Genomic DNA, 56,922 nt, shown 5'->3' with positions numbered 1-56,922 from the left:
ACTGTTCCCAAATCCTTGCTTCATCTAATATGGACATTTGATCTAAAGATTTTTTATCATCGATATATTTTTTGATAACTTCTAGATACTCTTTTTCTGATTTCTCAACAAGTGCCATATATTTTTTATTAAAATCCTGATCTGTTTTAAGCTTAGAATCTCTATACGAAGCCTCTAACGAAGCGATCTCTTGTTGTTCCTTCTGAGTTAATGCACGTTTTTTCTTAGCTGCATTATTTTGTATCTTGTAAATTTTTTCTAATGTTTTATCGTTTTTATCCTCATTTTTCTTATTAAATTCATCAATTAAACTTTCGTATTCTTTCTGATAAGATTTAGAAACATTGAGAATTCCATTACCGATATTCTCCATCGCTTTATTAACTGACGAACTTGATGAAGTTAACCCTATAACAAGACCTTCACCTGTCCACAATCCGATTCGTTTCATTTCACGAGATGGTGAATGGATGTCTAATACATTCTTTATAGTCTTGGTCACGCTGTTTGCTAGATCTTTAGCTTTATTCACAACCGCTGAAGCCATCGAACCGATACCATTAACAAATCCTTGAACTACATCTTTCCCGATTTGGAATAAGTTAATATCTTTAAAGAATTTAATAATATTCCTCATGATGTTTTCTGCAACACCTTTTATCGATTCCCAGGCACCCTTCCAATCACCTTGAATTAATTTCAGCACAGTTTGAATAATACCTAATACAATATCTAACGCATTTCCGATAGTTAACTGGATAGCCTTCCAAACAACTTTTACGAGATTCGATATAATTGGCCATACAACTTCGAAGATACCTTTAATAATACCCATGACCATCTCAATATTAGATTTCACTCGTTCGAAATTATTTTTCACAATCTCTGTAATGGCCTTGCCGTTTTCATCCCAAAAGGCTTTAAACTTATCAAGGATTCCTTTTGCAAACTCAACACCGCTGGAAATCAGTGAAGAAATCAACTCTTTGACTGCTCCAAATGCTTGGGAAGTGTAATCTTTGATAATGTTCCAAATTTGATTTACACCGTCTCGGAACCATTCGACTTTGTTATATGCTGTAACTAAAGCTGCAACTATTCCTGTTATTGCAGCAACTGCGATTCCAATTGGTCCGGTTAATGCAGTAAATATAGGTGCTAATCCACCAATTGCAGATGAGAAAACACCTGCTACACCTCCGGCAGTTGTGAATGCTCCAATTAAAGGAGTAAATAAATATACCAAGGATGCAACGGCAGGAGCGAGTGCCATTATAGCTCCCACAACAATTCCTAGTGCAGTTGTAACAGCTAAAATAACACCTGCTAATTTGCTGTTTTCACTTATCCAAGTAGCTATTTCAGAAACAATATCAGCAACCACTTGTATTACTGGGTCAAGAGCCGTTTTCAAATCAGCTAAAGCTTGTCGCAATTGAACTGTTGGATCTTTCTCCATCTTGTTAATCGCTTCATTTAGCCCTTCTTGATTTTCAGCTGCCGTAGTCATGTGCTGACCCATCTCGATTAAAGTATTAGCGATTGTATTACCTTGGTCCTCTGCCATGGTTCCGAACATCTCAACCATTATTAAAGCCTTTTTAGTAGGGTCTTCAATTTCGGAAACAGCTTGAGCAGCATCACGCATAGCTTTAGAACCTTCTTCGCCACCTTTTGCTACTGCTCTCCCCCAACCATCAAGCATTTCAGTACTAATTTTAGTACCTTCGATTAAATCAGATAAAGCATCGCTCCAACCATCACCAAATTCTGTTAGCTTAATCCGCCCTTCTTTTAGACCGTCAAGAAGGTTGTCGATATTCCAAGAATTTTGAGAACTAGCAGAAGCCATAATTGCTTGAATTTCTTCAGCATTATAGCCGGCGATTTTTAACTGCGTTCCATATTCAGCTATAATATCTAATTGTTCGGGTGGGAATCCTGTTTTCAATAATGTATTTGTCAAAGCTAGCGCTTCTTCATCAGTAACATTCAGCGCCACTGCAATTTCATTAATCTCTTGAATTAATTCAATGAAATCAATACCGTTATAGGCACTTGCAATAACTCCTGCGCCTTCCACAATCTTGCGATTAGCTTCATCTGTTGCATCAGCATTTAATGCCCATTGTCGACGTACAGCTTCAAGCGCTTCTTCTCCATCAATACCATAAGCTTCTATCGATCTAATGATTTCCTTTATATATTCCTTGTTTTCTTCGGGTACTTCGAATAATATATCGATTTTTGTGTCTAAATTTGATGTATCTAATGCTTGCTCAATTACTCCGGCAATTCCACCGCCTGCAACAAGGGCACCTGCTACATTAGCTAGAGAATCTCCTAACCCGTTTACATCGTTTTCAGCTTGATTAGCACTATTTGCAATTCGGTCTAAATCAGCACGTATTTGATCTAAATTCGCACCGTTATCGATATTTCTCAACGCTTCACGCATTTGAGTAAGGTCAGCTCTTGAACCTAATGCACTTCGGCCAACGCGATCTAATGCTTGCTCAAATTGTGCAGATGTTGCACGACCTTCTGTAATAGCCCTAGTCAGATCGTTACCTAGTACATCAGCAAAATCCCGAGCAGACATTCCAGTCGCATTGAACAAGGTTTCTAGCTGCCTTGCAGAAGAACGTACCGCTTGTTGTTCTTGCTCCATGTTACGTAGCTCGTTCTGATAACCTCTTAAACTTTGCTCCGTTTGCTCAATTTCACGCCTAAAAGCACGATACTGTTCTTCTCCCATTTGACCACTACGGAATTGCGTTTCTACTTCTCTTTGTCTTTGCTGTAATTGTAGAAGTTCTGTGGAAGAATCTTGAATGGATCGACTAAGTAATGCTTGTTTCTGAGTTAAGAGTTCGGTGCTATTGGGATTGAACTTTAAAAGCTTGTCAATCTCTTTCAATTCATCCTGGGCCGTAACAACAACTTGGTTCATTTGTTGTAATTCAGAACGAATTGAATCAATGGAACCGCCATTATTTATTTGATTTAACACTCTTCGCATTTCATCAATGTCCGTACTAGCACCTAAGGCTTGTCTGCCCATTAAACGTAAAGCTCGTTCCATTTGGTCAGCGTTTGCTGTACCATTCCGAATAGCTTGTGTAAGCCTTGTTCCAAGCGTTCCTGAGAATTGTTCGACATCAGTTCCCGTGGCATTAAAAAATGCTCCTAAAGAGCGTGTAGTGTCAGCTAAGCGTTGTTGTTCTGTTTGCAAAGAATCCAGTTGTCCTTCAAAACTACGCATACTATTTTCTGCGTTTACCAACTCTCTACGAAATGCACGATATTGCTCCTCGCCAATTTCACCACGTCTCAACTGTGCTTCTACTTGGCCTTGAACTTGTCGTAAAGTATTTAATTTATCGCTTGTGGATTGAATTGATTGAGTTAGCAATTGTTGCTTTTGTCTAACCAACTCAATATTACCTGGATCTAGTTTTAAGGCTTTTTCAACTTCCTTTAATTCACCTTGTAAGTTTTTACTTTGCCTATTTACATCCCTAAGAGCATTGTCCAGACCGGTTGTATCGCCATTCAGTTCAATTGTAATACCACGAATATTTCCATTTGCCATATTTTCACCGCCTTTTATGTAAAATAAAAAACACCCACAAAAGTGAGTGCTTAGAATTTGTCAAAGTCTTCCTGGGAAGCCTTGCGAACTTTCTTTTTATCAGGATTTTTCATTTCCATGTATTCGTCGATATAATCTAGCACCATCCCTAGTGTCATGGTTTCTAAATCATCGTGAGCAAGCTTGCATTCATGACATAAAACAAGGTACGTCTCAGTGTTGATTGTTTCACCATTTGACGTACCCTTTGATTTACTTATTTTTTTTTAGTCTGAATGGATGCTGCCAACATATCTTGAAGTTCCGGAAGGATTTCTATAATTGGGAATGATTCAAATGAATCTAACCATGTTAATGGATCTTGTACTGAACTGTCAGCTGTTTTCGCAAACGTCCAAGCAATGTCATAGAAAACTTCGAAATCAATTTTTCGCATTTCTTCCACAGAAGGGTTCTCTTTATTAATCGTTCCTTCCATGGCTAATAAATCCGCAAAGAAATCACGACCAAACTGCATTTTATACCGTTTAGGAACTGCACCAGTGCTTTTAAAAGTGATTTGTTTACCAGAGATTTCAATTGTTTTTTCCATTAGTTATTCCCCCACAGATTATTAATCAAAATAACCTCCCATCAAATCTGTGGGAGGTCTTAGCATTTATGTTGTTACTGAATAATGAAATTTGTGCCTAAAACCGCATCGCCTATAGATGCGGCTTCATTAGGGAGTAGCATTTGTCTTTTGGTAAACCGTATCGAACCATGAATCATAGATAGCTGCAGTTGTAGCAGATGTAGTTTTTGTTTTTACTAGAGTTTTATCACCAATTTTGATTGGAGCAGCTGTTAATGTTAATTCGTTTGGCGTAATCTCCGTACTTTCCGTTTTTGTATTTCCGTTAAGACTCGGACGGTTAGCTGTACAGTTATACATAATGTGACGTGTCGCTTTAACATCGCCTTCGAATTGGAATAAAAGTGCAAACGGTTTGCCTTGTGCATCTGCAACTTCGTTAATTACTCCATCTACTTCGTCTAATTCTTCACCCAATGCATCGATAGCGAATTGCTGTGGAATTGTAGCAATACTCAATGTTGCTTCATAACCTTGGTTACTTTTTGCAACGTAATAAACCATGTTATCAGCAAAGAATTTTGTTGCTTCACCTACTGGATCTCCTGTCATACTTACCGCACCTGGAATCGGGATAGGTTTATCAAATGTAATTGTTCCATCTGCACCAGTTGTATAAGTTGCATAGTGAACGTTCGATAAACCATATTCAACTTTGTTTTCAGCAAAGTATTGAATATCTAATTTCATAATCGATTTCCAATGGAAAGGAATTACTACTTTGTCACTTGATACACTTTGAATAACTTTGTTGTCATTTAATACGTTATACATGCTTTCACGCTCCATTTTTAAGTTAATGTAATTGAAAAAGTACATTTAAAAACTCCCTCGTCTTCGATGTGAATTTCATCGAAAAACCAAGGGAGTTCGTTTGTTGTTAGTAAATCCTTTATTTGCTTTTCTATCGCTAAAGACTTCGTTTTTGTATAAAGTTCAATATCTACGCTTATTGTTTCATGAATCGGCTTGTTATCAGCATTGAAAGTAGCCGAATCAAGTACTAAATAACAAATAAATGGTGGATCTTGAGTAGTTAAAAAGTGAGAATAGGCGACTGGATAACCTAAGCCTTTTAATGCTTGAGCTAATTCAGGTAATGTCATCCTCTAATGGCCTCCTCAACTTTTTGTGTATATTCTTCAATCATTTTGTGTTCAACAGGGGCAATATGAACCCTTGCAGCAACACGGCCACCATTTACCTTTGCATGGCCTTTTTCAAGCAAGTGAGTAAGTCGATAAAGTTTGTTGTAAGTAACCCATTTGGTCCCCACTTTTTTTAATCGCCAACCTTGAGCATACTTACCTGTCTTTTTAGGACTTTCCACTTTAAGTCGTCGCACACCATATTCAGAAACTTCTTTCCCTGCTTCATTAACTTTTACTTTCACTTCGTCTGTATATTGTCTGAGGGAACGAACAATTTCATTAGCTATGTTATTTACATTCGCCATGGTTACATCCGCCCTTCGGCAACGATTGTGTAGGTTATATTGGCCTCATCGTCGTTTATCACGCTTTTTATATCATAAATCACACCACGATAATGGATTTCTAACGATGTTTTTTCATCTTCGAATAGATCATGAAGAAATTTTGAGTATCTAACTACAAAACGAGACGTATTGATTGTGGAAGAATCAGCTTTTTGAACTTCTTCACCTTTTAAGGTTTTAATCATCGCCCATAGCTTCTTAACTTCTTCAAAAGTCTCAATTTCTTGTAGTAGTTCATCTACAGTTATTGTTCGTTTAAATAGTGAAATACGGCGATTAAATTGGGCTGGATTCATCGATATTCACCCATTTCAATTGCAAAATCATTGTTTGAACGCTAAAAGGTATCTCATTTTGTGCATTTTGAGATGAAATTTGACGATTTTCATAATAATGAGATGCCAAAATTAATACTGCCAACCGATGTTCGGAATAAATGTCTTTGCCATCCACAATTTGATAATAATCCTGTGGAAGTTTTACTCCTGAATTCTTCAAAACTACTTCAGCAGCATTTATAAAAGTAGAAAGGGACTGTGTTTCATCATCCCCATCTACTCTCAGATATTCCTTTAATTCATCGAGTAATGTCATTGTTTATCACTCTTTTCAGCTCATTTTAAAGCAAAAAGCCCCCAAAAAGAGAGCTTTTTAAGCTGTAGTTACTGTAATTGGAGCTGTAGAATTATCTGTTAACGTCATTGTTCCACCTGTTACTTTACCTTCTGCATCAACAGTTAGAGCGATTGACTTAACTCCTACACCTGGATCACCTTTAGCGCCAGTCGTGCCTTTTGCACCTGTTGCTCCCGTCTCACCTTGTGGACCTGGGGGACCAACTTCCCCTTGAGGTCCAGCAGGTCCTTCTACACCATCAATTAATTTAGAGAAATCATCACCTGTTGGTTTTTTTCCAGTAGCAAATAATACTTTTAATTCTTCTTTTGTAGCCATAGCCATTTATCCTCCTTTATTATCTATTGAACAATTAAACTTTCACCGATTACGGCATCGCCTATAGATGCCGCTGTATTAGGGAGTAGAAGTAACATCTGCGATACGGAATGCAGATTTCAACTTAATTTGGTGGTCAAACCAAGCTGTAACAACGAATTGTTCGATACCCGTTTTGATATCTTTATCACGTTCGAATAGTTCACCAATGTCATAGTTGAACTGAGAGTAAGAAAAATCACCAACGATTGGTTTTACTGCACCATCAGCAAATACTACAGGTTTACCTAATACTTGTTCTGGTTGAGCTGTATATAAAGTTGCACTTCCATTCGCAAGTGTCTCGATGATGTCAGAGTAATCCGCAAATGTCATAAAGATTTTTGCATTTTCACGGTAATCTTCATGTAGATCAGCAATAGCTGCTTTAATTGCTTTGTATTTGTCTGCACCAGTAACCACTTTGATACCATTTTGAGTTGAATAGAATGACATATGTTCTTCTCCAGGTTTTGGAGTAGTCGCGAATGCCACCTTCTTTTCTTTGGCAGCAACACCTGATTTTAATGCATTCTCTACATGGCCAACTAAATTTGCATCAGATCCATTGATTACTGTTTCAGATACACCTGCATATACTTTGAATTTATGACGACCGAAAGATACTGTATCGCCCGTTAATTCTAGTTCTTTTGCTGTTTCAGTATCTGCAATAAAATCATCGTCATCTAGTGTGTAACTCAATTTAGGAAGTTCTAAATTCGTAATGTTCGTTACAACTGAGTGACCACGTAATGGATTTTTCGCTAAAGGTTCCATGATGATATCGTTTGATACTGTTTTTGGTAGGAATTTACTTCCCCCAGTTGTTGAGTTATCACCTAATGCCGCGCGAACATCACTATCAATTGCCTTACCGCGCATTGTAGAACGAATTAAATCAGCTTTTGCAGACACAACTTTTTGTTTTGGATCTTCAATTCCTGCAATAGTATTTTGTTTTTGAGCAAACTTTTCAGCTTGTTCCTTTTCAAGTTGATCATGTTGAGCTTTGATTACATCAAAACGAGCTTGCAAATCAGCTTTCACAGTTTGAGTTGCTTTAATATCATCAAGTGAAGCAGATGGATCCATTGCCTTTGTAGCTAAGTCTTCTTCTGTTTTAGCTAATTGTTGACCAATTGTAGCCATTGCTTGTTTTAGCTCGTAAAGTGTTTTGTTCCCAGCAAAAAATTGAATATCAAGTGGTAAAAACATTTTCATAGAATTTTTGTTTTCTAATGATTTTAATAGTTTTTTAGTTTGTGTTTTCATGAGTGAAAACCTCCCGTTATTTTATAGAATTGTATTTAAGTAAGTTAAATTAGCTTTTGAATCTGTAAGAATCTTCTCTCGCAATTCTTTCTCTTCTGCTGACATTTCAGGTGCTTTTTGTTGTGGTTCCAGAAGTTGTTGTGGCACATTTTTATACTGCTGTGCAAACTTTTCATCAAATGCAAATGCAACGGCATTATTAGCCGTAACGATTTCATCACACAATCCAATCTCTAAAGCTTGTTCAGCAGTTAACCAAGTATCTTCTTTAAGCATTTCATTTAAAGTTTCGCTATCCAGTTTATCTCCGGCCTTGTCGAGATAATATTGACACATCGATTGACTAATACGTTCAACGTCATCTGCTGCCTTTCTTAACTGGGTAGCATTACCCCAAGCACCTGTCATAGCGTGGTGTATCATCATTAAAGCATTGGCTGGCATGATCACTTTTTTTGAAATCATTGGAATAACCGATGCACATGAAGCTGCAACACCATCTACATGAGAAATAATTCTTGCAGGGTGACGTTGTAACATAGCGATAATTGCCATTGCCTCAAATACGGAACCTCCTGGCGAATTAATGTATAGATTAATCACTTCTACATCATTCCCCAATGAATCTAGTTCATTTTTGAAAGTAATTGAGGAAACTTCACCATACTCTTCCCAAGCATATTTAGTAATTTCTCCATAAATAAAAACATCAGCCGATTTACCATCAGTAGATGCTTTCATTTCGAAAAATTTATTTTTCTTCTGTTTGCTCATTGTTTCCACCTCCTTCCACAGTTGATGCAGTAGCAGTAGCTTTCCTTTGTGTTGGATCCATATCTAATGGGTACATATCACCCGAAATCCATAATTTATCAGCGTTCGGAGACTTATCAGGTGGTAAATCTTCAAGCCTACGAACCTCATTCGGTTTCATACCTGATGAACGAATCATCATTTGATAGAATGCTGTGCGAGCTGCAGTATCCCCTCGTAATAAACCACCGATGTTAAATTTAAAGTACAATCCATTTTGTCTTTCTAACCGAGTGAGTAATTTACGGTTAAATTCATGTTCATATTGGCGCACAATTGGTAATATCGTCATGTTTACAAAGCGAATCATCTCTTGCTCATTACTTCCGAACGTACCGCCAGTGGTTTCATTCAAGAAACTTACGGGCACAGTAAAAACATTGGCCACCCTTGAACGTGTAATTTGTTCGGATGCCAATGTATCTGAAGCGAAGTATTTCTTTTCTAATTGATCTATTTCCACACCAGGTTCTTTAAATAAAATCCCACCATTTTCAGAGTAGAATCGTCTAAAATCAGCAATAATTTGAGCTCTTTTATCAGCATCTACATTGGCTGCATAAGACAAAATAAAGGATTCTTTCTTTTCCATTTCAGACAAGGAAAACTCTTGAACAGCTTTATCGTACTTAATCGTATTTGCCAAAACTTTTAACGGACTAATACCTCGCCAACGATTAGGACCTCGGATATGCTTAACATGAATCATATCTAAATTGTGAACATACATCGTTTTCGATTCTCCGAGTACTTGATACCATAAAGAATCATCATCACGATTGATAACCTCTGTTACAGTAGTAGGATCTAATGGAACAATTTCTATTGGCTGCAATCGAATGTCTCTGACGATTACTGCGTAGCCATTTCCATGTTCATTACGACTAACTTCCATTGCGTTGATAAAATCAAATGAACTCATATTTTGATTCGGATCGTTTATCAATACATCGGCTGCTTGGTTCATTACGAAATCAAAGTCCTTATATAACTTGATGGGCAATACTGACAACGTATTAGCTAACCTAGTAATCACACTGAATATCGTTTCATTGGTAGCTAGTTGACTGTTATCAATTCCCCAGAAGGTTCGTCCCATCCAGTTACTAAAATCCCACGTTGCACCTTTCCAACCTGCGTAAGCCATATAAACCGCTCTTTTAGTTCGTTGCCATATTTTCAATTTCTCACCTCCCTACAAGTCATTAATGGATACAAATGATATTTCTCCACTTCCTTGCGCCACGACCATTTTCTTCATAACCTCTACATGGGCATTTAAAAAAGCCGCAAAACCGTCTATTTTACGGTAGCGACTTTGTTTCGTAGGCATCTTATTTTTATTTCTATCTTCCACAAGGATGACGTTGTTAGTGTACCAACGGAATAAACGATTATTATTGAAAATTACATTCCCATCAATAAAACGCTCTTTCGCATCGTCTAATGCAGGACCAAGCGTTATAAATCCTTGTCGAACAATTTCACAAGTAAATCCATAAGCCTGTAACATTTCAACTAAGCCGAATGCTTTTGCTGGATCATACATAATCTTTTCGATTGAATATTTTTTCGACTGCTCAACAAACCAATCGTATACATACTCTTTCTTTACGTACTCTCCAGGAACAATTGTTAAAAGTCCTTCTTCTTGTAAACTCTGATAATCGATTTTCTCGTTATCAGCATCTACTTTAGCTTGTGGAACCCAAGTGTGCCCTAACAAAGCAACCTCGCCAGTTTCTTGAATTGGCCATTCGAGATATGCACTTGTATGGTCCTCACTGTCCGATAAGTCGAAACCACCAACAGCAGAAGTTTTAATTGTAGTGTAATCAATAACCTTTTCATTACGTTTCAATACTTCATAATCCAAGAATGAAGCCTCATTGCTGCTTACAAACTTATTGAAACGTTTTGTAATAAAGTCGTTTCGTTCAGAGGGAGTACGTTTTGCTTTCTCCCAATCTTCAATCATGTCAGCAAGCTTGATAGAAACACCCATATTTGGATTTGCTTTAATCCACATTTCAGGTTTATCAAACTCATCAACACTATCTAATTCAGCAATGTAATAGAATGTTCGTTCATCGATGATATCACCATTCAATACATCAGCGCCTTGTTCATAATAATTTACCAATGGGCCATCTAATTGATAGCCTGCTGTTGTAATGTAAATGAGTAGTGGCTGTGTACGACTTTGGCGACTGTTCTTAATAACGTTAATCAATTTGTAATCTTTGTACTCGTGAATTTCATCGAATACTCCAATATGTGTATTTAATCCATCGAGTTTTTCTGAATCAGATGCCTGTGGTTCGATTTTAGAGAAAGTTGTATCAAAATGAATCGCATCTCGTAACGGTCTGAATCGTCTCGCTAAAGCAGGGGAAGACTTCACCATCGCTTTTGCTTCATCAAATAATAACCGCGCTTGTTTCATACTGTTTGCTAACAATACAATATCCGCACCTTGTTCATTATCCTTTGAAGCGCCATACAAGGTAACTCCTGCAATCTTTGTTGTTTTACCTTGCTTACGAGCAACGAATATCAGAGCCTCTTTGAACCGTCTAATTTGAGTATCTTTATGAACCCAACCAAAAACAGAACCTAAACTAAAATGCTGCCACGCTTGCATAGTGAGTTGTCGAAAAGCACCTTTTGAAGGCTTACAAAATTTTTCGATAAACTGTATTGGTCTATGTGCTAACTCTTCATCAAAGACCCAAGGGAAATCCTCGGTTCCTTGCCTTTTCAAATCGTTTAAATGTCGCTGGCAAGCTTGTCTTACTTTGTTGCAGGCGATGATGTTGCCCTCCACAACTTGATTAGCATACCAAGTCGTTAGTAATACTGGTGAAGGTTTTACAACGATCAATAAACCGTCAATCTTAGAAACTGTCGAAGCCATCGTCAACGTGACCACCACCCAACTTAAATTCCTTTCGTTGAGAAGGTGTTAAACCTAACGATTTTAGTAAATTATTCAGAGTTTGCACCGTTTTGGTTAATTCAATCGAAAGAGGATTCTTGATGTAATTTGTTGCGCTAGCTTTATTCGTATGTTTCATCATCAACGGCATTTTCTTCAATTCTTCCTGCATCCGTTTGTAGAATTCATAAGTTTCCACATACAAAGTAATCAATTGTTCATCAGAAGGTTGATAATTCTCACCTAAATAGCTCCGTAACAAATCGTTTGTAACTTCTCCCATCAGTTCCCCCCCTTTCATAAATTAATCCGCGTAGCAAACGAAGGACCCCGCTCGGTCCCTAAAAAGCTGAAAAAATATTTTCAGACCAGGGGGGCTATTCAAAATCTTTCAATGTTTGTTTTGGTTGTAACCACTTCTATTTTAGTTTTAATATTTTTTGATTTTGTATCGCTGCTTTTATGGTGTGATGTGTGACATTTATTGCACCATGATATTAAGTTTGATAATTCTAATCCTAGTTCTGGATGGTCGCGCAGTTCCTTGATGTGATGAACAACTTCTGCTTTTCGAAATCGTTTCTTTTTTAAACATGATTGGCAAAGGTACTTGTCACGGATTAAGGCAAGTTCTCTCGCTTTAGCCCAAGAAGATGAAGCATAGAATTGTTTGCTTTCTTGATTCCTCTTGGTTAAATCGTATAGCTTGTCTTTGTCCATTGACATCACCTTCTTTCAATCTATTCACTACCTTCGAGACTTGTTGGTAGTTCATCATTCTTCTTGCCAACTTCAATAGAGAAACACTCTGATACTTCTTGTTCGAATACCTTGATAGCTTTTTGCAAACGTTCTTCATCAAGTTTTACTGATACATCAATCGTTATCCCCTTTAATCCTACCATCCTTATCCCTCCCAAATCTTATTAGCTGATACAGTTCGAACAGTGTTTGATTCTTTATCACAATACTTAACAGTGAAGTTGTGATAACCTGGTTCAGCACTCTTAGTCACGTACTTATAATCGAGTTCCACAATACCTTTAATCTCTTTGCCATTCAGCTTAATCTTTGGTGGTTCGTTTACATTAGTCATGATGATTTCAATTTCATTCGTTTTACGCCTAACAGGTTTCATACCACCATTGGCTAAACATTCTGGACAGAACTCTGTTAGAGCTTCATTAGTGCAACCATCTGCAAAACATTTGTTGCTCATTCCTTATCCCTCCACAATCATTTGCGTCTTACTGCACCATTCCTACGTGTGTATGTATCTCGATGTACACCCATTAGTTCTTTTAATTCACGTTCACTTAAAGGCTTCTGATTACGTTTCCTAGGCTTATTTCGTCTAGGATGAACTTTCCCCTTACTTACCTCTGAAACTCTTAATCTCGCCTTTGTTTCACTGTCTATGATGTGTTCAATTCGCATAGCCTCACCTTCCTGTTTTTGTGCATAAGAAAAGCCACACCCCAGTTGGATGTGACTTATTTTTTCGCTTTGTTATCCATTTCAGTTTTGCGTTTAATGATATCTTCTTTAAAGAATAACCTGTCTCTAGGTAAATCCTTGATCGGCTTTATTACTCCACGCATCACAAGATTATTCAAATTCTGCCTGGAACATTGCAATATTTCCAATGCTTCAGTTGTATTAATGATTTCATTTTGAATATACACTGTTATTTCTTCACGGTTCTTGAAAGAGTAGTTTTCAGACATAAATTGCACCACCTATTTTTTGTTACTTTTTCTCATTGTAACAACTGTCGCACCAATTACCAAGAGCGTTACAACAGTTAGAATTATTGTAATAGTCGTCATAAGAATCACCTCTTTGTATAATTTTTTATTTATATCCGTTGTACAATTTACTCAAATCAATTATATTTGGGTAGAAGGCTAAGGGTGTGAGCCTTAACCTTCATTTTTAATTTCTGTTTGGCACTACTTCTTTGGGGTAGTGTCTTTTTCTTTTGCTTTCTTACTGTTTATCTTCGCTGTTTGGAAGTTAAGCAGTGCGATTGCTAAATTGATGAATGCTGTTATTGCTACTACTCTTTCAAGTTCCATTTTCTTACCTCCTTTCTATATTTTAATTATACCACTTATATTTACGTGAGTCAATATAAAAATGTAAGTTTTTTACATTAAGTTTCAGCTAATTTTGCATAATAAAAAGCCACATCGTAATTGATGTGACCGTTTTAATAATTACTTAAGTTATAGTTCAAATTTATTATTCACTTCTTTTTTAATCATATTTAAAATAACTTTTATAGCTCGAGTAGACATTTCAATTCCATAACCTCTTAAATGAAACTGTACATCTTCAATTGTATAGTGACTCACGCTCTCAATATAGTTTTTAATTATTTCTTTAGGATCTCTTTTCCCACTGTTAGTGAAACCTTTTTGAATTCTATCCAAATCTTCATAGTTCTTTAACATCTGTTTATTTAACTCTTTTTCAAACTTTTGAATCGTTTCTTTTTTAACTTTTTCCCCATATTCTAATAATTGTTCATGAGTATAATTTTCTTGTTTTTCTTCCAATTCATTATTTGTATCTACTGATTTCTCAACATTATTTAAAACCTCAGTTATTCCATCTTGTTTATTAATAATCGAAAGTGACAATTCTCTCAACTGTTTTGATAAATCTAAGTGTTTGGTATCAGACGATATTTTGTTTTCAGAATCTTGCTTTAGTGATAAGAAAATCGCTAAAATAGCCAAAGCAATTGATGTAGCGCTTGAAATTATCGAAAGATTCGTTTCCCATTCAAGATAGAAGTTTGCTAAAAGCAATATTACTATAAAAATAAAATAACTCGATAACCAAAACCAGTCTCTATTAGTCCAATTTTTAAACATTTTCCGACCTCCTTTACACATCATACATATATAAAGGAATGCTGTCATTAATACATTTTTGACAAAACAAAAGCCACAGCTCATTGAGTGTGACTTACTAAATTACTATTCTATAACAGGCAAAACATCCACTGCTAACAACCCCAACAAATCTGGATGTTGAATTTTTTCAGCATATTAAAAATCTAAGTTTCAAATCGAATTTTAAATAACTTAGTTTACAAAATTACTAAATCTACTATCTTCTCTTATTAGTTTAAATATAGGCCATGTTATAAGGTCATCCTTTGAAATTGCATTTGGTTCTTTTTCTAATAATGAAAAGAAATCATCATTTTCTTCGAGCAAAGCATGAATACATAACTTAAAGTATGTTTGCATTCCTGAGACATCGAATTTTGAGATATTATCTTTTATCGATTCGAAATATCCCAATTGCTTTTGACATAACCAAATATTTATTTGCATTGATGTTTTAACAGCATGGTAATCTGAGTACTTATAGATACCCTCATAAATGTACTTAGAAAATTCCCATTCTTCATCTCTGAGACCTTCAAATCCTAAATTAGAAAGATAACTTATATTTTGGTCGAAATCTTCTTTTTCGAAGTTTCTCCATGCTTCTAGCAAAATGATAGTACCAAATATTTTTATAATTTTAATGGCATTTTTTAAATACTCCTTTGAAATTGATAATCTATCGTTTTTTTTCACCTCCTTAATAAATTTAGAATCCACTTTATTTAAATATATTTTATTAACTACACCATCGTTATGTACAAACAAGTTTCTTCGTTGGGAAATTTCATTTATCTCTTCAATCAAATCTTCAATCATGTCAATTTTTATTCCTGATTTAGATAAGTATTGAATCCATACTTTGAATCCATTGTACATTATATCCACAACTTCAATCTCTATTAAATGTTCTAGTGCTTCATCCATACTATCAAAATCCATTAAGTCTTTATATTTTATAGATTTATCATTTGGATTAAATGCATTTGGAAACTTAACTAATCTAGCTTTAATTATACTAGCAATTAGACTTTCAAAATAAATCATCAAGCTTGTTAAAGAACTTCTATTTAGCATTTGCATTTGTCTATTAGATAAATCACCTAACTGCATTGCTTTTTGAATATCGTAAATTACAGACTTATTTTTTATATTCAGCCTAACACTTTTGTTGTCTTCATCACTTATAGAAAATTCTACTCCTAAAGAATTAAATTCTTCATTAGCACTCGCTAGCTCCGCCATTACCAACTCTCCATCTAATCCATACAAGTGGGCACTTTTTTCCAATATACTAACTGCATCTGGTTTGACATCTAGCAACTCACCAATTTCACCTGAAAAGCTAAATTTCTCCATAATTTCGTCTTGTAAAGATAAAAAATATGATAGAGCATTTAAATTTTGTAAATAATTATGTAATTCATTTTTAAAATCCATTCAAATTCCTCCTACTAAATAATTTATACCCTTCTCAGTATATGTCTTCCATATTTTTATGACAATACACCCAGTAATTCTAATCGAAAATTAATTGTATGGAAGAATTCTGATAAAGAAAAAGCAACCACTCTTCTTAGGAGTGATTGCTAACTTGCAAACTATTACAATCTCATAATATAACGTTCTTACAATAGATTCAGCACCCAGAAAGAGCGTATCCAAAAGGTTACTAACTCAAAGGTTACTAGCTAATGAATCGGCAAACTTAATCATTTTCATAATGTCTGCATGTTTTCGTTTGATATAACCGTAACTATATTGCAATTCCTCTGCAATTTGTTCTAATGTTTTACCCTCAAACCATTTCATACGTAAGATTTGATTGTCCAATCCTTCAAACTTCTCTACTAGCGCGATCAATTCATCACGTTGTTTCTTTTTCTCATCTAACAGTTTCAATTGCATTTCAATCTTATCTTCTAAACCAGAAGCAATTGAATCAGCTTCTAACTTAACCTTTGACAGGTCACCTTCAACCCATCGCTTTAATTCCGTTTGATTCTGGTCAAGTTTTAATTCTAGATAGGATATTTCTTCTCGTAGCTTGATATATTCTTTTAACCATTCGTACATTTAAGCACCACCTAATCTACATCTTTGCAAAGGCCAATTATCACCATAGTTCGCATATCTAAAAATTTAACAGATTTATTTTTTGTTATTTTCTGTTTTACGTTACCTTCCACAGTTATTACATCACCTTCACAAATATCAGAAGGTACATTTTTCACCATTCGAAAAGGGATAGAACGAGCCATTTTTACACCACCTATTTTAAGGTATCTAGCGTTCGATTTAAGAGGTTTCAAGTTTCAGGTGAACAAAATTATCATCCTAGTAGTTAAAACCTCTAGAATCATTTAATTTAACAGTAAAACGATGTGTTATTGCTCTTGCAAGTCCGATTCCTTAATAAACACTCCATCGACCATCTTACCTGTTCGACCTTTAATCTCGTCATACGCACAATTTAAGCATTCGTATAAATCCATGTCGTTTTGTTGAGCTAAGATGATTAAAGTAACGACTACATCACCAATGCCATCACGCAATGCATCTTTATCATTTCGTGCTAATGCTGCAGCAACTTCGCCGACTTCCTCCACAACCTTCAAAAACTGCTTACTAGATTCAGCTTTATCCAATCCTTTATTTTTTGACCATTCTTCTACTTTTGTGATTAATTCATTCATTTTGATTCCTCCAATGCTATTTTTGCAGTTTCGTTTGCTTGATTAATTTGCTCGTTCTTATTCATCCAAAAATAAGATGTTTGTTTGTCTATATCTTCTAATGCTTTACGCAACCTCTTATTTTCCTCCACAATCTTAGAGGTTACTCCAATCAACACTTCTGCATATACAACCCCATCAATCATTTCTTGTTGCATATGGTTCAGCCAGCCTACAACATCATACGATTCCGGATTGACCGTTTCACCGTACTTCGCTAATCCTTTAACTTGCTGATTTTTAAATTTATCCATTACGTTTCGCAATACATCATTTGCGATAATGTGTTCATCGATTGTCATGTTTAACTCCCTTTCGTTCGATTCCGTTTTAACCGACCTTGTTCTTCTAATTGATATACTTTTCGTTTAACTGCTGTTCTCGGTTTCCCAATCATTTCACCAATTATTCGATAGGTACCAAACTGCACACCATTCTTTTCAACAAAATCGATAATGGCTCGCTCCTGGAGAGTTGTCCAACCTCGATTGTTGTAATTCTTCTGTGCGATCATTGTTCCGTTTACAGTGTTTAGGATATTGATAGCTAATTGTTCAAGTTGCTTTTTGCAATAGGTATCAATTCCGTTTACTCTGTAAAATTCCTGACACTTCGGATTACATTTACAGCGTTTTGATTTACTTGTTTCGATTTCAACGATTTCTGGAATGCTGTTCAACGTCTATTTACTCCTTTGTCGTTTAATCTTCGTATGTTCATTACACTTCATCATAAATTCGATTTATATGATGACATTCTCCACACTCATAATCTTCGAATTCTCCTTTTGAATCTTCACCACTACCAACCATTTCAATGTATTCATCACTCATACATTCTTCACATTGAAATCGCATAATCTATTCTTCCTCCTTTACTTCGCAATTTGGTGCAATCACTCACTCGCCACCTTTTATAACCTTGCCGTTGAACACCTTATACGATGAATCACGTGTATAACGCACACCATATAGCTGAATTACCGATGGAATGCCATGCTTCGTTTTAACAACGATTACACTTTCGCTTTGCCGTTTCATTTGTTTCAAACGTCGCTCCAAATTAATGGATTTATCTTTGTAGTATTGAAGCTCGCTTTTTTTATGCGCTTTTATTACATCCATAATTTCCTTCAATTTATCGATTTTAATAGTCTTCTGATTTTCGAGAGCCTGTTCCAACAAACGTTTAGCTTGAACATATTCCACCTGCTAAAACCTCCCTGTTAATCATCATCCAAAGCAATAACTCTCAATGCTTTTTCACTCGATCGTTTTAACCATGACGGTGTCGTATAAAATTGAATCGTCTTTCTTTTAACACCTAAATATTGAGCGAGTTCTTCCTGTGTGCCATCTGTTAAATAATTCTCACCACGATACAAAGCATAGATACGATTGTTGAAATGTTTTTTCGGCTCATATGCCAACTTCATTCACCAACCGACCAAACTCCATCACCTGGATATATTCCGTTTTGTAAGCTCCATGGATTTCTACACCTTTCCCGACCTTTTTCCATCCTCGTGCTTCATGCTGCTTTACGAATTTATCTAATTCAGTTTTGTTTCGGCCACTGACAGCTTTGCGATTTTGCCATTTGGATTTGGTTACTGTCATTTGGCATCACCTTCTAGTAGTTCGGGATTTTCCTATATGTTGCCAACCACTTTTAGTTCGTCCAAATGGAAATCATCAATTTTCCATTCCGTTTCATAAAACTTATCCTCAAATATAAATCTGCCTTTTGTGTCCTCGTACCTTATTAATACTGGTGGTTCACTATGGTCTATGGAACAAATATCCCCTTCATAAATCTCACGACCGTTTTTGTCTTTTAGGCCTGTGTATTGCATAATTACTAAATCATCTCTATCGGTAAAGTATGGAGGGTCAATATCTCTCTCATTTTCATCTATCGCTTGTACGTACCAAACTTCACCATTTTCCAAGATTCCAAATGACCTAATGTTTATAAACTCACCTTCTTCTTTATCCCAAGCTCGAAACTTAATCTCCCTCATTAGAACGCACCTCGTTTTAGGTAATTTTGGTATAAAGAAAGAGAGCTCCCCTTAAGAGAACTCCCTATTTAGTTTTATTGTGTTACTTCTTCGGCTTCTTGCTTTTCGGTTACAGATACCGTCCCATCACCTTCAACTGCATACTCAACGCCTTCATGAACGTCATCAATACTTAGCTGGCCGTCTGGAGCTTTATCCTTCTCCGGTGGTGTAGTTTCCATTACTTCTTTTGGTGTTCCATAGTGATACTGAACATCAACCAAGAAGTAAACTCCGTTTTTATTAAACTTTTCAGTGATCTTGTGCATGTTCATTTCATCATTTTCTTTTGCATCATTTACAATTTCCTCTGCTTCTTCTTTTGTAAGCGATCCATTGTTCTTTTTGCACTAATAGTTTTTTCATGTTATATAGTCCCCTTTTGGTTTAGTAGTTTATTTTGTTTACGTTTCTCTTCTAAATCCTGCAGCGTAATCCAACCACCATATTTTTTTGAGTAAGTTATTAATTTCAGTTCAAAGGGATAACGAGTTTCGAAGATTTTCTGCTTTAATTTGAAAACTTCCGTCAGCATCCCTTTAATATCAATTACTTCAACACGATTATCGGAGTAATGGACCTCGAAATCGGCTTTGTAATAACTCGCCCTAACTTTAGTTCCATCATTCCTTGTGTAAGCATCTATCAGAACATAATTCTTTTGCATGAAGAACTCGTAAACGATACCGTTTGCTTGCAACTGTTTGAGGTGAATATAGTAATCTCGCTCCATCTTGGAATCAAACTTAATCCCGTCATATTCCACTTTTTTGTTTTTATATTTGTTCTTCTGCACCTTGATTGGCACGACGTCCAGTATTGGTTTTCCGATACCTATGAATTGGCGAATTTTTATTCTAGCTACTTCTGCATTGTCTGCATCGACTTCTATATCCGTTACGCCCCCAGCTGACTTATCAAGGTATTTAACAAGAAATCTGTCCAAAATATCACTCCTTAGAAGGGCAAATCATCCTCTGACACATTCACTGGCCCTCTACTCGATGCGAATGGATCTTCATCTACACGTGTGTAATTTTGTTGCTGATTGTTAGTTTGTTGCCCCCAAGGTTGTTGTTGCTGTGGTTGGCTATATTGTTGTGTTTGTTGGTTCGATTGAGGTTGGCTTTGCTGCGTATTATTTCGTTCCAGGAATTGAATGTGATCAGCTACAACATCGGTTGTATAAACTCGTTTTCCATCTTGGCCCTCAAAGCTACTTGTTTGGATTCGACCTTCTACACCTATCAAACTGCCTTTCTTCATGAAGTTTGCTAGGTTCTCAGCTTGTTTTCTCCAGGCGATGCAGCTAATGAAGTCAGCTTGTTGTTCTTCACCTTCTTTTTTGAAGCGATTTACTGCGACTGTAAAGCGAGTCTTCGGTATTCCAGAAGGTGTATATGAAAGCTCCGGGTCTTTAGTAAGTCGGCCAACTAGTATGACACGATTAATCATTTTGATTCCTCCAGCGCACCGTTTGCGATGCTGTTTATAATTTCATAAGTGGGATTGAATCCAGTTAGATGTTCCGTAATATCTGCAATTTGTTGTAATGCTTCAACCAACTTTTCTTTCTCCACATAATCACCCTTTTTCGAATATCATCGCTGTAGCTGGAAACATCAACGTTGCATCCTTTAACTCGCGCAATGACTGATTTTTGTTTTTATCCGGGAACCAAAAGCTTTTATCCATATCGTTTGAAATGTTGAATATCTTTGGTGGTAATTCATTCGTTTCGTTCAGATAATGCCCTCTAGCCGACAGTTCATCTTTAGCAAAAATAAGCATGTGCCTATTGTTTCCCATCGGAACTGAGAATAGTTTGATAGGATTGAGATTCAATTCATTTTGTTCTCTCATGGCTTGTACTTCTGCATGATTCACTTGATCCCAATTAACACCATGAGAGTATTGAGTACCTTTCACCACTTTGTTTTTAATAAGCCAGTAAACCGAATAAGCTAGTTTCTCCTCGTCGTACTTAATGGCATCTAACAGGAGTTCTTGATACGTCATTTAATAACACCTAAGAATCTGTTGTAAGCAGCTGTTACGGTTCCAACCCCACCATTACGATTTTTTGTTACGCAAAATTCAAATGGCTGCCAAGTCTGATTGTTCACTTCTTCGTTGTAGTAGCCTTCTCGATACAAACCGATGATCATATCAGCGATTTGTTCAATTTCACCGGATTCACGTAAATCTGAATTCATTGGCCGTTTGTTTGGTCTTGTTTCGATATTTCTCGAAAGTTGAGACAAAACAATTACGTGTACTCCCAATTCTTTTGCCATCGTTTTTAAGTCGTTTGTAATTTGACCGATTTCTATATTCCGGTTTTGGCCAGGTTGCTCAGGCTTGATAATTGATAAGTAATCAATCATGACCAAAAACTCGCAATCTGGGTACTCATTTTGTAGCAACCGAACTTTCGAACGCATCTCAGATACTTTTTGGCCAGGTTTATCAAAGAACTCAAAACCACTTTCAGACAAGATGCCTAAATCAGTTGACCACTTATCTTTTTGCTCGGCCGTCAGTAAGTTGAATAAATCTTTCGTTTTGCCACGATTAAAGCCTACTGTAGAAGGAATTAACCTTTTAAGGACTAATAATTCGGTTTCCATTTCTAAGCTGAAAACAACGGGTATAACACGCTTTTTAAACATCGTTGTCACATGCCTTAGTCCTGCATTCTTCCCGATGGTTAATATCACATCGGTTTTCCCTACGGATGGTCTTGCAGATATGATTGTGAGCTCCTTTGGCCTGAATCCCTCAATTAATTTATCAAGCTCTGTAATCCCACTTTCGATGCCAGTATCTACTTTTTGAGTTTCGTTAAATGGCATTTCGAAATACTTCACCAGTTCGCTTTTAATACTTTTGCGATCATCGATTCTTGTAGTGTCCAAGTCTGAAAGCTTTTGGATAATCTCCTGGGCAGACCATCCTTCTTGCAAACTTAGGCTTTGGATTCTTCTAGTTTCACGTTGCTTCCATTTATCAAGGAATTCAGCTACACGACCGTTGAATTTATCCAGGTTTGAATTATCTATGCAGGTTGTTAAGTAAGAGGCCCCACCAACAAATTCTGGCGTTTGATGCATTAGTATAGTGACAAATTCTACTTCTTTACCTTCACTCATTAGCTGCTCAATCACTGAAATGATATTTACATTAATTTTGGAGTCGAAATGGCCTATATTTATGCCAGATTCTTTTAATAAAAATGGATGATTAATAATTGTGCCTATAATCGACATTTCTAGTAAGTTGTGTTCCATGTTATTCCCCCATGTTCAGAAGGTCCTTTTCACTCACGTTATTAACATAACTTGGTGATTTAGGTTCTTGAGTAACTACAGGCTTAGTAGCGTTCATCTTGATTAGTAAATTAGAATATTGCTTTCTTAGCTTGCTAGGTGACAAAACATTCGACTTCCAAAAATCATCTTGTTGTATCCAACGTATCAATTTAGAAATCTCACTCTTATCCCTTTTATCTATTTCAATAATCTTCCTAAAATCCTCACACCAAGATTGTTTGTTTTTACAAGTAAATAACGAATCGTTTTTCTGAACCTCTTGTATAAAGAAATTAGTCAATTTCATTTCATCTGAATCTTCCTCGTAAACTCTTTTTTGTTTACGAGAGGATATATTATTATCATTATTTACATTATTAACATTATTGTTTGTGTTCATCTGTTGTTCATTTGTTGTTCGTTTGTTGTTCACCTGTTGTTCATGATGTTGATAACCACCCCAGTTAATCACAGTAACCACGCTGTATTTTGTAGTTTTTTTGATGTTCAACATTTCGAGTTTTTCGAATAAGTTCAACCATCTCCAAAGCGTTATTGGTGAAACGATATCTTCTTTCTTTGCACCCTTATTAAACTCAGTGGCTAAGGCATTTCTTCCAGTCACAAATTGTCCTGGTTGCAACTTTATAACTTGATTTCCAACTAGTTGTTCATGTTCTGCGTGCGATGCCTTTAACAAACAATGAACCCAAAGTTTCAGCATGCCCGCATTAGAATAGATTGGGTTGTCCATGAGTTTTCGATGTAAACTAATCCAGCCGGACATGCAGCAACCTCCTACTCTAGTAAAAATTCAATTTCGAATGTATTTTTTAATTGCTTTGTAGACCGACAATAATCACATTTTTCACAACGAATCGGTTCTTTTTCACCATTTTTAGTTTGTATAATGCCGGGTAAATATGTTTGAACATATTCCTTCTCAAACTCGAACCTTGATTCATCAAAATGTAAAATTGCTTTATCCGGTGGATCTTGTTTAGTCACGGCCACAATATATGGCTGGTAAATTTCATCGGTGTTCTGAAAGATGATTTGTTGATACACGTACATTTGAAGGATGTAATCATAAGCTTGTACAAAGGACACATATTGCGAGTACTTATCGCTCCAATATCGTTTGCCCAGCTCTTGAGTCGTTTTAATATCGCTGAAAAATTTGCGTTCGTGATTGATGTTATCGACCTTAATTTTCCATTCGACTCCAAAGAGCTCACCAGTGTAAATAACCTCTTTTTCACCTTCAAGTGCGAACATGGCAAACTTGTCATTCTTGAGCGCTTCAATCATCTTGTCGGCTTGAACAAATTCTGAAAGTTTACCCATTCCACGTTTTTTAGCTATATTTACAGCGTTATCTACAACGAACTTAGCAAACTCATCTTCACCTTCAAAAGCTGCGTGCACATAAGAACCGCCCATCAAAGCGTTAGAGTGAGGACGAGAATAATCGCCCCTCAACTCTGCAAACGTTCGTGCTTCACACTCCATAAAACTCTTGAATTGAGAGACTGACATGTAGTCGAAATTCGCTTCTTGAGAGTAATAGTTATTCTGATTGAGTAAGAGTTTCTGCAACGTTAGTCACACCCTTTTCAAATTCAGCAGCTAGATCACTCTTCTGATTTTTGGCATCTTCTTTTGCGAACCAATCCTCAACTTTTGACATGCCATCTTTAAGCGAGTTGAAGATTTTACCTAGTTCAACCAAATCAATTTCAGTAAATGAGCCGATGTTATAACCAAACTTCGTTTCAACCATTTCAGTAGTTACCTTGTAGTTTTCCTTGAACATGTTCAATGCTTGAGCAATGCGATCTTTTAATGGCCCAGTGTTTTGGCCGGACAATGTTTTTTCACATTCCTTAATGGCCATCTCAACTACATCCCCAGGAATGACACCAAGAATACAAGCTCTTAATCTACGAGCACCATCGTTCGCAACTTTTTCATAGATATCGCGTGGATCCGTTAATTTGTTCAAACTACCTCTCGCACTACGAACATGCTTTACAGCGAAAACTTTCTCTTGTCGCACATTGGTTTCGAGGTCCCAGCAATAAGCCATGGCTACCGATTCACCATCACGTTGTTCGAGCTCTTTGATTCCGTATGATAAATTGCCCCAGTTTTGTGCTAAAACTTCGGCCATTCGAATTGATGGGCCGGTAACCTTGGAACCACCGCGAGGATAGGAGTACATAGAAGTTGCAGCAAGTGAAGGACGTTTACATGCATCTAAGATTCTGCGCTCAGCTTCAATGTAGTTACGTGGAAATTGCTTCGCTAGGAAAATAGCACCTTTTACTTCTTCCATTTCACGAGACGAACTTGCTTGGGCCATAACACCATTGGGTTGTTGCATCGTTGGTTGACTGTTGAATTGAGCTGATAAGTCGTTCATTCGATTACCTCCATGAATTTTTAGTTCTAAAATTTAAAATTTGGTGCTATACTGCTTATAGGATTTTATTTGTATGTGCACTCACTTCGGTTGCCGCCTTGGTGAGTGTTTTTTATTTGGATAAATCAACCGCAACTCCTTCTGCTAGTAGGTCTTCACCTAAACAAGAAGTAGAACAGTAGATATAACCATCAAATTTGATACCTTGTTCTTCATAAACAACTTCTTCACAATGTCTGTAGTGACACTTTCCAACTTGTTGAGCAAATGGATCGTCAGTTAGTATTGGTGACACCATCGGGTTTTCGATATCAGGCAATGTCATTCACTCCAGGGATTTTGACTTTGAGAGTATTTAATACAAAAACCACAGCATCTCTTTCTTGTTTCCAACTCGTAGTATTAAAATATTTAAGGATGCTTTCTTCGGCTGTAGCTTCAACCTCATAGCCATTAATCAACATCTTTGCAAAAGTCATCAAATCTACTTTGTTTAATGGCTGTAAATTGTCGTACCAATCTTTAGTCGTAATAGCCTCTGCATGTTCACTTAATAAATCATTATCAGAAGTGTAGTTCCGTATTTCCTTCAAGTATTCAAAAGCTTTGGCCACTTCTTTTGTAACTGTAACTTTCATCCCTTTTCCTCCTTATTGAATTAATGCGATCGCACGAACGATTGTTTCTTTTTTATTTGGGTTCTTTTCAATTTCTGCCATACTTTGCAAATTGGCTAAAACGGAAAATCTTTCTTCAACACTTACACTAGGTTCATACTTTTGAAGAATGATTTTGTCACCATCTACGTAGATTTCTAACGGATCCTTTTCAGCAATCCCTAAAGTTGTACGAAGTTCTTTTGGAATTACTACGCGTCCTAACTCGTCCACTTTTCTTACAATGCCTGTTGATTTCAATTTAATTTCCTCCCTTTTCTACTTTCACTTGGAATTTGCCATCGATATAATGAACTTTTCCGACCTGTTTCCAACCGTTATACAGATTGTCGAATAACCGTTCACGTAGTGTTTTGCGATTCTTTGCGAAGACTGTTTTACGCATGATTTCACTCCCTCTCAAACTTTTAAAAGATTAATAGATTAACGGCCAAATTTATGGGCGTTGATTGCTATAGCTTGTACAACTTTGATGCGCTTTTGTTCATTCGTTAACTGTTTCCATTCTCGAACATCGATTTTCAATTGAATTCACCTTCCTTTTAGAGCTTGTACTTTTTTCTTGAAAACTGCGCTAACTAGCGCAATCCTTTCTCTGAACTGTCACCCCACAAACTGTAAGATTTTTCAGTTTTAGATTTCGTCCGTATTTCTTAGACAGAATCTTCTCTACAAGTGGCAGTAATTTCCGTACCTTATCTTCAGTAATAAAACCCTCCATTTTCACACTCCTTCAAATCAGAATATGTCGATTAGGCTCGTCTGTTTCCTTATTGTTGGTTTTTGTCTAAATTTACACTTCCAAGCGAGTATAAAATACCGTTAAACGGTACTTGAGGTTAAAAAAAATTCATCATCATCATATCCTCCATCATTAACAATTGGTAATCTAATCATTTCTTCAGGAATACCATAGATTCTTGCTGCTTTTTTAAAAATATACCCCGGAATTGCAGATATTCCTCGCTCATAATTACTTAGGGTCTTTGCAGTAATACCCAGCTTCTTTGCCGCATGCTCTTGTTTTAATTGAGCGTTTACCCTAGCTGCTTCTAATGAAATTTGTATCATTACATCACCTCCTGTCCACTTGTTGTAAATATACTATAATACCTTTAAACGGTAGAGTCAACCAAAATTATGCAAAAAAATACTTTTTATAGGTACTTTAATAGTTTACTTCACTACCGTTTTTCGGTAACATATAAATAAGAACAGGAGTGAAATATAAAAGTGAAAGATTCAATTAAATTAACCCTATCAAATAATTTAAAAAGGTATTTAGAAAGAAAAGGTATTACTCAAACTGATATGGCAAGAGATTTAAATATCCCAGAAACCACTGTTTCAAACTGGATGAAGGCAGAAACATATCCTAGACCTGATAAAATTCAATTAATGGCTGATTACTTTAACATTAGAAGATCTGATTTAACGGAAGACAGACCAAACAATATTGTTGAAATACAACCAAACTTTATTAAGATCCCTATTCTTGGAACTATTGCTTGTGGAGAGCCTATTTTAGCTGAAGAGAATATGGAAGGTTATATCTATGAAGTGGCTGATGGATTACCTAGTGGAAAATTATTTACGCTAATTGCTAAAGGTGATTCAATGGAACCAACTATTCAGAATGGCAGCAAAGTAATTGTTAGGGAACAATCTTTTGTGGAAAACGGTGAGATAGCTGCCGTACTAGTTAATGGAGATACAGAAGCAACTTTAAAGAGAGTAAAGAAACAAGGTAATATGATTATTTTAATGCCTGACAACTCAAAGTACGAACCAATTGTAATTACAGAAAGTAACCCCGCTAAAATTATTGGAAAAGCAGTACGGGTAACACGAGACTTATTTTAAAATAAATCCATTAGTTTGCTTTTATTTTAACAGAGGTGAAAATGATGAAATGTATCATCTATGTTCGTGTTTCTACAGACGAACAAGCAAAACATGGTTATTCAATTGCTGCTCAATTAGAAAAATTAGAAGCATATTGTATTTCGCAGGGATGGGAACTCGTCAAACAATTTATTGACGATGGTTATTCAGCCAAAGATTTGAACCGTCCACAGTTTCAAGAAATGTTACAGCAAATCAAAGCTGGAGGCATTGACGTATTATTAGTTTATCGATTAGATCGACTAACTAGGTCTGTATCTGACCTATATGAGATATTAAATGAACTAGATAAATATAACTGTAAGTTTAAATCTGCTACCGAAGTATATGATACTACTAACGCTATGGGTAGATTATTTATCACATTAGTAGCAGCTATCGCTCAATGGGAGCGTGAAAATACTGCTGAACGTGTTCGTATGGGGATGGAGAAAAAGACTAAACTTGGTGAATGGAAAGGTGGCATGGCCCCTTTTGGATACAAAGTTATTAATGGGAAGCTTGAAATTGATGAATTTGAGTCAGAAATAATAAAAGAAATTTTTATGTTATCAAAAACATTCGGCTTTTATACAATCGCTAAGCAATTGACCTTGAAAGGAATTTCAACACGAAAAGGTGGAGATTGGCATGTCGATTCTGTACGAGCCATAGCTAACAACCCTATTTATGCAGGATACTTAACTTTTAATGAATCATCAAAAGACTATAAAAAACCACCACGAGAGCAGAAACTTTACGAAGGTAATCACGATGTTATTATTGACCGCAAAGAATTCTGGGACTTGCAAGACGTATTAGATAGACGTAGGAAATTCGGAGGAAAACGCGAAACAAGCAATTATTATTTCTCATCTATCTTAAAATGTGCCCGCTGTGGACATTCTTTATCTGGACATCGAGGAGCTAATAAGATAAAAACATACCGTTGTTCAGGTAAAAAAGCGGGTAAAAATTGTACAAGTCATATTTTTTTAGAAGAAAAGTTGGTAAATGCTTTTTTTAAAAAGTTGGAAGAAATTAAACTAACATTAAATAGTGATGTCGAAGAATCAAATACTGACAAAGGACATTTAAATGAATTGAAATTAGAATTATCTTCTGTCCAAAAATTAATGAAAAAGAAAAAAACTATGTTCGAGAATGATATTATCGACATTGATGAATTGATTTCCTCTACAGATGAATTAAGACTTAAAGAAAAAAATTTGCAAAAAGAAATAGCTAGACTTGAAAAAATGAATAATAATAATACTCTCGAGCTCAAATCAATAATAGAAAATATGGACGAAGTTTGGAATTATGCTGACGATCAAGAACGAAAAGCACTAATCACTACAATATTTGAACAAATTGTTGTCGATACTATGGATGATTATCGAGGAAGTAAGTATCCTCGTGAAGTAATTATTGTGTCATATAAATAGATATTTTCACATATACACAAAATGTCTTTTATTTATGGAGGTACACTTGTCCCTTGGGCACTCATTCCTGCTGCAGCCATTTGCAATGTGAGTCCCTTTGAACTAGCACGCAGAAACTTAGTCCCCGTTGTCATTGGTCTAGTTGTGACGACAATTGTGGCGATGTTCTTGCTGTAAAAATTTAAATGTGGGTTTTCTGGAGCACAGAAGACCCACTTCATTATCCGCAAATTACGATGGAATAACGCTATGACCATCGTTATTGTTGCAGTTTAACCCTTTTGAAAAACACAAGACAATCTGACCATAATGTTCAATGGATCCGGTAAATGGTTTAACAAGAAAATATATAATATGGTCTAAATCCATCAAGTTAATTTACTGTAGACTCCTGAATAAGGGTGGATTTGTGTTGTTCCTGTTTATGCTTCAAGAATAGAAACTATTTCAATTCCTCAATTACCTTGAACACTTGTGAATATACACTTACGATGTCAGAAGTTTGCAATCGACTGTTTTTGACTGGATTACTAAAGGCCCATGTTTTATATTCATCCTCTTCATCCGAATATAAAATTCCTGCAATTGGATCTTGCGTATTATTTACTTGCTCTGCGACCTCTTCATAGCTTAAAGAATTTTCAAGTTCTATAAAAGGTAAGTGTTCAGCCTTTGTATGTAGAAAAAATACCGGGACACTACTATCTTTGTATTTTTGAATGTTATCTTGATTTGATGTCCGATAGATTTTCCTCTAAAATAAAAATTGCATCATAATTATCAGTACTCCACATTTCGAATGAAGTCTCTTCAAAATGAATATTATTCTCTCTGACATTAGGTGCTTATTACACTAGTTTTTTCCAAAAATAATAGATAAGCAGAGTTACGCACTAATAAGGAAAACCGCACGATAAAACCCAAACACTAACTACACATATTAGACTAATAAAAAAAGGATGCGTAGCACATCCTTTTTTGAAAGTATTTAGTTTTCCATCCCATCTACATAGCGGCCGTATTTCGGTTTTGCAATTTTGTCAAAATCGTTTACTAGTAAATCCAAGTTTTCTGTCAGCTCCGGATCTTGCATAGGCAACCCATGACCTGTGATGGCAACAGTCGGTTTTAGATCCTTTAATGTTTTTACGGAGTGCCACGCTTGCTTCCAGTCTGTTGTCAAATAGCGTGGTGGACCGCTAATTTCTTGTTCCTGAATGAGAACTTTAAAGAGTGACTCCTGTTTGACCGTAACAAACGCGTCACCCACCACTAAAGATCCATCAGTTTCCCTAAAGAATGATACGTGTCCCGGGGAATGTCCTGGTGTATGAATCCAATTCCAATCCTTTAACAATGGTATAGTCCCATCACTTGGCAGGGGCTTTACATGCTTCCCTAAATTGATTGGTTCATTGGGAAAGAACGGAGACATTCTTGCAACGAGTCCACCTTCGACTGTCGGGTCTGGATCGGGATAGCTTTTAACCCCTGTCAAGTAGGGTATTTCTAACTCGTGTGCATAGACAGGTACATCCCAATGCTCTACTAATTCAATAATCGCCCCCACATGATCAAAATGTCCGTGGGTTAGCACAATACCGTTTGGACGTGCGTTTGGTCCAAAGCGCTTTTCGGCTTCTTTAATAATGGTATTGACCGACTTTGGCATCCCAGCATCGACTAATGTCCACCCCGTTGAATTGTTTGTGTCACCTATCATGCATAAATTGACTACCTGGATTGTCAAAGAATAAATATCCGGCCTCACTTCCATACCTTTCCCGCTTGAAACCGAAGTCATTGGAATATATTTATAATCGTCACCATAATTCATTTGTTCAGACATATTTCTGCCTCCTTCCTTTAGTATTTTTTCTATATACCCGATGAATATTCATTCAAAAGTAGAAAATCCTACAAAATTATGTGAGTCATTGGATTTATATGTACTTGATTTTCTATCAGTGTTCCTTTTAAGCGTTTCGTTGTGGTTGAGGAGTTCCTTCAAGGAGAAATACAGCTGAGTCTGGTCTACTATGTCTTTTTAAAGTGGACTCTCAAGGACAAGTTCAGCTTAACTAGGGGATGCTTTGTCCTTTAGAATGTTCTTATGGGACAAGTTCAACTTAATTTGGTTTACTTTGTCTTTTAGCAAGCCTCTCACGGACAAATTCAGCTAAATTTGGGAATGCTTTGTCCAATAGCGCGTCCCTATTGGACAAGTTTCTCCAAATTTTGGTTGCTATTGTCTATTTGAAGCACTCTATTGGACAAGTTCAACTAAACTTGGGTTTCTTTGTCTATTAGAATGCCCCTATTGGACAAGTTCAGCTAAAATTAGGTTTCTTTGTCTATTAGAATGCCCCTATTGGACAAGTTCAGCTAAAATTAGGTTTCTTTGTCTTTTAGAATGCCCCTATTGGACAAATACAGCTTACCTTGAAGTTGCTTTATCCAATAGCGCTTCCCTAATAGACAAGTTCCTCCAGATTTTGGTTGCTATTGTCTATTTGAAGCACTCTATTGGACAGGTTCAACTAAACTTAGAGTTACTTTGTCTAATAGAAGCCCCCTATTGGACAAGTTCCTGCAAATTTAGGTTACTATTGTCTATTTGAAGCACTTTCTTGGACAAGTTCAACTAAAATTAGGTTTCCTTGTCTATTAGAATGCCTCTAATGGACAAGTTCAACTAAACTTGGAGTTACTTTGTCTAATAGAAGCCCCCTATTCGACAGATTCAACTAAACTCGATTCGCTTTGTCCTATAGAAGGTACTTTTTTGGTTAACTTCAAATAAATTTGATCTACTTTGTCTTTAGCAAGCCTCTCAAGGACAACTTCCCCTATACTTTTGGGTTGCTATGTCTTTTAGCAAACAATTCATCAACAAGTTCGAATAAGCAATTGATCCTACCAGAATATAAGAATCAGCAAATCAAGCCATGGTTTATCTTTTGTTGATCAGGGAAGGTTTCATTGCAAAGTAGATGAGATGAATATGGTCAATTCCGGCAAAACACCTCAATTCAGCCATAGAAAAACCGCGCCCTAATTGTTGGATTATCCAACAATTAGGGCGCAGTCTTATTAGATGTCATAGCTACAGCTAGTTAAATGTGAAACTCAATGGAATCCTCAACATAGTGCCAATCAAATGGTGTTTCTTGGTAAACATAGTAGTTTAGCCAGTTGTAGAACAACAAATAGGAATGGGCACGCCAAGTATTTTTCGGCGTGTTTGCCGGGTCGTTTTCCGGGAAGTAGTTCACCGGAATGTCGACCGGATCCCCTTTCTCCAAATCTCGGGCATATTCGTCTGCCAATGTCGTTGCATCGTATTCTAAATGGCCAGTGATCATAATGTGTTTTGTATCTTTTGATTGGACGATAAATGGACCGGCTTCTTCTGAGTAGCTTAGTAAATGCAACTCCGGATGATTACGCACATCTTCCAATGAGACGGAAGTATGACGAGAATGAGGTGCTACATATTCATCGCTAAACCCTCGCACTAAGTCTACCGTTAAATCCGTAATCACATGCGAATAAATGCCCGAGCATTTTTTAGGAAGCTCGAACTTCCCGATATTGAAGTGTTTATAAAGGGCTGCTTGTGCTCCCCAGCAAATATACATACATGAAGTAACATTCTCAGTCGCCCAGTCCATGATTTCAGAAATCTCTTCCCAGTAACTGACGTCTTCGAAATCCATACGTTCTACAGGAGCTCCAGTGATAATCATGCCATCGAACCTGCGATGCTTTATTTCATGGAACGTTTTATAGAAAGTGTCTAAATGTGATTTCGAAACATTTCTGGAGGCATATGTAGCCGTATTGAGGAATGTCACATTAGTCTGCAATGGTGTATTTCCCAGTAAGCGCAGCAATTGCAACTCCGTTTTCTCTTTTTCAGGCATTAAATTGCACACTAAAATATTTAAAGGTCGGATTTGTTGTGTGTTCGCACGGTCTTCTTCCATAACGAAAATCTTTTCTTTGCGCAATATTTCTCCAGCTGGCAAATTTTTCGGTATATTAATCGGCATTTTTGTTCCCCCATTCTATACGTGCCAAATTCATGCTACCTAACCAATAAAAAAACCTCCCATTCCAGCGTGAGAATGAGAGGGTATTAGATATACGCGCACTCTTATCTCCCAAGACACTTATGTCTTGCTGGAATTAGCACCTTTCTAACGATGTTAGAGGTTGCTGAAGCTTCATCGGGCCATTTCCCTCTGCTTCTCTTGATAAGATAGATGAAATTAAATTAATGGTATCATGGTTGATAAGTTTTTGCAATATTCAAGAACTCTTATATCGTACAAGTTCTCCTACTATGCTTCACTTGCTAATTTGTCTCTCCATGTCGTTCTTTCATATTCTTGAATTAGTTGTTCTAGTTGATCATCCCATTTATTGATCAAAGTATTCCATACACGAACAGTGAATAAATCCTTTTCTTCGTCGTATAGCAAATATTCGATGCATGGCACGTCATTGACTTGGACATCCTCTAGCGAATCGATGGATGTAATAAAAAGTTGTCCTTGTTCATCTACAATCTCTTCGTTGTCCTCTTTTCTTCCTTGGATCTCCGCAATAATAACACTATCTTCGAAGGAGAGATCCATCCCTTGAACTTGGTAACGGAAAATTTGCTCGGGAAAATCTTCAAATTCCAGTACCTCTTCTATATCCCCATATAAAAAGCTTGTATGTGTCGGACTATATAACAGTTCAGTGGAAGTTTCATTCTGTTCCTCTTCAAAGATTCCCGATGCAAATTGTCTCTGGCCTTTTTCTGTTAATTGGAAGTAGAAATCAACTTTTTCAATCAGCCCCGTCTTTTGCATTTTTGATAGCAAGTCCTCCACAAAAAGTTGTTCAACTAGGAGAATTTCACTTATTTGCTCCGCACTTTCGAATTTTGTATCTTTTAATGAAAGAAAGAGCATCTTCATTAAAATATCCATTTTTGTTCGGATGACTGGTTTATAAGTGACATTTAATGAATGAACTGGAACACACCACGTATCCGATTGCAGAATGGAAGCGTTGGATTTTTTTGTTAGTTCATCTCTGAGTGACTGTTGTAAGGTATGAAGTTCCATTGGCCCTCCTATATTTTACGAAATATAACTCTCAATCTTATTTTGGTAACCATTTTGTGATTTCACCGTATTTAATAAAGTTTTATACATTTTGCGAGTTTCTTCTTTTTTCGGTCGGTTGACAAACATCTCTGTGCTTCCAATTAATACAAGCAGTTCCCTAGCTCGGGATAAGGCAACATTTAAGCGACGATAATCTTTGGCAAAACCGATATCACCATGCTTATTATCATTATTGCGGACCATGCTCACCAAAATGACGTCCATCTCCATCCCCTGGAATTTATCGACCGAACCAGTTCGTATATGCAGGTGAGGGAGATTTAGTTCCTGCTCAATGAGTCGGTTGATTCGTTTAACTTGGGCAGCATAAAAACTAATTACCCCAATCGATTTTAATTCATCTTCCGGCATTAACCCTTTTGCTTTTGCATTGGCCGTCGCTTCGTTAAAATCAATCAACATCTTACGAATGACTTCGATTTCCGACTCGTTTAGTAAACTTGATCCTTCCTTCATGCGTTCCTCAAAGAACTCCTGTTTGTTCGGGATGTCAACCCACAGGAGGTGATCATTGCGTTTAACAAACGCGCTTTCCAATTTATGGTCCCGAATTGCATCTGAATCTGGAAGACCGCATTGCAATGAATCATTACCATGTTCATAGAATGGAGAAATGGTTTTCATAATGTTCTCATGCATTCGATATTGTATCGCAAGCATCTTTTTGTTCGATGCCGGCAGGTTTTTATAGAGACGCTCAAAGAGAGATTCTTCCAGGAGCTTTTCTAATTCACGTTTTTCCTCAAAGGTATTGCTTTCTTTTATAACCGTTTCCAGTGTCTCCTCAAAAGTATCATCTCCGATTAACGGTGGTAGCTGATGATGATCTCCCACCAACACAACCTTTTTCCCTTTTAGCATTGGCAACAATAGTTCAGGCGGAGTTGCTTTTGAAACTTCATCGATGATGACTACATCAAATACTGGGTAGTTTTCCATAAACTCTTTGTTTGCAGAAGCGACACAGGTTGTACCGATAACATTTGCATGTTTTACATAAAGTTTTCGAATCTCTTCCAAGTCATGTTCTGTCGCCTGTTCTAGCAGAGCTTTCCATTGAATCTGCATATTCTGTGCGACAGGCAGCATTTCGATTTTTTTATGTAATCTTTCAATTTCTTGCGTTTTATAATTCATTCTTTCCTTTGTTTTTTCAAGTTCAAGCTCAGGATTTTGCTTCGTAAGTTGTTCCAATTGCTCGCTTTCTTTTTCAAGCTGAATGCCAGTCAAGTTTAGCTCTTTTAATTGGGCAATCGTCTCTTTTAAAACAACTTCACCGTTGGATACTTGTTCTTGTACACTTTCAAGCTCATCTGTTTTTCTCGAAAGTTGAGATTTTAGGACATCAATTTTTTCTTTATTTTGCTCTAGCTCAACGATTTCCTTTTCCAGTACATCAAGTACGGTCTGAATTTCTGTGATGGATGGCATTGACTCCACTTCTAGTAAAGAGAAATCAAAGGATTGGAGTTGAGTTTTACAGTGAACCAATCTCGAGTTCAGCGTTTCTTCTTTCGTTTTAAAGGAATTCATTGATGCTTGATCAATTCCGCCCTGCTGCATCATTTGGTCGATTATCTCTTCTTTTATTTTTCCGAAAATCAACAAAGATTCTTCAATCAATGCCCGGTAACGATAAGCTATTTGGGCCAACGCGAGCTTTCTTAAGTATAGACCTTGAATGGAACGCACACCATTTTCTTTATTGATTTTCTTTTGGGCGAAGGCATGACTCAGTCTTGTTAAAAATTCATCTATTTCTTGTAGAGAATAATGATGATTTGCCGGTAATTCCGGGGTTTGCACTTGAATGCCAAGAATTGATTGGCTATAGTCGATCGCTTTATCTAGTCGAGTGGAAATCTCATTAAGTGACTTGAAACCAATCAATTGTTCGTGGATTTTTTCCATATCGGAAAAGAGTCGATTTAACACATACCCTCTCCGAACTTGATTTTTCTCGATAAACGACACAATTTCATGCACTTTTTTCAGCGCCTGTACCTCTTGGATTGAAGAATCCATCATGCTACTGCGGTTTTCAAAAGTTTTTCTTTCTGTCTTGATTTCATCTAACTGTGATTCAATTTTATCAAGCTCAGATTTCACATGAATATAATCGATCATTCGTCGACTTTTTTCAATATTGGATTTTGCTTTTTGAATCTCTTCGTCAATAGTCGTCGCTGTACCGATCGTTTCCAGGGATTGTTTGATCTCGTTTATTCGTACAGAGATTTTATTGCCTGATTCCACTAGTTTTTCCAGCGTTTCTTCTGTTTTTTCACGTTCTTTTTTCAGGGGGACAATTTGCTTTTTAAGTTGTGAGATTTTTTCAGAAACAATCGCCAATTTTTCCTTTGCCGTTGCCTTAATCTCAATTCCCTCAAGCAATTTGGTTTCTTTTTCTTTAAGTTCGCCTATTTCGTTTTCACAGTTTAAAATTTCTTCTTTCAACCGGATTTCCTTAGTCTTATGGCCTTCAATTTCTTTTTTGATGGCTTCATAAGTCTGTTCCTTCCAATATTCAGAAACGTTTTCTTCGATGAATTTCTTCCCTTCTTCTTCGATGCTCTCGGTACGTCCATAGCGAAGAATCCGGATATCCTTATTGGATAATAGACGGCTTAATGCATTATCAACGGCCAAGTTTGATTGGGAAGCAATTAATGTTTTCAGTCCTGCTTTTGCGTTCTGATAGCATATTTCGGAAATAACGGTTGTTTTTCCTGTACCTGGTGGCCCTTGAATCACATATAAATCATCGGCTGAGACCGCCCCTGCAACCGCAGCCCTTTGATATTCATTCAAATTATTATGAAAGTCCAGCCCAATTTCATTTTTACGTTCACTAATTTTAGGCGTATCTTCAAATAAAATATTTTCAAGATTTGGGTTTGCAGCAAGGCCTTCCTTTAATCGTTCGAAGCCTTTTAACAGTCGATTTAACTGTGATTTAGTCGAAGCATTGCTGAATGTAATATACTCGGAAGTAAAATCAAAATCATTGGTGCGTGCAAGTTTTGCAACCCTTGGATTCAGTTCAATCTGAATTGATCGCTCCTGCTTGTTTGCTTTTACTACTTCCCCAATCTCTCTTGGGAAACCTTTCACATAAGCACTTAATCCCTTTAGCTGCTTCCATTGCTTTTCATCTATTCCGTTACAGCGAAGAGAAACTTTTGAAAAATCAGCACTATATTGAATGGAATTAAAAGTTGCATCTATATCGTCAATAGAAGCATTTTTATATTGAACTTTTAAATACCCTTCCCAGCTGGAAATTCGTTTGTTGACAAAGTCAAACCGTTCTTGGGCTATCGGAAGTTGAGCCAGTGTTGAAATAAATTCTTTCGGGTACGTGTGACCGTTTATGCGCGACGGCACTAGGCGGATTCGCATTCTTTGCCGGCGATTGGTGGCAATGGGTGTATTCTTCCCGCGGGTTCTGAAACTTTTAGCGACCAAACCATTTTTCAAATCGAAGGCACAATCCATTATGACGACACGGTCACCAAACTTCTGTTTCAAATTTTCATTTCGCTCATTATCAAAGAAAATGGTCAACGATAATGACGTTTCTTCAACAGATTGCTTTTCAATATAAACCTCAAAGGGATTTTGTAGTTTGAAGAAGGAGTGCTCATCCTGAAAGTGTTGTTTAATGGCTTCCCGGGCAGTATTCGTCAAGACGATGAAGCATTTAACAGTCTCGATTGTTTCCATTTTTTGCACCATGACAACACCCCTCCTTTTTGTTTCAAATTTTTCTCATAAACTTTATTATATCAAGATTCTTTTTTACTTGGTAGCTTGACAAAAATAGTTTGAAAGTTGACAACATAAAAAGACTAGCGAATGCTAGTCTCGGAGTGTAGACAAAGTTGTAATCCGACTTTGTCTACACGTTTTTTTAGACTATTTCCTTCAATGAAAGATTACCCAGACTGTATTGAAAACGCTTGGCAGACAAGGCGGGCAATTGATTGAAGACCCGAATAGAACAAAACTTCCATGAGGGGACAAACGTGACAACCAACACAGGAGGAAGCGTTTGTTAAACAGTCTGAGATTAGCGAATGCTACTCTGCATCAATGACTTTCTTTTTTGTATGAGCTATCTCCGAATATTTCGCATCCCACGCAGCATCTACTTTACTGAGCGGAAATGGTCGGAAACTATCTTTTTTAACTAACGTATGTAATGAAGTAGCACTCGCTGCAAGCGAACCATCCTCGTGCAAAATTTCGTATCCATAAATCGTCTTTAATTTTGAATGGGCTTCTACCCAAGTTCTCACCGTGGCAACCTGTCCATAGCGCATTGCCTTTTTATATTGAATGGACAAATCTAATACTGGTGATAGATATCCTTGCTCTTCAAGCCCGGCGTAATTAAAGCCGGCATCTTTTACTAATTGGGTTCGTCCGATCTCCATCCACACCAAATAATTTGCATGGTACACCACACCCATCTGATCTGTCTCTGCATAACGTATCTCTATTTGTTTTTCACTAATAAACATGTTTATCACCTCATGCTTATTATAACTTATCTAACAACCATGTGTCGGCAATTTAACTTGAAGCTTCAAGAGTTGGTGATAGGAACGAATTAACTAACTTTGTCCATTCCGAATCAACAGTTCGCCTATAGGTATATGCAAAGGAAATTTTATTCGTCGACTTAAACGACTACTGAGGGTTGAAAAGTACAAACTTGAAAAAGAATTCATTTCAAGTGCCGAGTCATATTGTCACTGTACTGTTTAACTGGTAACGATTCATTCTTCCCATACTTAACTAGTACCAACTAAAAAACCCCGAATAATGTACTTTTCATAAAGAAACATTATCCGGGGTCTTGCTTTTTGCAATTTAATTGATGAGAGGCTGTTTAGCGGTTTTCATTGTTGTTGTTTTGGTTGTTATTGTTGCGGTTGTTATTGTTATTGTTGTTATTGCGGTCAAAGTTTAATTCCTCAGCAAACTCCTCACGGTTGTTACGGTTATTTGCATCATTATTTTGACGGTTGTTGCGTTGGTTGCTATTGTTATTGTTTTGTGCCATTGTCCATCTCACCTCCGAAGCTTATTATGAGTCAATATAGAATTTCTATTCGCACATGTGATAAATTCGAATGGACAAATATAACTCAGTGTTATTGATCAAATCGCTTTCTTTTTTTATGAGTATGCGCAAGATTTGGGGATATACCAAGCACAATTAGCCGATATTTGATTACCTTCAACCAAATTGACTGCAATTATTGATCAATTCATCATTTTATCCTCTTTACCATCGATATATAGGCTGCCATCGGCTTGGACTTTAGCGAAAAACACTTCTTCAACAGCGTTTATGCCCCCAAATTTTAACTGCAAAGTAAAGAAAAGCATTATCCTTTTTGGATAACACCGCACTCTTTGAATCTTTAAGCGAATCAATAAAATGGCTCCGAAGGTAGGACTCGAACCTACGACCAATCGGTTAACAGCCGATTGCTCTACCACTGAGCTACTTCGGAACAATAATATGTTTTAACGATTACATGAGTATATTTGCCAAAATAGCTATATTTTATACAGAATCAATTTATTATTCGATATGTTGCTCTTTAATGCTGAACCAAGCGTATTTTCACTCGAATTACATGCAACCTCCTCCGTTTCTAAAAAAACAAGTAATCCTTCAAGACATTTATATACCGAAGAAACGGTTACGTACTTGTTTGAGTTAAAAAAACTAAGAGAAATGTTCATCTCTTAGTTTTAGAAATACAATTTGCTGTGTCATTATATTCAGAATAGAAAAGACATTACGGTAAGCCTAATATTATTGTTGAGGAAGGTTTAATGCTGTTCCTGCAGCTTTCAAGTCAACATCCAATTGCTGGAATACATCACCCGGATAGTAGTACCCTTTTGCAATCATATAGTCCGTAATTCTTCCGTGTGTTTCAATAGCTGTACTCAACTGATTCTTAAGGGTCTCTCTTACTTCGGGAGTTGCTGTTTCTGTTAAGGCAACTGCATAATTTTTAATTCCCGACTTAGCTGCAAGAAGTAAATCTGTTGCAATCACTTGATCTGTTATTGCGGTCATTCCACCCATATTTTGGTTGTTTGTCATGTGTCTTGCCTCCTATTGTAAATAACCTTGTAATGCTTGAATACTTTCTCTATCGATTTGCGAAGTTTCAGAAAGCAATCGTTTTAGTTCTTCATCTTGTGCAAGTGGGGCCATTGCAGTGGATTTAGTTAGACAGAGCGTTTTGAAAGTTAATAACTCATGGATTTCCAGTCTTTCATGTACTCCAAGTTTTTCCTTCATACTTACCTCCTGAATTGGTATAAAATTTTCAACCTCTATTAGAGTATCCAAGAGCAATTGATAATAATCGTCCATAAATGATCTTTGTATTTGGCAAAGATACCTCAATAAAAAACTCTTCTAAAACTAAGTCCAAAGAACTTGCCTCGTATATAAATCAGTAGTCTGCTTAAACATTTTCCCGTATACTATTTATAACAACCTCTCCTACTGTCAATAATAGTAGAAGCACAACAAAAAAAAGTGATTATCCTTTCCTTTATAGCAATTCATTGGCATTTATGGTAGCATAAAACTCTATTCATATGAAGGACGTGAACTATTTTGATCAAAATTGAATTACCAAAACCAGATGTTGTAATCTATCAGAGAGAACAAGTAGTGAAAGATGGTGAAGTGCCGATTACTCCATTCCACGGGTTTATCGATTTCCATAAAATTACTCGTGAGAAAGGTGGATTTTTCCTATTTTATAACAAAGCAAACGAAGTATTGTTTGTAGGGAAAGCCCGCAAAATCCGTCAACGCATTAAAAAGCATTTTGAAGACAATGTTTCTCCAGTGAGAAAATACCGTGACGAAATATATAAAATCGAAGTGTATGAAGTAGAAGATGCGATGGAACGGGAAATTTACGAAACATATGCGATAAATAAACTTCGTGCAAAATACAATATTGAGAAAGTATTTTTCGAATAATATTAAAAAGCTGATTGGAAGAACGAACTTCTTCGAATCAGCTTTTTGCTTTTCATTAAAAATCCAATAACTGGCCAACCTGTTTGAAATCCGCCATAATAAAGTCTTTGTTTCTCATGACGTCATTAAACCATGGATCAACAGGTTTTTTGAACTGTTCATCCGGCTCTTGTTCATGGTGCAAGGTAAAGACCAGGTAATCAATCATCTTCATGCGTTGTTCGTAGAATTTAGTGCGTTGATGGAAGTCTTTATTCACCTCAATATTGAACAATTCCCCCATACGAATAATTCCTGAATTGACATGTTGTTCCGCATATAACGAAGAACCAACAATGGCCAACTTTTGGTTAAATGATAAAGGCATTTGTTTAAAATAACTCCCCATTAGTTTATCCGTGCTCTGTGCGATTAATTGAAGCTGAATTTTTTGAGCTGCTGTCAGTTTTTTTGTTTCCTCAAATACTGGCAGTATCGTATACGCTTCGTCTAGCAGTGCTTTCGCCTTCTCAAAGCGTTCACTATCATAGGGTTCCCCGACACGGCGGTAAATCGTCTCTGCTACATACACTCTTTGTAAATATCCAGTCAATAAAATCAACCCATTATATTGTGCTTTGCTATCTTTTGTCATTTGAAACGACCCCTCTTCTGCTTTGATAACTATGGATCATCTCTCAATAGAATTCCCATCTTTGTTACTTAAGACCTTATCATATTGAACTAGAAAACAAAATATAAAAATCTTATCTGAAAATTGGTTAATTTAAGGTTGATTTATAGTGGGTCACTAAACTAATAACCACGAAAGTTACCAAAGATGCTAATATTGGTATTGTTACTGAGTGCATTCCCCACATATTGGGCGAAAATTGATAGATGGCGATATATAAAACTAAACCAACGATCATCGAAGAAATGGCTCCATATTTATTCGCTTTTTTCCAGTAAAGCCCAAATACTACTGCCCATAAGAAGGCAGATTCTAACCCACCAAACGCAAAAAGGTTAAGCATGATTAACAGTTCAGGAGGATTCAAAGATAAAAGAACGACAGCTAGTCCTATAATCGTTGTCACCCAGAAGCTTCTTGCTTTAATTTGTGAATCAGTCGCCTTCGGGTTAATGAAATTCAGGTAAACATCTTTTACGACTGTTGAACTGACAAGCATTAATAGAGCATTCACGGTCGACATAATCGCAGCCATTGGAGCCGCAAGCACAATGCCGGCAAGAACCGGTGGCAAAACTTCCAGGGTTAGCGTTGGCATTACTTTATCTGCTATTTCAATTCCTGGCGTTACAGGGCGAGCCAAAACGCCAATTAAATGCATTCCAAACATAATAGTCCCTATCCCTATCGTTCCGATAAGAATTGCTCGGTGCAAGCTTTTTGAATCCTTATAGCTCATTGCGCGAACTGCAATTTGAGGCAGTCCAATTACCCCTAGCCCAATCAAAATCCAGAAAGTGGATACATATAGAGGGGTAAGAGAGCCATCGGAACCGAACGGCGATAACATTTGAGGGTTCTCATTTAAAAGGGCATCCATAATATGATTTATCCCCCCACCCGCTATGATGGTTCCAATCAATAGCACGACAGTACCAATAATCATAATTGTCCCTTGCAAGGCATCCGTAAGTGCCACAGCGCGGAATCCACCAATAATAACATATACCAGGACTGTTACAGCAAAAATCAATAAAGCCACCGTGTAATTTAAACCTGTTAATGATTCAATTAGGCGCGCTCCCCCAACCCACTGTGCCGTCATGGAAGCAAATAGGAAAACGATAATACTAAACGCGGAAATGATAACGACAATATTACTGTTATATCGCTTTTTCAAAAAATCGATTAAAGTAATGGCCTGATAGCGCCGCGAAATAATAGCAAATTTTTTGCCTAAAATCATCAGGACAAAATAACCAGCCGGTAATTGAGCCATGGCGAGCAGAACCCATCCGAGTCCTAAATTGTAAGAAACTCCTGGTCCCCCTATAAAACTGGATGCACTACCATAAGTGGCCATCATTGTCATTGCTAGTAGAAAACCGCCCATTTCCCGGCCGCCTAAAAAATACTCTTGCAAAAAGGATTCCGAATTTCTCACTTGTTTATTTGCCCAAAAACCAATGGCAAAGATAATGATGAGGAAGATAATTAGTGGAAAAATAACTTGCCAATGAATCATATGTCTTCCTCCTCATCGGTGAATGGTACATCCTTGAAGAAGACTTTTATCGCCACCCAAATCAGGATAATCATAAAAATCGTTCCTGCAATACAACTATAGAAGAACCAGGCAGGAAATCCTAAAATCATGGTATATTCGGTAGGATCCCCAGAACCGAGTCCGTATGCAAAGCCGAACCAGATAGCGAAATTAATAATTACAAGTACGACACCTATCAAGGCTTCCCGATTTGCAATTTTAAAACGTGCATCTCTCATTTTTTTCATTCCTTTCACCATTTCGAGAACTTAGATTTATTTTCCTTTTCTATCATACTTTCTCATTTAGCAAAATGGAAGATTAACTACAAATTCCCCATCATAGAAGCTAAACAGAACACCATAATATGATTAGGGATTAAAGGTCTATAGTAAATATTTTTTAATTAATTTATATTTTGATATAATTATAAAGTAGCACACAAAACTATCACACAATCAAAAGTGTAATTTAATTGACAGAGGAGGATTTATATTGATAAAAAAACTTGCTATAATCTTATTTGCCTTCGCTTTAGCGTTCTCAAGTGTAGGCACAGTTATTCCTTTTTTCGACCACATACAAACTGCTGAAGCAAAATCGTACAAATCTGGTAAGAAAAGCTATAACACAAATCAAGGAACAACGAATAATAATATTCGCAATAATGATTCCGGATCGACTGTTAACAAATCTACGGCAACAAATAAATCAACAAAAACAACAACGACCAAAGGAGGATTTTCAAGCGGTGGTCTAATGAGAGGATTGTTTATCGGTGGACTTGCCGGGTTACTATTTGGTAGTTTGTTCTCAGATATGGGCCTCATCGGAAATATTCTAGGGTTCGCCATTAATGCAGCAGCCATAATCTTCATTGTTTTCATTTGTATGAAAATATTCCAAATGATGAAAAGAAAGAAAAACAAAGAGGTAACTGACCAGTGGAAAAGATGACATTATCTGAGCAAGAAGTCATTAACGCAATATGTTATTTCCATGCAAAATTTAAGCAAGTGCAGCCGACTGAAGTTGAAGTGGAATTGATGTATGATGATGCGTCTGGTTACAGCGCGGAAGCCTACCTTCACGGTCAAGTTGAGTTTTATAATACGGTAAATTTTATTACAGCTATTCGACTGTATCTTGACGAGAAATTAAATCGGGATTCCATTTCAGCTAGAATCCTGCTGGATCTTCATGAGGATGAAGGTATCATCGCTAAAATTGAATGGTAAAAAACGGCAAAAAAAGGTATCACATTCGTGATACCTTTTCAGACTGTTGACAAACGCTTTCATCCTGCGTTGGTTGTCTCGTTCGTCCCCTCATGAACGTTTTGTTCTATTCATCTCTTCACTCGACTGCCCGCCTTGTCTGCCAAGCGTTTTCAAGACAGTCTGGGTAATTTGAAGGAAATAGCCTAAAAAAACGTGTAGACAAAGTCGAAGATCGACTTTGTCTACACTCTGAGAAGGTATCACATTCGTGATACCTTCTATTTTGGTCTTGGTCAATTCCAGTTTAATTCTTATTTCTTCAATTAGTAATTAGTTATTATCTAACTCGGTTTGATCGAGTTTGATCGTTTTCATCACCTTTGTCCGGCGATCCTTCAAGTGGTAATAACTAATGTTCCCATTGATTAGTTCAACAAAAAATTCAATCTCTGCATGTTTGTATATAGGCCACTCTGCCAGTGCCAATAATCCTTGTGGTGGAGGAACTTGTTCTAAACAATCTAAGATTTTAGGATTATTGAAGTTTAAGTAGAAATACTGCCCTTCTCGAAACTTCGCCAAGATACTATATCTATTATCCATAATTCCTCCTGTTTTTTTTGGAATAAAGCATCTGTATTTATTTTATTAACAGTATGTATATATTTCAACTAAAATTTTAATAGAATGTAAACTTTAGAAAGAATATGCAAGATATATCATCATCATAACGATTAAAGACTGGATTTACAAGTTACTGCAAATCCAGTCTTTTGAAAAAAGTATTATTTTGCTACGTCTACAATACGGCCTTCAATTGTCGGTGTGATCGTACCGATTGATTCCAGATGCTCTTTGAAGTTTTCCCAATCCGACAAGCCCAAGTCTGTTACTCTGCCTTCCGCATAAGCTTTGGCGAACATATCATACCCGTCTCCACCTTTGGCAGTAAATGCATTAGTAGCTATCGTGTAAGTTGTATTACTTTCAAGTGCTACCTCTTTACCTTCCGCGTTTGTGTAGGAAATGCTTACAACACGCTCACCAGCAGGTTTAGATGAGTCAAATTGAATTTTCACACCTTTTGATACGTGTAAAAATCCACCGTCCTCTTTAGGATATACACCAATACTAGTTTCAAATGCCGCTTTTAACTCCGCACCTGTTACATCCATTACAGCAAGTGTGTTTGCGAATGGTAGCACTGTTATTACCTCTGCAACCGTAATAGGTCCAGCATTAATCGCAGCACGGATTCCCCCACCGTTTTGAACTGCCATGATGATATCTTTTTTCGTAAAGCTTCTCGCTTTCTCAACCATTCCATCAGTGATTAAGTTGCCTAGAGCTGTTTCATTTTTGCGAACACTTAACTGTTTTGTATTCCCTTCATCGGAAACACGTGGACTAACAAGTGCTTCAGTTGTTGAAGCTTTGATTTCTGTGCTCCCCACTTCATCAACACGTGTTTTATATGGTTGTAAAAGTTTAAGTGCCCCTGGATCATAATTATATTTGCCAAGGTCCAATAATTCCCCTTTATATGCTACAACTGCCCCATCCGTGTCAAATGTTACGTCGAGTGTACCTAAATAGTTGCTCGCATTGGCAGCTTGTACGATTAACGTTGTGTTTTTTGCTTCACCTGTTGTGTTCGTGTTTACTACATATGGCTCGTTTAATGTTGTATGTGAGTGGCCACCAACAATAACGTCAATGCCCTTAACAGTTTCTGCTAAAACGACATCGTTATCTACAGTAGGGTTATCATCAAAACCTAAATGAGATAGCGCAATAATTTTGTCCACTCCAAGATCTTCAAATGCTTTAACAGCTTTATTAGCCTCTTCTATATAGTTCTGGAAAGCAATACTACCTGGTGAAGAAATATCAGCAGTTTCAGCAGTTGTTAATCCAAAGATACCAACTTTCTCACCATTCACTTCTTTCACAATGCCGTTGTATATTTTTCCATTTTCAGGTTCGCTGGTGATCAAATCGGTAAATAAACCTGTAAATTTCGCATCAGCCGAAAAGTCAATATTTACATTTACTAATGGGAAATCAGCCGAATTGATAAAGTCCACTAAAGCTTGGTGGCCTTCCGGTGTTGAACCTGCATCAAATTCGTGATTCCCAAATGTCATGGCATCATATTGCATATAATTCATGAATGCAACATCTGCTTGTCCTTTAAATTCATTGTAGTAAAGTGTTCCAGTGTTTGCATCGCCTGCATCTAGCAATAGTGCATCAGGATTTTTAGCGCGTTGTTCTTTTACCGCTGCAGCACGTTTTGGTGCCATCTCAACCGCACTATGTGTATCGTTGCTATGCATAATTGATAGAGAGAATGTAGAGTCATATACATTTAGAGCACGATAAAGGAAAGATGCTACTTCACCACGCGTAACATTTTTATTCGGGGCAAATGTTGTTTTTGATGTGCCAAGTGTTATTCCGAAATCATATAGTGCTTTAATTTCATCGTTGAACAATTTCACATCTGTAAATGGTAATGCTTCTTTATTTTTGGGGTAGATTTTTAAGGCAGTAGAGATCATTTTTGCTAAATGTGCGCGAGAAATCTTTTCATTTGCTTTGAAGGTTTTATCTTCATAACCTTCGATAATTTTCGCTTCTTTCAATGCAGCAATCGCACCATAATAACCATTGGATTTTGAGACATCAGTAAAACCGGGATCTTTTTGGTTTTCTGTATCCAGTTTTAGAATCTTGGCCAATAGTTGCGCTACCTGTCCGCGAGTAACATCCGCTTTTGGTTTATATGTACCATCTTTGAAACCGTTAACAATGCCTAGTTCCGATAATTTTAAAATAGATTCATAATGAGTATCTGACGTAGAAACGTCCTTAAATGAACTTGCTGCCTGTGTTTGTTCAGGCGTGATAACTAAAACGGAAGATGCCAGAGCCGCGGTTGTTGCGGATGCGATGAAGATCTTGCTGCTTTTAGAAAATGTCATTCAAATAAAACCTCCGAGAAAATAATTTTAAAATTATGTATTGTTATAATTTTATTATATTTTATACGATATAAATCTAAAAATCTATAAATTTTCAAAAAATTGGTGTTACTTATTATAAAATTCCGAAAATAGAGGTTATATTTGGAAATTCTGTTTGATTCTTCTTAATATAGCGCAAAAAAACCGATAAGTTCAAATTGAACTTATCAGTTTTTTTTATATTATTCAGCTGCTTTTGCGCGAAGAACCATTTGAAGGATACCACCATGACGGTAGTAGTCTACTTCTACTTCTGAATCGAAACGAGCAAGAGCTTGGAATGTTTTCACAGTTCCGTCTTCAGCTTTTGCAGTTACAGTTAAGATATCACGTGGTTTTACATCGTCAGTAAGATTTACTGAGATTTCTTCTTTACCCGTTAATCCTAATGTATCAGCGCTTTCACCTGGTAAGTATTGAAGTGGTAATACACCCATCATTACAAGGTTCGAACGGTGGATACGTTCGTAACTTTGAGCGATAACTGTTTTGACACCCAATAAGAATGTACCTTTAGCAGCCCAGTCACGAGAAGATCCCATACCATAATCGTTACCAGCAAGTACTACTAAGCCAGTGCCGTTTTCTTGGTATTTCATACAAGCATCGTAAATGTATTCAACTTCACCAGTTGGCCAGTAAGTAGTGAATCCACCTTCTGTACCAGGAGCAACTTGGTTACGGATACGGATGTTAGCGAATGTACCGCGCATCATAACTTCGTGGTTACCACGACGGCTTCCGTAAGAGTTGAAGTCACGGATTGCTACACCATTTTCTTGTAGGTATTTACCTGCAGGTGTATCTTTACCAATTGCACCAGCTGGTGAAATGTGGTCAGTTGTGATTGAATCACCGAACTTCGCGATTACACGTAAACCATCAAGACCTTTGATTGGTTCTGGAGTTTTAGATAATCCTTGGAAGAATGGTGGGTTTTGGATGTAAGTTGATTTTTCATCAAATGTGTATAGAGACTCAGTTGATGTTTCAATTGCATTCCATTTTTCGTTCGCTGTGAACACTGTTTCATATTCTTTTTGGAATAATTCACGAGTTACAACTTTGTTTAGTACAGCGTTTACTTCTTCAGTTGAAGGCCAGATGTCAGCGAAGAATACATCGTTACCATCTTTGTCTTTACCTAAAGAATCTTTTTGTAGGTCGATATCTACAGTACCAGCTAATGCATAAGCAACAACAAGTGGTGGTGATGCTAAGTAGTTAGCTTTTACAAGCGGATGTACACGGCCTTCGAAGTTACGGTTACCAGAAAGTACTGACGTTACGAATAAGTCATTGTCTTTGATAGCTTCTTCGATTTCAGGTAATAATGGACCTGAGTTACCGATACATGTTGTACAACCGTAACCTACAGTGTTGAAACCGATTTGGTCAAGGTAAGATTGTAAACCTGACTCTTCCAAGTAACCAGTTACTACTTTAGAACCTGGTGCTAAAGAAGTTTTAACCCATGAAGGTGGTTGGATACCTTTTTCAACCGCTTTTTTCGCAACTAAACCAGCAGCTAAAAGAACGTATGGGTTAGATGTGTTTGTACAAGAAGTGATTGCAGCGATTGCTACAGCACCTGTTGGCATTTCCACATCGCCATCTGCAAATTTAATTGTGGCTTTTTTAGCGAATTCATCTTCTGTTAAACCAAAGCCTTGTACGCCCATTGGAGCAGTTACTGCTTCATGGTAACGAGCTTTCATTTCAGTAAGAGGAATTAAATCTTGTGGACGTTTCGGACCAGAAAGGTTTGGTTGGATGTCCTCTAATTTAATTTCTAATACATCAGTGTAAACAGGCTCTAATGTTGGATCGAAGAACATGTTGTTTGCTTTTAAGTAAGCTTCAACTACTGCGATGTGTTCTTCTTCACGTCCAGTTAAACGCATGTAATTTAAAGATTCTTCGTCAATAGCGAAGTAACCGCATGTTGCACCATATTCAGGAGCCATGTTTGAAATTGTTGCACGGTCAGCTAATGGTAATTTCGATACACCAGGACCGAAGAACTCAACGAATTTACCTACAACACCGCGTTGACGTAAAACTTGAGTTACTTTTAATGCTAAGTCCATTGCAGTTGCACCGTTTGGAAGATCACCAGTTAATTTAACCCCGATTACTTCCGGAATTGGGAAGTATGAAGCTTGACCTAACATACCAGCTTCTGCTTCGATACCACCAACGCCCCATCCAAGAACGCCGATACCGTTAATCATTGTTGTATGTGAGTCAGTACCTACTACTGAGTCAGGGAAAGTTTCAAAAGTGCCATCTTCGTTCTGTTTTACGTGAACAACTGGCGCTAAATATTCCAAGTTTACTTGGTGTACGATACCCGTTGCTGGAGGAACAGCACGGAAGTTATCGTATGCAGTTTGAGCCCATTTTAAGAAGTTGTAACGTTCTGCGTTACGTTCGAACTCAAGATCCATGTTAGCTTGTAATGCAGAAGCATTACCATATTTGTCTACTTGTACTGAGTGGTCAATTACAAGGTCAACTGGAATTGCTGGGTTGATTTTGTCTGGATTTCCGCCCAATTCTTTCATAGCCGAACGTAAAGACGCTAAGTCAACTACTACTGGAACACCAGTGAAATCTTGTAATACTACACGTGATGGCTTGAATGGTACTTCACCATCAACATCAGCACCAGCACCAAATTTCGCTAAATTGTTTACGTGTTCTTCTTTAATTACATAATCATCAAATTGACGTAATACAGATTCTAATAAAACTTTAATTGAGTAAGGTAGGCGTGATACGTTTGCTACGCCAGCTTCTTCAAGTGCAGATAAACGGTAGAAGTTATATGTTTTACCATTAACATCAAATGAAGAACGGCTGTTGTGTAAGTTACTTGCCATTATTGTACTCCCCCTATTAATTAATTGAAATGCTTGCAAAGCTTTCTCCATAAATCATCATAAACGATTTATATACATAAGTAAATTACATTAATATTATCTTTTGTGATAAGTTATTTTTATGACCTAGCCATTTACTATGCGAAGAGTATTATAACTTACTATTGTAAAATAGCAAAGTGAATATTTTAATTCATCATTATATGTAACATTTAAATTGTGGACAATTATTATTAGATTGATAACTCATTTATTACAGTTTCATTTTCATCCAATACTTTTATTAAATAGTTTTTTTGATCATTCAAATCTGCTAAATCGATGTACCAAATTTCATACCCTGCAATAGGATAAGTCCTTTTGAATTCTGCTGAAATAGAGCTTAGGTCAATGCGTTTGGTAGAATCATTGTTCACCGTGACCTTTACTTCCCCATTCGGTTTAAATAGCCCGAACAAGATTTTGCCATCGGAGTAAGCGCCAGCTATTTCGTTTTCTTCCAAAGATTTGGGTAACTTAGTGGATGTGCCATTGCTCGAACTCCAACCTTTGAAATTCCTCTCAACAACCTCAGTTCCAAATTGATTGCCGCTCGAAAGGAAGAAATACCTGTGCTCTTTCTCGCTTTTTGGCCCTTCGATCCATTCATATCTTGCATCCTGCGGAAGTGCCTCCTCAGGCGTCGCTTTTCCTTCACCTGAAAAGTGAACTAAAAATAGATTGTATCCCACACCTAAGCAAATGAGGATAAATGGAAAAACCAGAATTCGTATAATACGCTTCCTCATAGGATCACCTCAAGTTACAATTTATTATTGTTTCATCCATTTTGCAACGAATAACGAAACAATCCCCATTAATTGCGGTGATTTTTGAGAAAACTTTAATGTGAAGTATAAAGTTTTCATAAAATGAAGAGTATTTGTTCGGGCTGCAAAATACTGAGGAGTATAACCTACTTCCATTAAATAAAATTGCAATTTATCAAATGTTTGTTCCACCCATTCAATTAATACTTCTTCCGGGAAATCTTTCGCAATCAACTTTTCTACAATTGTTACTAACCGTTCTTCTTCATCGTCAACATAAACCGTTCCTTTCCAGAAACCATCCTTGATGCCTTGCAAAATGACAGGAGCAAGCCGAACACTGAATAAAGGATGGGCGATAATTGCGCTTGATAGATCCGCACCATGTGCAATACTATGAGCCCAGCCTTTCTCGCCAACAAATCCACGCACATCTTTTTCTTTTGTTAAATAAATGGAGGCAGCATCTAAAATGCTGGTTGCTTCTTGCTCACTCAGGAATCGAAGTTGACCGTCTGCATTAATTAGGTCGCTTAGCCAAAGTGCTGAAAATGAACGTGTAAATACAGTATCGGTCTCACGCTCACCGATGGAACAAAATAGGTAGTGATCGCCTTTTAGCGTGCTGGCAATTTGGGCCATCTGCTTGCGGGTAAAAAGTTGGGCAGCCAATAATTCGATAAATAATCGGTAAATCAGTTTATCACGAAGTTCATCTTCGGGATGGCCGATATGGGCAATCATCGTTTCGATTAATTGCTCCCCGTTTTCATTCATGTATGCTTGTCTTTCGGTTTCATTCATAGTCAATAGTTCGTTGAATGTAGCTTTCAAAGGTGTAATCCTCCTAGTGTGTAAATAAAGTTAATTGTAACCTTCTCTTTTGCTTTTAGCAAAAAGTAAAATAATTTCCACTCTTTTAGAAAGATTTGTAAATAAGCGATTAAGATTCCGAATTTTAAGTGAGAATAGAAGTATTGATTTTTTAATGGAGGAGGCACCCCTTATGTCGATCTATCGTTTCATCTCAAGGGTATTTAAAAAAGTAAAAACAATCCAGAAGAGCATCCAACACTCAAAGACAGGGAATTTTATCCAACTAAAACCTGGGCAATATAGAGAATCTATTCATTTCAATAAAAATATGGTACTTGCCGGCGATATGCATGATGAGACAATTATCGAAGGTCTAATCATCATCCCCAAAAATGTATCGGTTACATTGCAAAACTTGACTATCTCCCCAACCGCCCAAATGTATATTGAAGGAGATGTTGTGCTTCAAAATTGCCATTTTAAAGGTGGGAAAAGTGATACTCATGCCACGGTTGACGGAGGAAAAATAAATGCTTATCACTGTACTTTCGAATATGCAAAAGATATGGCAATTTCCATCATCAATAATAGTAAGGCAACTTTTGAAAACTGCGCATTCCATCATAATGGCAAAGTTCAAATTTTAGCGGAATCATCCCAAGTATGTATAGAAAAATGTGAATTTTCCTATGCCAAGCATGCCTTATGCATAAAAAATGGGTCCTTTTTGCAATCCAGGAACGGCCATTTCCATCACCATACAAGTGCCCAAATTGTTGTGGAGGATTCACGGTTCATCGACCATGAAAGTGTTATTGAACACGGGGATGGAATGGGTATTCATGTTTATCACGAAGGAGATGCCTCAATTCAATCCACCGTTCTTCAATACAACACACAAACGCAAATTTGCGTACAAAGAGGGGTGCTGACAGCACGCTATTGTTCGATTCAACAAGGGAAAGATGCGGGTATCTCGATTACTCAAAAGGCAGAAGCCCAAATTTTTTATTGTGAAATTGCTCAAAGTAAAAAGTCCAATATTGTGGTGACAAAAGACTCAAAGTTAAATATTGAATATTGCCATATTCATAATGGGGAGAATATCGGTGTTCAGATCGGAGACCAATCGATTGTCAATATATATGAGACTACAATTAAGGGGCATCGATCCTCCCAAGTTTCTATAGCGGATAAATCGATTTGTTCAATTAAAAATTGTGCAGTTACAGGCGGCTATCATGTCGGGATTTGTGTCGAAGATAGCGCCAATTGTTCAATTGTAGATTGTGAAATCACACATAACGCTAATTCTGCCATTACATTATTCAAATCGGAGCTATCTGTTTTCAAATCGATTTTATCCCAAAATGCAGGAAATGGAATACTGGCCATGTCCCATTCAAAAGTTGAGGTGGATATGTGTCAAATATTCGATAACGAAATGCCGCATATTGCTTGTAAGTCAAATGTGGAAATTTACATTATCCAAAGCGAGCTCTATAATGGAAAAAGTTTATTTATCGTGAATGAGTGCGAACTTACAGCGATCGATTGCCAATTTTATGATAGTCAAAACGTGCAGATTGAAATTTGTGATTTGTCAAATGCCCGCTTTGAAAATTGCCAAATCTATAATGGGAAATCATATGGGGTAAAGGTTTTGCGAAATTCAAGCCTATATTTATTTGATAGCCAAATTTTCAACCATGAACTTTCCCAGATGGTAATAAATGATAGTTCTGTCATTTTGAAAAACAGTGAATTATTTGATGGCAACCGAAATGCTTTGTATATCCAAAATCATAGCGAAGTATTTGTTACGGATTGCTTTATTTCAAAACACGATCAACACCAATTATGGATAGATTTTGAATCGACGGTTGAACTAAAAAGTGTGCAAATTACGGATGGCTCCCTTTCCGATATTTTTGCACAAAACCAATCTTCCGTTTATGTATCGGATAGTGTCATCCGAAACAATAGATCCCGTTTTAATGTGCAGGCAGTTAACTTTTCCAAGATTGAAATAAGTAAAACCGTCATCGAAAATATTTATGGAGATGTCTATTATAGTGAAAATCATAGTTTCATCAAGCAATTAGACGCTTAATCTGTAGCTGGAAAGCAGTATAGATTCTCGCGTAAACAGTTAAATCTTCTTTATGAGGCAAAATTAGTTTTCTAAAAGGTCCTGTTGTGAGAAAATGTAGTTTTGGAAAGGAAGATCATAAACTATGAAAACATTGGAAAAGATTACTCCTAAGTTCGATCCATGGGAAGCTTATTTAGATGTAGAACAATACGGGAAATTGACACTTTCAAATATTGAGTTTACAACAACCAATTTATGTAATATGAGATGCGCACACTGTGCAGTAGGCTACACTTTGCAAACAAAGGATCCCTCCGCACTGCCAATAGAGCTGGTCCTGAAACGATTAGATGAGATTCCGAATTTAAGAACCCTAAGTATTACCGGGGGCGAACCGATGTTGAGCAAAAAATCGGTCGCAAATTATGTGAAGCCACTTCTGCAATATGCACATGAACGCGGCGTAAGAACGCAGATGAACTCAAACTTAACAATTGACGGTGAAAGATATTTGGAGATCGCACCATACCTTGATGTCCTTCATATTTCCCATAACTGGGGGACGATGGAGGAATTTGTCGAAACTGGATTCGCCATGATGGAAAGAAAACCATCGTTCGACCAAAGAGCCGCCCTTTTCAATCGAATGATCGAAAACTCCCGCATGCTGTCAGAACAAGGCGTAATGGTTTCGGCTGAAACGATGTTAAATAAAAAAACGATCCCTTTTATTGAACATATACACCACCAGATTGTCCATGAGATGAAGTGCGCAAGACACGAAGTGCATCCGATGTACCCTTCCGATTTTGCATCAAGTCTCACTTCACTTTCCTTGGAAGAAACACGCGGTGCAATCAATCACTTACTGGACATCCGTGACGAAGACACTTGGATGTTATTTGGTACGCTACCCCTTTATCCTTGCAGCCCACATGCGGAGGATCAAGCATTATTAAAACGCCTACGTGAAGCAAAAAATGTCACATTGCGCAATGATCCGGATGGTCGTTCGCGACTTAACGTGAATATCTTTTCCGGTGATGTCATTGTTACAGATTTCGGCGATACACCCGCACTTGGCAATATCCAAACCGATTCCTTGACGGAAGTTTTTAATAAATGGTTAGCTACCGATTTAGCAAAATCACTAAATTGCCATTGCCCTGCAGTGAAATGCTTGGGACCTAATGTCTTGGTTAAAAATATGTACTATAACGATGCTGAATTTGTGAGCGGTTCAGTAAAATAGTAAGCATAAAAAAGGGTTAAGTAGAGGCGGAGCCTCCCTACTTAACCTTTTTTCCATATTGTATTTTTTCATAAGCCTCTTGGATGAACGACTTATAAATTGAGTTTGGAAATTCGGCAACACCATGATAAGCATATAAAACTTCCGTTTTTGCTGCTTCCTTCTCACCAAGTCCATGGAAACATAAAGCACGTACAGCAAAACATCTTAGCATGATGGAAAGATCGACCGGATGATGTACATAATCAGGAATCGCGACGCCCTCGCTTGCATCAAGAGCCTTTTTAAAGTCGCCAAGCGCCCAATAAGCGTAGGTTTCCTCCATTCTATATAATATATGGTCGTCAAATGCTTCTTTTTCCATTCCTTCTGAGCTTATATACTTTCTAAAACTTGGCACTTTCGCATAGTCTTTCTCGATAAGATTCGTATAATGAGCGAAGGCAAATGCTAGGCCGGCTATAGATAGCTTGTCTTCCGTAAAATCTGCATGCTGTTTTAACTTTGTTAAATAATAATCGCTCTTTTCTTTATCCCCTCGTCCAATTGCCTGGATAAATGTAAAACGATAAAAATCATCCAAACGATAATAAATTTTATTTTTATGGGCGATTTCCAGGGCGAGATCAAGATGTTCCTGAGTCTTTGTAGTGTTATCAATGGCTGCATAGAGAACGGTTAATATATAATGCATATCCAATAATGCAATATGGTCGATTAAATGTTTATAAGGCTGAATTCTCTGTTCGGCATCAAGAATGAATTGCAAGGCGATTTTATAGTCATTCCGGTAAAAGGCATCGCCTGCCAAGAAACTATAACAATCGATAATTCGGCTATAAGCGTGTATTTTTTCATAATGATTTATGATATCGAACATTGTCACATCCTCTTGCTCATATTTTAAATGAGCAGATAACCTTATATAGTATTCAAGTAACCTGACTTCTTCATATTTCTTCCCTTGCAACTCATCTTTTTTCGCAGAAAGTTTTTCATAAATTGCTTCAAATTTTTCCTTCTCTTCTTCGGAATATGGAAAATAGGTTGACTTATACAATGTTTCAATTTCTAAAAGCAGTTCACGAAGTTCTTCTACATTCCCCTCATCAAGCAAGGTGGCCATTTCCACTCCCACCCTCTCTGCTATATATCTTAAACTTTCCATGGAGGGTTGGGCTTTCCCA

The 56,922-nt window shown here is 37.0% G+C and carries 69 protein-coding genes, 1 tRNA gene and 1 riboswitch (2 of these 71 running past the window's edge); of the genes, 7 read left to right on the top strand and 63 right to left on the bottom strand.

Annotation, left to right across the window (positions count from 1 at the left end; genetic code table 11):
• The 45 genes from CD33_RS19525 to CD33_RS13350 all read right to left on the bottom strand — a co-directional run.
• Nucleotides 1–3,595, bottom strand: partial view of a hypothetical protein gene (locus tag CD33_RS19525; RefSeq protein ID WP_052130230.1) — the 5' portion only. The gene continues 1,109 nt to the left of window position 1, outside the view; the window shows 3,595 of its 4,704 coding nt (coding positions 1–3,595); it begins with the start codon at nt 3,593–3,595; its stop codon lies beyond the left edge, outside the window.
• A gap of 256 nt (nt 3,596–3,851) precedes the next feature.
• Nucleotides 3,852–4,187, bottom strand: a complete 336-nt coding sequence (locus CD33_RS13535) for a hypothetical protein (protein WP_036201501.1) — start codon at nt 4,185–4,187, stop codon at nt 3,852–3,854.
• A gap of 129 nt (nt 4,188–4,316) precedes the next feature.
• A complete protein-coding gene (locus tag CD33_RS13530) occupies nt 4,317–4,919 on the bottom strand; it encodes a major tail protein (RefSeq protein ID WP_036201625.1) in 603 nt (200 codons plus the stop codon).
• 101 nt (nt 4,920–5,020) lie between these two features.
• Nucleotides 5,021–5,335: a hypothetical protein gene (locus CD33_RS13525; protein WP_036201499.1), complete on the bottom strand. Its 315-nt coding sequence runs from the start codon at nt 5,333–5,335 to the stop codon at nt 5,021–5,023.
• Nucleotides 5,332–5,685, bottom strand: coding sequence for a hypothetical protein (locus CD33_RS13520; protein ID WP_036201497.1), 354 nt, complete (start codon nt 5,683–5,685; stop codon nt 5,332–5,334). The genes CD33_RS13525 and CD33_RS13520 overlap by 4 nt, the downstream gene beginning before the upstream one ends.
• Before the next feature lie 2 nt (nt 5,686–5,687).
• Nucleotides 5,688–6,023 carry a phage head closure protein gene (locus CD33_RS13515; RefSeq protein WP_036201496.1) on the bottom strand — a complete coding sequence of 112 codons (336 nt, stop codon included), beginning with the start codon at nt 6,021–6,023 and terminating at the stop codon, nt 5,688–5,690.
• The gene (locus CD33_RS13510) at nt 6,004–6,321 is read right to left on the bottom strand and encodes a head-tail connector protein (protein WP_036201495.1); all 318 of its coding nucleotides are present in this window, start codon (nt 6,319–6,321) and stop codon (nt 6,004–6,006) included. Before CD33_RS13510 ends, CD33_RS13515 begins: the two co-directional genes overlap by 20 nt.
• A 57-nt stretch (nt 6,322–6,378) precedes the next feature.
• Entirely contained in the window at nt 6,379–6,681 is a 303-nt protein-coding gene (locus tag CD33_RS13505; protein WP_036201624.1) for a collagen-like protein, read from the bottom strand.
• 78 nt (nt 6,682–6,759) lie between these two features.
• Nucleotides 6,760–7,944 (bottom strand): phage major capsid protein, encoded by a 1,185-nt coding sequence (locus tag CD33_RS13500; protein WP_235863213.1) that lies wholly within the window; start codon nt 7,942–7,944, stop codon nt 6,760–6,762.
• 72 nt (nt 7,945–8,016) lie between these two features.
• Nucleotides 8,017–8,769 (bottom strand): head maturation protease, ClpP-related, encoded by a 753-nt coding sequence (locus tag CD33_RS13495; RefSeq protein ID WP_036201494.1) that lies wholly within the window; start codon nt 8,767–8,769, stop codon nt 8,017–8,019.
• On the bottom strand, nt 8,747–9,991 hold the full coding sequence (locus CD33_RS13490) for a phage portal protein (RefSeq protein ID WP_052130228.1): 1,245 nt from the start codon (nt 9,989–9,991) through the stop codon (nt 8,747–8,749). Before CD33_RS13490 ends, CD33_RS13495 begins: the two co-directional genes overlap by 23 nt.
• 12 nt (nt 9,992–10,003) lie before the next feature.
• The gene (locus CD33_RS13485) at nt 10,004–11,725 is read right to left on the bottom strand and encodes a terminase large subunit (RefSeq protein WP_052130226.1); all 1,722 of its coding nucleotides are present in this window, start codon (nt 11,723–11,725) and stop codon (nt 10,004–10,006) included.
• Nucleotides 11,706–12,047: a P27 family phage terminase small subunit gene (locus tag CD33_RS13480; RefSeq protein WP_088291737.1), complete on the bottom strand. Its 342-nt coding sequence runs from the start codon at nt 12,045–12,047 to the stop codon at nt 11,706–11,708. The genes CD33_RS13485 and CD33_RS13480 overlap by 20 nt, the downstream gene beginning before the upstream one ends.
• An 80-nt stretch (nt 12,048–12,127) precedes the next feature.
• A complete protein-coding gene (locus CD33_RS13475) occupies nt 12,128–12,466 on the bottom strand; it encodes an HNH endonuclease (protein ID WP_036201492.1) in 339 nt (112 codons plus the stop codon).
• A 20-nt stretch (nt 12,467–12,486) separates the two neighbouring features.
• Entirely contained in the window at nt 12,487–12,651 is a 165-nt protein-coding gene (locus CD33_RS20245) for a hypothetical protein (RefSeq protein WP_156967317.1), read from the bottom strand.
• 2 nt (nt 12,652–12,653) lie between these two features.
• Complete coding sequence (locus tag CD33_RS13470) at nt 12,654–12,965, bottom strand: hypothetical protein (RefSeq protein ID WP_036201491.1); 312 nt, start codon at nt 12,963–12,965, stop codon at nt 12,654–12,656.
• 17 nt (nt 12,966–12,982) lie between these two features.
• Nucleotides 12,983–13,183, bottom strand: coding sequence for a hypothetical protein (locus tag CD33_RS13465; protein ID WP_036201490.1), 201 nt, complete (start codon nt 13,181–13,183; stop codon nt 12,983–12,985).
• 56 nt (nt 13,184–13,239) lie between these two features.
• Entirely contained in the window at nt 13,240–13,473 is a 234-nt protein-coding gene (locus CD33_RS13460; RefSeq protein ID WP_036201489.1) for a transcriptional regulator, read from the bottom strand.
• A gap of 225 nt (nt 13,474–13,698) precedes the next feature.
• A complete protein-coding gene (locus CD33_RS20750) occupies nt 13,699–13,824 on the bottom strand; it encodes a hypothetical protein (RefSeq protein ID WP_258516990.1) in 126 nt (41 codons plus the stop codon).
• 150 nt (nt 13,825–13,974) lie between these two features.
• Complete coding sequence (locus CD33_RS13455; RefSeq protein WP_036201488.1) at nt 13,975–14,628, bottom strand: hypothetical protein; 654 nt, start codon at nt 14,626–14,628, stop codon at nt 13,975–13,977.
• 213 nt (nt 14,629–14,841) lie between these two features.
• Nucleotides 14,842–16,089, bottom strand: coding sequence for a hypothetical protein (locus CD33_RS13450; protein ID WP_036201487.1), 1,248 nt, complete (start codon nt 16,087–16,089; stop codon nt 14,842–14,844).
• A 237-nt stretch (nt 16,090–16,326) separates the two neighbouring features.
• Entirely contained in the window at nt 16,327–16,725 is a 399-nt protein-coding gene (locus tag CD33_RS13445) for a sigma factor-like helix-turn-helix DNA-binding protein (protein WP_036201486.1), read from the bottom strand.
• Nucleotides 16,726–16,736: 11 nt separating this feature from the next.
• A complete protein-coding gene (locus CD33_RS20240) occupies nt 16,737–16,910 on the bottom strand; it encodes a hypothetical protein (RefSeq protein ID WP_156967316.1) in 174 nt (57 codons plus the stop codon).
• 126 nt (nt 16,911–17,036) lie between these two features.
• Nucleotides 17,037–17,345 (bottom strand): MazG-like family protein, encoded by a 309-nt coding sequence (locus tag CD33_RS13440; protein WP_036201485.1) that lies wholly within the window; start codon nt 17,343–17,345, stop codon nt 17,037–17,039.
• Nucleotides 17,342–17,686, bottom strand: a complete 345-nt coding sequence (locus tag CD33_RS19520) for a hypothetical protein (protein WP_052130225.1) — start codon at nt 17,684–17,686, stop codon at nt 17,342–17,344. The genes CD33_RS13440 and CD33_RS19520 overlap by 4 nt, the downstream gene beginning before the upstream one ends.
• Before the next feature lie 2 nt (nt 17,687–17,688).
• A complete protein-coding gene (locus CD33_RS13430; RefSeq protein ID WP_036201484.1) occupies nt 17,689–18,063 on the bottom strand; it encodes a hypothetical protein in 375 nt (124 codons plus the stop codon).
• Between the two features lie 40 nt (nt 18,064–18,103).
• The gene (locus CD33_RS20235) at nt 18,104–18,241 is read right to left on the bottom strand and encodes a hypothetical protein (RefSeq protein ID WP_156967315.1); all 138 of its coding nucleotides are present in this window, start codon (nt 18,239–18,241) and stop codon (nt 18,104–18,106) included.
• Nucleotides 18,242–18,283: 42 nt separating this feature from the next.
• Complete coding sequence (locus tag CD33_RS13425; protein WP_036201482.1) at nt 18,284–18,592, bottom strand: hypothetical protein; 309 nt, start codon at nt 18,590–18,592, stop codon at nt 18,284–18,286.
• Nucleotides 18,593–18,609: 17 nt separating this feature from the next.
• Nucleotides 18,610–18,819: a hypothetical protein gene (locus CD33_RS13420; RefSeq protein WP_052130224.1), complete on the bottom strand. Its 210-nt coding sequence runs from the start codon at nt 18,817–18,819 to the stop codon at nt 18,610–18,612.
• Nucleotides 18,803–19,003 carry a hypothetical protein gene (locus CD33_RS13415; protein ID WP_036201479.1) on the bottom strand — a complete coding sequence of 67 codons (201 nt, stop codon included), beginning with the start codon at nt 19,001–19,003 and terminating at the stop codon, nt 18,803–18,805. The genes CD33_RS13420 and CD33_RS13415 overlap by 17 nt, the downstream gene beginning before the upstream one ends.
• 32 nt (nt 19,004–19,035) lie before the next feature.
• The gene (locus CD33_RS13410) at nt 19,036–19,407 is read right to left on the bottom strand and encodes a YopX family phage-derived protein (protein ID WP_036201478.1); all 372 of its coding nucleotides are present in this window, start codon (nt 19,405–19,407) and stop codon (nt 19,036–19,038) included.
• 74 nt (nt 19,408–19,481) lie between these two features.
• A complete protein-coding gene (locus CD33_RS13405; RefSeq protein WP_215490543.1) occupies nt 19,482–19,715 on the bottom strand; it encodes a hypothetical protein in 234 nt (77 codons plus the stop codon).
• A 98-nt stretch (nt 19,716–19,813) separates the two neighbouring features.
• Nucleotides 19,814–20,392 (bottom strand): DUF1064 domain-containing protein, encoded by a 579-nt coding sequence (locus CD33_RS19950; RefSeq protein WP_176400069.1) that lies wholly within the window; start codon nt 20,390–20,392, stop codon nt 19,814–19,816.
• Between the two features lie 11 nt (nt 20,393–20,403).
• Complete coding sequence (gene ssb, locus CD33_RS13395) at nt 20,404–20,901, bottom strand: single-stranded DNA-binding protein (protein WP_036201477.1); 498 nt, start codon at nt 20,899–20,901, stop codon at nt 20,404–20,406.
• Nucleotides 20,898–21,026, bottom strand: coding sequence for a hypothetical protein (locus CD33_RS20745; RefSeq protein ID WP_258516989.1), 129 nt, complete (start codon nt 21,024–21,026; stop codon nt 20,898–20,900). The genes ssb and CD33_RS20745 overlap by 4 nt, the downstream gene beginning before the upstream one ends.
• A 4-nt stretch (nt 21,027–21,030) precedes the next feature.
• Nucleotides 21,031–21,465: a hypothetical protein gene (locus tag CD33_RS13390; protein WP_036201476.1), complete on the bottom strand. Its 435-nt coding sequence runs from the start codon at nt 21,463–21,465 to the stop codon at nt 21,031–21,033.
• Complete coding sequence (locus tag CD33_RS13385) at nt 21,462–22,736, bottom strand: replicative DNA helicase (RefSeq protein WP_036201475.1); 1,275 nt, start codon at nt 22,734–22,736, stop codon at nt 21,462–21,464. The genes CD33_RS13390 and CD33_RS13385 overlap by 4 nt, the downstream gene beginning before the upstream one ends.
• Nucleotide 22,737: 1 nt before the next feature.
• On the bottom strand, nt 22,738–23,544 hold the full coding sequence (locus tag CD33_RS13380) for a phage replication protein O (RefSeq protein ID WP_036201474.1): 807 nt from the start codon (nt 23,542–23,544) through the stop codon (nt 22,738–22,740).
• Nucleotides 23,545–23,555: 11 nt separating this feature from the next.
• Nucleotides 23,556–24,356: a PD-(D/E)XK nuclease-like domain-containing protein gene (locus CD33_RS13375; protein ID WP_036201473.1), complete on the bottom strand. Its 801-nt coding sequence runs from the start codon at nt 24,354–24,356 to the stop codon at nt 23,556–23,558.
• Nucleotides 24,328–25,182 (bottom strand): chalcone isomerase family protein, encoded by an 855-nt coding sequence (locus CD33_RS13370; protein ID WP_052130222.1) that lies wholly within the window; start codon nt 25,180–25,182, stop codon nt 24,328–24,330. Before CD33_RS13370 ends, CD33_RS13375 begins: the two co-directional genes overlap by 29 nt.
• Nucleotides 25,183–25,294: 112 nt before the next feature.
• A complete protein-coding gene (locus tag CD33_RS13365; RefSeq protein ID WP_084591360.1) occupies nt 25,295–25,507 on the bottom strand; it encodes a hypothetical protein in 213 nt (70 codons plus the stop codon).
• Nucleotides 25,494–25,820 carry a hypothetical protein gene (locus tag CD33_RS13360; RefSeq protein ID WP_036201471.1) on the bottom strand — a complete coding sequence of 109 codons (327 nt, stop codon included), beginning with the start codon at nt 25,818–25,820 and terminating at the stop codon, nt 25,494–25,496. The genes CD33_RS13365 and CD33_RS13360 overlap by 14 nt, the downstream gene beginning before the upstream one ends.
• A gap of 12 nt (nt 25,821–25,832) precedes the next feature.
• Nucleotides 25,833–26,099 carry an AbrB/MazE/SpoVT family DNA-binding domain-containing protein gene (locus CD33_RS20830; protein WP_036201470.1) on the bottom strand — a complete coding sequence of 89 codons (267 nt, stop codon included), beginning with the start codon at nt 26,097–26,099 and terminating at the stop codon, nt 25,833–25,835.
• Between the two features lies 1 nt (nt 26,100).
• The gene (locus tag CD33_RS20225; RefSeq protein WP_156967314.1) at nt 26,101–26,244 is read right to left on the bottom strand and encodes a hypothetical protein; all 144 of its coding nucleotides are present in this window, start codon (nt 26,242–26,244) and stop codon (nt 26,101–26,103) included.
• 437 nt (nt 26,245–26,681) lie between these two features.
• Nucleotides 26,682–26,930: a helix-turn-helix domain-containing protein gene (locus CD33_RS13350; RefSeq protein WP_036201469.1), complete on the bottom strand. Its 249-nt coding sequence runs from the start codon at nt 26,928–26,930 to the stop codon at nt 26,682–26,684.
• 156 nt (nt 26,931–27,086) lie between these two features.
• Between CD33_RS13350 and CD33_RS13345 the strand changes: the two genes are divergently transcribed.
• Both CD33_RS13345 and CD33_RS13340 read left to right on the top strand, forming a co-directional pair.
• Nucleotides 27,087–27,722 (top strand): LexA family protein, encoded by a 636-nt coding sequence (locus CD33_RS13345; RefSeq protein ID WP_373906703.1) that lies wholly within the window; start codon nt 27,087–27,089, stop codon nt 27,720–27,722.
• Between the two features lie 44 nt (nt 27,723–27,766).
• Nucleotides 27,767–29,191: a recombinase family protein gene (locus CD33_RS13340; RefSeq protein WP_036201467.1), complete on the top strand. Its 1,425-nt coding sequence runs from the start codon at nt 27,767–27,769 to the stop codon at nt 29,189–29,191.
• A 988-nt stretch (nt 29,192–30,179) separates the two neighbouring features.
• Here CD33_RS13340 and CD33_RS13335 read toward each other — a convergent pair.
• The 9 genes from CD33_RS13335 to CD33_RS13300 all read right to left on the bottom strand — a co-directional run bounded on the left by CD33_RS13335 (nt 30,180) and on the right by CD33_RS13300 (nt 40,711).
• On the bottom strand, nt 30,180–31,040 hold the full coding sequence (locus CD33_RS13335; protein WP_036201466.1) for an MBL fold metallo-hydrolase: 861 nt from the start codon (nt 31,038–31,040) through the stop codon (nt 30,180–30,182).
• Nucleotides 31,041–32,307: 1,267 nt separating this feature from the next.
• A complete protein-coding gene (gene metA / locus CD33_RS13330; protein WP_036201464.1) occupies nt 32,308–33,246 on the bottom strand; it encodes a homoserine O-acetyltransferase MetA in 939 nt (312 codons plus the stop codon).
• Between the two features lie 101 nt (nt 33,247–33,347).
• Nucleotides 33,348–33,457, bottom strand: a riboswitch (SAM riboswitch).
• Between the two features lie 80 nt (nt 33,458–33,537).
• Entirely contained in the window at nt 33,538–34,314 is a 777-nt protein-coding gene (locus tag CD33_RS13325) for a hypothetical protein (RefSeq protein ID WP_036201463.1), read from the bottom strand.
• Between the two features lie 15 nt (nt 34,315–34,329).
• Nucleotides 34,330–38,115 carry a DEAD/DEAH box helicase gene (locus CD33_RS13320; RefSeq protein ID WP_036201462.1) on the bottom strand — a complete coding sequence of 1,262 codons (3,786 nt, stop codon included), beginning with the start codon at nt 38,113–38,115 and terminating at the stop codon, nt 34,330–34,332.
• Between the two features lie 344 nt (nt 38,116–38,459).
• Entirely contained in the window at nt 38,460–38,903 is a 444-nt protein-coding gene (locus tag CD33_RS13315; protein ID WP_036201461.1) for an acyl-CoA thioesterase, read from the bottom strand.
• Between the two features lie 371 nt (nt 38,904–39,274).
• Nucleotides 39,275–39,448, bottom strand: a complete 174-nt coding sequence (locus CD33_RS20535) for a hypothetical protein (RefSeq protein ID WP_176400067.1) — start codon at nt 39,446–39,448, stop codon at nt 39,275–39,277.
• Nucleotides 39,449–39,830: 382 nt separating this feature from the next.
• A tRNA-Asn gene (locus CD33_RS13310) sits at nt 39,831–39,905 on the bottom strand.
• Between the two features lie 308 nt (nt 39,906–40,213).
• Nucleotides 40,214–40,510: a spore coat protein gene (locus tag CD33_RS13305; RefSeq protein ID WP_036201460.1), complete on the bottom strand. Its 297-nt coding sequence runs from the start codon at nt 40,508–40,510 to the stop codon at nt 40,214–40,216.
• Between the two features lie 12 nt (nt 40,511–40,522).
• Complete coding sequence (locus CD33_RS13300) at nt 40,523–40,711, bottom strand: hypothetical protein (protein ID WP_036201459.1); 189 nt, start codon at nt 40,709–40,711, stop codon at nt 40,523–40,525.
• A 324-nt stretch (nt 40,712–41,035) separates the two neighbouring features.
• Here CD33_RS13300 and CD33_RS13295 point away from each other — a divergent pair, with 324 nt between their 5' ends.
• Complete coding sequence (locus CD33_RS13295) at nt 41,036–41,410, top strand: nucleotide excision repair endonuclease (RefSeq protein ID WP_036201458.1); 375 nt, start codon at nt 41,036–41,038, stop codon at nt 41,408–41,410.
• A 55-nt stretch (nt 41,411–41,465) separates the two neighbouring features.
• On the opposite strand, the gene CD33_RS13290 is transcribed toward CD33_RS13295, so the two are convergent.
• The 3 genes from CD33_RS13290 to CD33_RS13280 all read right to left on the bottom strand — a co-directional run bounded on the left by CD33_RS13290 (nt 41,466) and on the right by CD33_RS13280 (nt 43,868).
• A complete protein-coding gene (locus CD33_RS13290) occupies nt 41,466–42,044 on the bottom strand; it encodes a hypothetical protein (RefSeq protein ID WP_036201457.1) in 579 nt (192 codons plus the stop codon).
• A 127-nt stretch (nt 42,045–42,171) separates the two neighbouring features.
• On the bottom strand, nt 42,172–43,605 hold the full coding sequence (gene panF, locus CD33_RS13285; RefSeq protein ID WP_176400074.1) for a sodium/pantothenate symporter: 1,434 nt from the start codon (nt 43,603–43,605) through the stop codon (nt 42,172–42,174).
• Entirely contained in the window at nt 43,605–43,868 is a 264-nt protein-coding gene (locus CD33_RS13280; RefSeq protein ID WP_036201614.1) for a YhdT family protein, read from the bottom strand. The genes panF and CD33_RS13280 overlap by 1 nt, the downstream gene beginning before the upstream one ends.
• Nucleotides 43,869–44,124: 256 nt before the next feature.
• Here CD33_RS13280 and CD33_RS13275 point away from each other — a divergent pair, with 256 nt between their 5' ends.
• Together CD33_RS13275 and CD33_RS13270 are read left to right on the top strand one after the other, a co-directional pair.
• Entirely contained in the window at nt 44,125–44,586 is a 462-nt protein-coding gene (locus CD33_RS13275; protein WP_309299208.1) for a hypothetical protein, read from the top strand.
• Nucleotides 44,583–44,867 carry a DUF2653 family protein gene (locus tag CD33_RS13270; RefSeq protein ID WP_309299209.1) on the top strand — a complete coding sequence of 95 codons (285 nt, stop codon included), beginning with the start codon at nt 44,583–44,585 and terminating at the stop codon, nt 44,865–44,867. The genes CD33_RS13275 and CD33_RS13270 overlap by 4 nt, the downstream gene beginning before the upstream one ends.
• A 312-nt stretch (nt 44,868–45,179) precedes the next feature.
• Here CD33_RS13270 and CD33_RS13265 read toward each other — a convergent pair whose 3' ends face one another.
• The 5 genes from CD33_RS13265 to CD33_RS13245 all read right to left on the bottom strand — a co-directional run bounded on the left by CD33_RS13265 (nt 45,180) and on the right by CD33_RS13245 (nt 52,406).
• Complete coding sequence (locus CD33_RS13265) at nt 45,180–45,452, bottom strand: hypothetical protein (RefSeq protein ID WP_036201454.1); 273 nt, start codon at nt 45,450–45,452, stop codon at nt 45,180–45,182.
• A gap of 182 nt (nt 45,453–45,634) precedes the next feature.
• Complete coding sequence (locus CD33_RS13260; RefSeq protein WP_036201453.1) at nt 45,635–47,836, bottom strand: 5'-nucleotidase C-terminal domain-containing protein; 2,202 nt, start codon at nt 47,834–47,836, stop codon at nt 45,635–45,637.
• A 224-nt stretch (nt 47,837–48,060) separates the two neighbouring features.
• A complete protein-coding gene (gene acnA / locus CD33_RS13255; protein WP_088291741.1) occupies nt 48,061–50,766 on the bottom strand; it encodes an aconitate hydratase AcnA in 2,706 nt (901 codons plus the stop codon).
• 230 nt (nt 50,767–50,996) lie between these two features.
• Nucleotides 50,997–51,551 carry a hypothetical protein gene (locus tag CD33_RS13250; protein ID WP_036201451.1) on the bottom strand — a complete coding sequence of 185 codons (555 nt, stop codon included), beginning with the start codon at nt 51,549–51,551 and terminating at the stop codon, nt 50,997–50,999.
• A 24-nt stretch (nt 51,552–51,575) separates the two neighbouring features.
• Nucleotides 51,576–52,406 (bottom strand): DUF2785 domain-containing protein, encoded by an 831-nt coding sequence (locus tag CD33_RS13245; protein WP_036201449.1) that lies wholly within the window; start codon nt 52,404–52,406, stop codon nt 51,576–51,578.
• 172 nt (nt 52,407–52,578) lie between these two features.
• Here CD33_RS13245 and CD33_RS13240 point away from each other — a divergent pair, with 172 nt between their 5' ends.
• Together CD33_RS13240 and yfkAB are read left to right on the top strand one after the other, a co-directional pair.
• Complete coding sequence (locus CD33_RS13240; RefSeq protein WP_036201448.1) at nt 52,579–54,501, top strand: right-handed parallel beta-helix repeat-containing protein; 1,923 nt, start codon at nt 52,579–52,581, stop codon at nt 54,499–54,501.
• A 124-nt stretch (nt 54,502–54,625) separates the two neighbouring features.
• Complete coding sequence (gene yfkAB / locus CD33_RS13235) at nt 54,626–55,735, top strand: radical SAM/CxCxxxxC motif protein YfkAB (RefSeq protein ID WP_036201446.1); 1,110 nt, start codon at nt 54,626–54,628, stop codon at nt 55,733–55,735.
• Between the two features lie 37 nt (nt 55,736–55,772).
• On the opposite strand, the gene CD33_RS13230 is transcribed toward yfkAB, so the two are convergent.
• Nucleotides 55,773–56,922, bottom strand: the 3' portion of a protein-coding gene (locus CD33_RS13230; RefSeq protein ID WP_036201444.1) for a helix-turn-helix domain-containing protein. 110 nt of this gene lie beyond the right edge of the window; only the last 1,150 of its 1,260 coding nucleotides appear in the window; its start codon lies beyond the right edge, outside the window — the gene reads right to left on this strand; its stop codon occupies nt 55,773–55,775.

This window comes from Ureibacillus sinduriensis BLB-1 = JCM 15800, assembly GCF_000772955.1.
GTDB classification, from domain to species: Bacteria; Bacillota; Bacilli; order Bacillales_A; family Planococcaceae; genus Ureibacillus; species Ureibacillus sinduriensis.
This window is presented reverse-complemented; position numbering and strand designations above follow the sequence as displayed.

What these genes read in the sequence shown, in the direction of transcription:
- CD33_RS13535 (WP_036201501.1), bottom strand. Translation starts at nt 4,187, where the DNA reads ATGGAAAAAACAATTGAAATCTCTGGTAAACAAATCACTTTTAAAAGC.
- CD33_RS13530 (WP_036201625.1), bottom strand. Translation starts at nt 4,919, where the DNA reads ATGAAATTAGATATTCAATACTTTGCTGAAAACAAAGTTGAATATGGT.
- CD33_RS13525 (WP_036201499.1), bottom strand. Translation starts at nt 5,335, where the DNA reads ATGACATTACCTGAATTAGCTCAAGCATTAAAAGGCTTAGGTTATCCA.
- CD33_RS13520 (WP_036201497.1), bottom strand. Translation starts at nt 5,685, where the DNA reads ATGGCGAATGTAAATAACATAGCTAATGAAATTGTTCGTTCCCTCAGA.
- CD33_RS13515 (WP_036201496.1), bottom strand. Translation starts at nt 6,023, where the DNA reads ATGAATCCAGCCCAATTTAATCGCCGTATTTCACTATTTAAACGAACA.
- CD33_RS13510 (WP_036201495.1), bottom strand. Translation starts at nt 6,321, where the DNA reads ATGACATTACTCGATGAATTAAAGGAATATCTGAGAGTAGATGGGGAT.
- CD33_RS13505 (WP_036201624.1), bottom strand. Translation starts at nt 6,681, where the DNA reads ATGGCTACAAAAGAAGAATTAAAAGTATTATTTGCTACTGGAAAAAAA.
- CD33_RS13500 (WP_235863213.1), bottom strand. Translation starts at nt 7,944, where the DNA reads ATGAAAATGTTTTTACCACTTGATATTCAATTTTTTGCTGGGAACAAA.
- CD33_RS13495 (WP_036201494.1), bottom strand. Translation starts at nt 8,769, where the DNA reads ATGAGCAAACAGAAGAAAAATAAATTTTTCGAAATGAAAGCATCTACT.
- CD33_RS13485 (WP_052130226.1), bottom strand. Translation starts at nt 11,725, where the DNA reads ATGGCTTCGACAGTTTCTAAGATTGACGGTTTATTGATCGTTGTAAAA.
- CD33_RS13480 (WP_088291737.1), bottom strand. Translation starts at nt 12,047, where the DNA reads ATGAAAGGGGGGGAACTGATGGGAGAAGTTACAAACGATTTGTTACGG.
- CD33_RS13475 (WP_036201492.1), bottom strand. Translation starts at nt 12,466, where the DNA reads ATGGACAAAGACAAGCTATACGATTTAACCAAGAGGAATCAAGAAAGC.
- CD33_RS20245 (WP_156967317.1), bottom strand. Translation starts at nt 12,651, where the DNA reads ATGGTAGGATTAAAGGGGATAACGATTGATGTATCAGTAAAACTTGAT.
- CD33_RS13470 (WP_036201491.1), bottom strand. Translation starts at nt 12,965, where the DNA reads ATGAGCAACAAATGTTTTGCAGATGGTTGCACTAATGAAGCTCTAACA.
- CD33_RS13465 (WP_036201490.1), bottom strand. Translation starts at nt 13,183, where the DNA reads ATGCGAATTGAACACATCATAGACAGTGAAACAAAGGCGAGATTAAGA.
- CD33_RS13460 (WP_036201489.1), bottom strand. Translation starts at nt 13,473, where the DNA reads ATGTCTGAAAACTACTCTTTCAAGAACCGTGAAGAAATAACAGTGTAT.
- CD33_RS20750 (WP_258516990.1), bottom strand. Translation starts at nt 13,824, where the DNA reads ATGGAACTTGAAAGAGTAGTAGCAATAACAGCATTCATCAATTTAGCA.
- CD33_RS13455 (WP_036201488.1), bottom strand. Translation starts at nt 14,628, where the DNA reads ATGTTTAAAAATTGGACTAATAGAGACTGGTTTTGGTTATCGAGTTAT.
- CD33_RS13450 (WP_036201487.1), bottom strand. Translation starts at nt 16,089, where the DNA reads ATGGATTTTAAAAATGAATTACATAATTATTTACAAAATTTAAATGCT.
- CD33_RS13445 (WP_036201486.1), bottom strand. Translation starts at nt 16,725, where the DNA reads ATGTACGAATGGTTAAAAGAATATATCAAGCTACGAGAAGAAATATCC.
- CD33_RS20240 (WP_156967316.1), bottom strand. Translation starts at nt 16,910, where the DNA reads ATGGCTCGTTCTATCCCTTTTCGAATGGTGAAAAATGTACCTTCTGAT.
- CD33_RS13440 (WP_036201485.1), bottom strand. Translation starts at nt 17,345, where the DNA reads ATGAATGAATTAATCACAAAAGTAGAAGAATGGTCAAAAAATAAAGGA.
- CD33_RS19520 (WP_052130225.1), bottom strand. Translation starts at nt 17,686, where the DNA reads ATGACAATCGATGAACACATTATCGCAAATGATGTATTGCGAAACGTA.
- CD33_RS20235 (WP_156967315.1), bottom strand. Translation starts at nt 18,241, where the DNA reads ATGCGATTTCAATGTGAAGAATGTATGAGTGATGAATACATTGAAATG.
- CD33_RS13420 (WP_052130224.1), bottom strand. Translation starts at nt 18,819, where the DNA reads ATGAAGTTGGCATATGAGCCGAAAAAACATTTCAACAATCGTATCTAT.
- CD33_RS13415 (WP_036201479.1), bottom strand. Translation starts at nt 19,003, where the DNA reads ATGACAGTAACCAAATCCAAATGGCAAAATCGCAAAGCTGTCAGTGGC.
- CD33_RS13410 (WP_036201478.1), bottom strand. Translation starts at nt 19,407, where the DNA reads ATGAGGGAGATTAAGTTTCGAGCTTGGGATAAAGAAGAAGGTGAGTTT.
- CD33_RS13405 (WP_215490543.1), bottom strand. Translation starts at nt 19,715, where the DNA reads ATGCACAAGATCACTGAAAAGTTTAATAAAAACGGAGTTTACTTCTTG.
- ssb (WP_036201477.1), bottom strand. Translation starts at nt 20,901, where the DNA reads ATGATTAATCGTGTCATACTAGTTGGCCGACTTACTAAAGACCCGGAG.
- CD33_RS13390 (WP_036201476.1), bottom strand. Translation starts at nt 21,465, where the DNA reads ATGACGTATCAAGAACTCCTGTTAGATGCCATTAAGTACGACGAGGAG.
- CD33_RS13385 (WP_036201475.1), bottom strand. Translation starts at nt 22,736, where the DNA reads ATGGAACACAACTTACTAGAAATGTCGATTATAGGCACAATTATTAAT.
- CD33_RS13380 (WP_036201474.1), bottom strand. Translation starts at nt 23,544, where the DNA reads ATGTCCGGCTGGATTAGTTTACATCGAAAACTCATGGACAACCCAATC.
- CD33_RS13370 (WP_052130222.1), bottom strand. Translation starts at nt 25,182, where the DNA reads ATGAACGACTTATCAGCTCAATTCAACAGTCAACCAACGATGCAACAA.
- CD33_RS13365 (WP_084591360.1), bottom strand. Translation starts at nt 25,507, where the DNA reads ATGACATTGCCTGATATCGAAAACCCGATGGTGTCACCAATACTAACT.
- CD33_RS13360 (WP_036201471.1), bottom strand. Translation starts at nt 25,820, where the DNA reads ATGAAAGTTACAGTTACAAAAGAAGTGGCCAAAGCTTTTGAATACTTG.
- CD33_RS20225 (WP_156967314.1), bottom strand. Translation starts at nt 26,244, where the DNA reads ATGCGTAAAACAGTCTTCGCAAAGAATCGCAAAACACTACGTGAACGG.
- CD33_RS13350 (WP_036201469.1), bottom strand. Translation starts at nt 26,930, where the DNA reads ATGATACAAATTTCATTAGAAGCAGCTAGGGTAAACGCTCAATTAAAA.
- CD33_RS13340 (WP_036201467.1), top strand. Translation starts at nt 27,767, where the DNA reads ATGAAATGTATCATCTATGTTCGTGTTTCTACAGACGAACAAGCAAAA.
- CD33_RS13335 (WP_036201466.1), bottom strand. Translation starts at nt 31,040, where the DNA reads ATGTCTGAACAAATGAATTATGGTGACGATTATAAATATATTCCAATG.
- metA (WP_036201464.1), bottom strand. Translation starts at nt 33,246, where the DNA reads ATGCCGATTAATATACCGAAAAATTTGCCAGCTGGAGAAATATTGCGC.
- CD33_RS13325 (WP_036201463.1), bottom strand. Translation starts at nt 34,314, where the DNA reads ATGGAACTTCATACCTTACAACAGTCACTCAGAGATGAACTAACAAAA.
- CD33_RS13320 (WP_036201462.1), bottom strand. Translation starts at nt 38,115, where the DNA reads ATGGTGCAAAAAATGGAAACAATCGAGACTGTTAAATGCTTCATCGTC.
- CD33_RS13315 (WP_036201461.1), bottom strand. Translation starts at nt 38,903, where the DNA reads ATGTTTATTAGTGAAAAACAAATAGAGATACGTTATGCAGAGACAGAT.
- CD33_RS20535 (WP_176400067.1), bottom strand. Translation starts at nt 39,448, where the DNA reads ATGGCACAAAACAATAACAATAGCAACCAACGCAACAACCGTCAAAAT.
- CD33_RS13305 (WP_036201460.1), bottom strand. Translation starts at nt 40,510, where the DNA reads ATGACAAACAACCAAAATATGGGTGGAATGACCGCAATAACAGATCAA.
- CD33_RS13300 (WP_036201459.1), bottom strand. Translation starts at nt 40,711, where the DNA reads ATGAAGGAAAAACTTGGAGTACATGAAAGACTGGAAATCCATGAGTTA.
- CD33_RS13290 (WP_036201457.1), bottom strand. Translation starts at nt 42,044, where the DNA reads ATGACAAAAGATAGCAAAGCACAATATAATGGGTTGATTTTATTGACT.
- CD33_RS13280 (WP_036201614.1), bottom strand. Translation starts at nt 43,868, where the DNA reads ATGAGAGATGCACGTTTTAAAATTGCAAATCGGGAAGCCTTGATAGGT.
- CD33_RS13270 (WP_309299209.1), top strand. Translation starts at nt 44,583, where the DNA reads ATGACATTATCTGAGCAAGAAGTCATTAACGCAATATGTTATTTCCAT.
- CD33_RS13265 (WP_036201454.1), bottom strand. Translation starts at nt 45,452, where the DNA reads ATGGATAATAGATATAGTATCTTGGCGAAGTTTCGAGAAGGGCAGTAT.
- CD33_RS13260 (WP_036201453.1), bottom strand. Translation starts at nt 47,836, where the DNA reads ATGACATTTTCTAAAAGCAGCAAGATCTTCATCGCATCCGCAACAACC.
- CD33_RS13250 (WP_036201451.1), bottom strand. Translation starts at nt 51,551, where the DNA reads ATGAGGAAGCGTATTATACGAATTCTGGTTTTTCCATTTATCCTCATT.
- CD33_RS13240 (WP_036201448.1), top strand. Translation starts at nt 52,579, where the DNA reads ATGTCGATCTATCGTTTCATCTCAAGGGTATTTAAAAAAGTAAAAACA.
- yfkAB (WP_036201446.1), top strand. Translation starts at nt 54,626, where the DNA reads ATGAAAACATTGGAAAAGATTACTCCTAAGTTCGATCCATGGGAAGCT.